The organism is Streptomyces sp. NPDC107522 (assembly GCF_055657525.1).
On sequence record NZ_JBVKAU010000005.1, the window covers coordinates 373,440 to 422,575 of the forward strand.

Annotated in this window: 48 protein-coding genes and 1 tRNA gene; 25 read left to right on the forward strand and 24 right to left on the reverse strand. The window is 69.8% G+C overall.

Translation table 11 applies throughout. The annotated features are described in order from the left end of the window. The first annotated feature begins 111 nt into the window (after nucleotides 1-111). Together ACZ7L6_RS18845 and ACZ7L6_RS18850 are read left to right on the forward strand one after the other, a co-directional pair. Nucleotides 112-765, forward strand: a complete 654-nt coding sequence (locus tag ACZ7L6_RS18845; protein WP_471925695.1) for a pirin family protein — start codon at nucleotides 112-114, stop codon at nucleotides 763-765. 96 nt (nucleotides 766-861) lie between these two features. Next, nucleotides 862-3,132, forward strand: a complete 2,271-nt coding sequence (locus ACZ7L6_RS18850; RefSeq protein ID WP_471925183.1) for an MMPL family transporter — start codon at nucleotides 862-864, stop codon at nucleotides 3,130-3,132. On the opposite strand, the gene ACZ7L6_RS18855 is transcribed toward ACZ7L6_RS18850, so the two are convergent. Both ACZ7L6_RS18855 and ACZ7L6_RS18860 read right to left on the reverse strand, forming a co-directional pair. Then, nucleotides 3,104-3,919 (reverse strand): serine hydrolase domain-containing protein, encoded by an 816-nt coding sequence (locus tag ACZ7L6_RS18855; protein WP_471925185.1) that lies wholly within the window; start codon nucleotides 3,917-3,919, stop codon nucleotides 3,104-3,106. The two genes, ACZ7L6_RS18850 and ACZ7L6_RS18855, sit on opposite strands and share 29 nt — an antisense overlap. A 19-nt stretch (nucleotides 3,920-3,938) precedes the next feature. Next, nucleotides 3,939-4,409, reverse strand: a complete 471-nt coding sequence (locus ACZ7L6_RS18860) for a GNAT family N-acetyltransferase (protein WP_471925187.1) — start codon at nucleotides 4,407-4,409, stop codon at nucleotides 3,939-3,941. Between the two features lie 97 nt (nucleotides 4,410-4,506). Here ACZ7L6_RS18860 and ACZ7L6_RS18865 point away from each other — a divergent pair, with 97 nt between their 5' ends. Both ACZ7L6_RS18865 and ACZ7L6_RS18870 read left to right on the forward strand, forming a co-directional pair. Continuing rightward, on the forward strand, nucleotides 4,507-5,007 hold the full coding sequence (locus ACZ7L6_RS18865) for a MerR family transcriptional regulator (protein ID WP_471925189.1): 501 nt from the start codon (nucleotides 4,507-4,509) through the stop codon (nucleotides 5,005-5,007). After that, the gene (locus tag ACZ7L6_RS18870) at nucleotides 5,004-6,017 is read left to right on the forward strand and encodes an aldo/keto reductase (RefSeq protein ID WP_471925191.1); all 1,014 of its coding nucleotides are present in this window, start codon (nucleotides 5,004-5,006) and stop codon (nucleotides 6,015-6,017) included. The genes ACZ7L6_RS18865 and ACZ7L6_RS18870 overlap by 4 nt, the downstream gene beginning before the upstream one ends. A gap of 89 nt (nucleotides 6,018-6,106) precedes the next feature. Here ACZ7L6_RS18870 and ACZ7L6_RS18875 read toward each other — a convergent pair whose 3' ends face one another. From ACZ7L6_RS18875 to ACZ7L6_RS18885, 3 genes are all read right to left on the reverse strand, one after another. Then, nucleotides 6,107-6,967, reverse strand: a complete 861-nt coding sequence (locus ACZ7L6_RS18875) for a DUF4429 domain-containing protein (RefSeq protein WP_471925697.1) — start codon at nucleotides 6,965-6,967, stop codon at nucleotides 6,107-6,109. Nucleotides 6,968-7,024: 57 nt separating this feature from the next. Then, nucleotides 7,025-8,242 carry an alpha/beta hydrolase gene (locus ACZ7L6_RS18880; protein WP_471925193.1) on the reverse strand — a complete coding sequence of 406 codons (1,218 nt, stop codon included), beginning with the start codon at nucleotides 8,240-8,242 and terminating at the stop codon, nucleotides 7,025-7,027. A gap of 93 nt (nucleotides 8,243-8,335) precedes the next feature. After that, nucleotides 8,336-8,962 (reverse strand): TetR family transcriptional regulator, encoded by a 627-nt coding sequence (locus ACZ7L6_RS18885; RefSeq protein WP_471925195.1) that lies wholly within the window; start codon nucleotides 8,960-8,962, stop codon nucleotides 8,336-8,338. 66 nt (nucleotides 8,963-9,028) lie between these two features. On the opposite strand from ACZ7L6_RS18885, the gene ACZ7L6_RS18890 reads away from it, so the two are divergent. Beyond that, complete coding sequence (locus ACZ7L6_RS18890; RefSeq protein WP_471925197.1) at nucleotides 9,029-10,648, forward strand: MFS transporter; 1,620 nt, start codon at nucleotides 9,029-9,031, stop codon at nucleotides 10,646-10,648. Between the two features lie 205 nt (nucleotides 10,649-10,853). Beyond that, complete coding sequence (locus ACZ7L6_RS18895; RefSeq protein ID WP_471925199.1) at nucleotides 10,854-11,159, forward strand: small hydrophobic protein; 306 nt, start codon at nucleotides 10,854-10,856, stop codon at nucleotides 11,157-11,159. Between the two features lie 215 nt (nucleotides 11,160-11,374). Here ACZ7L6_RS18895 and ACZ7L6_RS18900 read toward each other — a convergent pair whose 3' ends face one another. Both ACZ7L6_RS18900 and aceE read right to left on the reverse strand, forming a co-directional pair. Then, complete coding sequence (locus ACZ7L6_RS18900) at nucleotides 11,375-12,127, reverse strand: potassium channel family protein (RefSeq protein ID WP_471925201.1); 753 nt, start codon at nucleotides 12,125-12,127, stop codon at nucleotides 11,375-11,377. An 88-nt stretch (nucleotides 12,128-12,215) separates the two neighbouring features. Then, nucleotides 12,216-14,963, reverse strand: coding sequence for a pyruvate dehydrogenase (acetyl-transferring), homodimeric type (gene aceE / locus ACZ7L6_RS18905; RefSeq protein ID WP_471925203.1), 2,748 nt, complete (start codon nucleotides 14,961-14,963; stop codon nucleotides 12,216-12,218). A 362-nt stretch (nucleotides 14,964-15,325) separates the two neighbouring features. Between aceE and ACZ7L6_RS18910 the strand changes: the two genes are divergently transcribed. The 6 genes from ACZ7L6_RS18910 to ACZ7L6_RS18935 all read left to right on the forward strand — a co-directional run bounded on the left by ACZ7L6_RS18910 (nucleotide 15,326) and on the right by ACZ7L6_RS18935 (nucleotide 19,904). Further along, nucleotides 15,326-15,763, forward strand: coding sequence for a DUF3052 domain-containing protein (locus ACZ7L6_RS18910; RefSeq protein WP_031476285.1), 438 nt, complete (start codon nucleotides 15,326-15,328; stop codon nucleotides 15,761-15,763). Between the two features lie 119 nt (nucleotides 15,764-15,882). Then, nucleotides 15,883-16,341, forward strand: a complete 459-nt coding sequence (locus ACZ7L6_RS18915) for a peroxiredoxin (RefSeq protein ID WP_471925205.1) — start codon at nucleotides 15,883-15,885, stop codon at nucleotides 16,339-16,341. 157 nt (nucleotides 16,342-16,498) lie between these two features. Then, on the forward strand, nucleotides 16,499-17,074 hold the full coding sequence (locus ACZ7L6_RS18920; RefSeq protein WP_471925207.1) for a calcium homeostasis/redox stress adaptation protein: 576 nt from the start codon (nucleotides 16,499-16,501) through the stop codon (nucleotides 17,072-17,074). Between the two features lie 140 nt (nucleotides 17,075-17,214). Then, nucleotides 17,215-17,790 carry a TerD family protein gene (locus ACZ7L6_RS18925; RefSeq protein WP_398817642.1) on the forward strand — a complete coding sequence of 192 codons (576 nt, stop codon included), beginning with the start codon at nucleotides 17,215-17,217 and terminating at the stop codon, nucleotides 17,788-17,790. 125 nt (nucleotides 17,791-17,915) lie between these two features. Then, nucleotides 17,916-19,064, forward strand: a complete 1,149-nt coding sequence (locus ACZ7L6_RS18930) for a DUF475 domain-containing protein (protein WP_471925209.1) — start codon at nucleotides 17,916-17,918, stop codon at nucleotides 19,062-19,064. Nucleotides 19,065-19,166: 102 nt separating this feature from the next. Next, on the forward strand, nucleotides 19,167-19,904 hold the full coding sequence (locus tag ACZ7L6_RS18935; protein WP_471925211.1) for a TerD family protein: 738 nt from the start codon (nucleotides 19,167-19,169) through the stop codon (nucleotides 19,902-19,904). Nucleotides 19,905-20,016: 112 nt separating this feature from the next. On the opposite strand, the gene ACZ7L6_RS18940 is transcribed toward ACZ7L6_RS18935, so the two are convergent. Then, nucleotides 20,017-20,820 carry a TerD family protein gene (locus ACZ7L6_RS18940; RefSeq protein ID WP_471925213.1) on the reverse strand — a complete coding sequence of 268 codons (804 nt, stop codon included), beginning with the start codon at nucleotides 20,818-20,820 and terminating at the stop codon, nucleotides 20,017-20,019. A 187-nt stretch (nucleotides 20,821-21,007) separates the two neighbouring features. Between ACZ7L6_RS18940 and ACZ7L6_RS18945 the strand changes: the two genes are divergently transcribed. The 3 genes from ACZ7L6_RS18945 to ACZ7L6_RS18955 are packed head-to-tail and all read left to right on the forward strand — an operon-like array spanning nucleotide 21,008 to nucleotide 25,604. After that, on the forward strand, nucleotides 21,008-22,174 hold the full coding sequence (locus tag ACZ7L6_RS18945) for an HpcH/HpaI aldolase/citrate lyase family protein (RefSeq protein WP_471925215.1): 1,167 nt from the start codon (nucleotides 21,008-21,010) through the stop codon (nucleotides 22,172-22,174). Nucleotides 22,175-22,197: 23 nt separating this feature from the next. Further along, nucleotides 22,198-24,789 carry a phosphoribosyltransferase gene (locus ACZ7L6_RS18950; RefSeq protein ID WP_471925217.1) on the forward strand — a complete coding sequence of 864 codons (2,592 nt, stop codon included), beginning with the start codon at nucleotides 22,198-22,200 and terminating at the stop codon, nucleotides 24,787-24,789. Beyond that, nucleotides 24,789-25,604, forward strand: a complete 816-nt coding sequence (locus ACZ7L6_RS18955; protein ID WP_471925219.1) for an HAD family hydrolase — start codon at nucleotides 24,789-24,791, stop codon at nucleotides 25,602-25,604. Before ACZ7L6_RS18950 ends, ACZ7L6_RS18955 begins: the two co-directional genes overlap by 1 nt. A 78-nt stretch (nucleotides 25,605-25,682) precedes the next feature. On the opposite strand, the gene ACZ7L6_RS18960 is transcribed toward ACZ7L6_RS18955, so the two are convergent. The 3 genes from ACZ7L6_RS18960 to ACZ7L6_RS18970 form a co-directional block, all read right to left on the reverse strand. Then, the gene (locus ACZ7L6_RS18960) at nucleotides 25,683-25,904 is read right to left on the reverse strand and encodes an FmdB family zinc ribbon protein (RefSeq protein ID WP_471925221.1); all 222 of its coding nucleotides are present in this window, start codon (nucleotides 25,902-25,904) and stop codon (nucleotides 25,683-25,685) included. Nucleotides 25,905-25,929: 25 nt separating this feature from the next. After that, nucleotides 25,930-27,378, reverse strand: coding sequence for a hypothetical protein (locus ACZ7L6_RS18965; RefSeq protein WP_471925223.1), 1,449 nt, complete (start codon nucleotides 27,376-27,378; stop codon nucleotides 25,930-25,932). Nucleotides 27,379-27,452: 74 nt separating this feature from the next. After that, entirely contained in the window at nucleotides 27,453-28,226 is a 774-nt protein-coding gene (locus ACZ7L6_RS18970; protein ID WP_471925225.1) for a DUF4097 family beta strand repeat-containing protein, read from the reverse strand. A gap of 246 nt (nucleotides 28,227-28,472) precedes the next feature. Between ACZ7L6_RS18970 and ACZ7L6_RS18975 the strand changes: the two genes are divergently transcribed. Beyond that, nucleotides 28,473-28,544 (forward strand) — tRNA-Val (locus ACZ7L6_RS18975). A gap of 44 nt (nucleotides 28,545-28,588) precedes the next feature. Here the strand turns inward: ACZ7L6_RS18975 and ACZ7L6_RS18980 are convergent. The 3 genes from ACZ7L6_RS18980 to ACZ7L6_RS18990 form a co-directional block, all read right to left on the reverse strand. After that, nucleotides 28,589-28,933 carry a hypothetical protein gene (locus tag ACZ7L6_RS18980; protein ID WP_471925227.1) on the reverse strand — a complete coding sequence of 115 codons (345 nt, stop codon included), beginning with the start codon at nucleotides 28,931-28,933 and terminating at the stop codon, nucleotides 28,589-28,591. A gap of 176 nt (nucleotides 28,934-29,109) precedes the next feature. Continuing rightward, on the reverse strand, nucleotides 29,110-29,964 hold the full coding sequence (locus ACZ7L6_RS18985) for an oxidoreductase (protein WP_471925229.1): 855 nt from the start codon (nucleotides 29,962-29,964) through the stop codon (nucleotides 29,110-29,112). A 77-nt stretch (nucleotides 29,965-30,041) separates the two neighbouring features. Further along, on the reverse strand, nucleotides 30,042-31,298 hold the full coding sequence (locus ACZ7L6_RS18990; protein ID WP_471925231.1) for an MFS transporter: 1,257 nt from the start codon (nucleotides 31,296-31,298) through the stop codon (nucleotides 30,042-30,044). A 68-nt stretch (nucleotides 31,299-31,366) separates the two neighbouring features. Between ACZ7L6_RS18990 and ACZ7L6_RS18995 the strand changes: the two genes are divergently transcribed. Next, nucleotides 31,367-31,924, forward strand: coding sequence for a MarR family winged helix-turn-helix transcriptional regulator (locus ACZ7L6_RS18995; RefSeq protein ID WP_471925233.1), 558 nt, complete (start codon nucleotides 31,367-31,369; stop codon nucleotides 31,922-31,924). Nucleotides 31,925-32,005: 81 nt separating this feature from the next. Here the strand turns inward: ACZ7L6_RS18995 and ACZ7L6_RS19000 are convergent, their stop codons facing one another. From ACZ7L6_RS19000 to ACZ7L6_RS19015, 4 genes are read right to left on the reverse strand one after another with little or no spacing between them, the layout of a single operon-like run. After that, on the reverse strand, nucleotides 32,006-32,698 hold the full coding sequence (locus ACZ7L6_RS19000) for an SDR family oxidoreductase (RefSeq protein ID WP_471925235.1): 693 nt from the start codon (nucleotides 32,696-32,698) through the stop codon (nucleotides 32,006-32,008). Next, nucleotides 32,695-32,847, reverse strand: coding sequence for a hypothetical protein (locus ACZ7L6_RS19005; protein ID WP_471925237.1), 153 nt, complete (start codon nucleotides 32,845-32,847; stop codon nucleotides 32,695-32,697). Before ACZ7L6_RS19005 ends, ACZ7L6_RS19000 begins: the two co-directional genes overlap by 4 nt. Before the next feature lie 43 nt (nucleotides 32,848-32,890). Then, nucleotides 32,891-34,024, reverse strand: coding sequence for a ferritin-like domain-containing protein (locus tag ACZ7L6_RS19010; RefSeq protein ID WP_471925239.1), 1,134 nt, complete (start codon nucleotides 34,022-34,024; stop codon nucleotides 32,891-32,893). A 29-nt stretch (nucleotides 34,025-34,053) separates the two neighbouring features. Beyond that, nucleotides 34,054-34,854 (reverse strand): DJ-1/PfpI family protein, encoded by an 801-nt coding sequence (locus ACZ7L6_RS19015; RefSeq protein ID WP_471925241.1) that lies wholly within the window; start codon nucleotides 34,852-34,854, stop codon nucleotides 34,054-34,056. Between the two features lie 257 nt (nucleotides 34,855-35,111). Between ACZ7L6_RS19015 and ACZ7L6_RS19020 the strand changes: the two genes are divergently transcribed. The 5 genes from ACZ7L6_RS19020 (at nucleotide 35,112) to ACZ7L6_RS19040 (ending at nucleotide 39,055) form a co-directional block, all read left to right on the forward strand. Then, nucleotides 35,112-35,879, forward strand: a complete 768-nt coding sequence (locus ACZ7L6_RS19020) for a cupin domain-containing protein (RefSeq protein WP_471925243.1) — start codon at nucleotides 35,112-35,114, stop codon at nucleotides 35,877-35,879. Nucleotides 35,880-35,889: 10 nt separating this feature from the next. Further along, nucleotides 35,890-36,435 (forward strand): DJ-1/PfpI family protein, encoded by a 546-nt coding sequence (locus ACZ7L6_RS19025; RefSeq protein WP_471925245.1) that lies wholly within the window; start codon nucleotides 35,890-35,892, stop codon nucleotides 36,433-36,435. A 92-nt stretch (nucleotides 36,436-36,527) separates the two neighbouring features. Next, entirely contained in the window at nucleotides 36,528-37,259 is a 732-nt protein-coding gene (locus ACZ7L6_RS19030; RefSeq protein ID WP_471925247.1) for an HAD family hydrolase, read from the forward strand. Nucleotides 37,260-37,292: 33 nt separating this feature from the next. After that, the gene (locus tag ACZ7L6_RS19035) at nucleotides 37,293-37,955 is read left to right on the forward strand and encodes a type 1 glutamine amidotransferase domain-containing protein (protein ID WP_471925249.1); all 663 of its coding nucleotides are present in this window, start codon (nucleotides 37,293-37,295) and stop codon (nucleotides 37,953-37,955) included. 206 nt (nucleotides 37,956-38,161) lie between these two features. Further along, a complete protein-coding gene (locus ACZ7L6_RS19040; RefSeq protein WP_471925251.1) occupies nucleotides 38,162-39,055 on the forward strand; it encodes a LysR family transcriptional regulator in 894 nt (297 codons plus the stop codon). A 52-nt stretch (nucleotides 39,056-39,107) separates the two neighbouring features. Here ACZ7L6_RS19040 and ACZ7L6_RS19045 read toward each other — a convergent pair whose 3' ends face one another. Beyond that, on the reverse strand, nucleotides 39,108-40,013 hold the full coding sequence (locus ACZ7L6_RS19045; RefSeq protein ID WP_471925699.1) for a ketopantoate reductase family protein: 906 nt from the start codon (nucleotides 40,011-40,013) through the stop codon (nucleotides 39,108-39,110). A gap of 108 nt (nucleotides 40,014-40,121) precedes the next feature. Here ACZ7L6_RS19045 and ACZ7L6_RS19050 point away from each other — a divergent pair, with 108 nt between their 5' ends. Continuing rightward, nucleotides 40,122-40,355 (forward strand): DUF2277 domain-containing protein, encoded by a 234-nt coding sequence (locus tag ACZ7L6_RS19050; RefSeq protein ID WP_471925253.1) that lies wholly within the window; start codon nucleotides 40,122-40,124, stop codon nucleotides 40,353-40,355. Nucleotides 40,356-40,725: 370 nt separating this feature from the next. Here the strand turns inward: ACZ7L6_RS19050 and ACZ7L6_RS19055 are convergent, their stop codons facing one another. The 5 genes from ACZ7L6_RS19055 to ACZ7L6_RS19075 all read right to left on the reverse strand — a co-directional run bounded on the left by ACZ7L6_RS19055 (nucleotide 40,726) and on the right by ACZ7L6_RS19075 (nucleotide 46,879). Next, nucleotides 40,726-41,337: a DedA family protein gene (locus ACZ7L6_RS19055; protein WP_471925255.1), complete on the reverse strand. Its 612-nt coding sequence runs from the start codon at nucleotides 41,335-41,337 to the stop codon at nucleotides 40,726-40,728. 286 nt (nucleotides 41,338-41,623) lie between these two features. Then, nucleotides 41,624-42,061, reverse strand: a complete 438-nt coding sequence (locus ACZ7L6_RS19060; RefSeq protein WP_471925257.1) for a DoxX family protein — start codon at nucleotides 42,059-42,061, stop codon at nucleotides 41,624-41,626. Nucleotides 42,062-42,154: 93 nt separating this feature from the next. Further along, nucleotides 42,155-44,077 (reverse strand): FAD/NAD(P)-binding protein, encoded by a 1,923-nt coding sequence (locus tag ACZ7L6_RS19065; protein WP_471925259.1) that lies wholly within the window; start codon nucleotides 44,075-44,077, stop codon nucleotides 42,155-42,157. Between the two features lie 429 nt (nucleotides 44,078-44,506). Next, complete coding sequence (locus ACZ7L6_RS19070) at nucleotides 44,507-46,156, reverse strand: alkaline phosphatase D family protein (RefSeq protein ID WP_471925261.1); 1,650 nt, start codon at nucleotides 46,154-46,156, stop codon at nucleotides 44,507-44,509. Between the two features lie 78 nt (nucleotides 46,157-46,234). Then, nucleotides 46,235-46,879, reverse strand: coding sequence for an HNH endonuclease family protein (locus ACZ7L6_RS19075; protein ID WP_471925263.1), 645 nt, complete (start codon nucleotides 46,877-46,879; stop codon nucleotides 46,235-46,237). 375 nt (nucleotides 46,880-47,254) lie between these two features. Between ACZ7L6_RS19075 and ACZ7L6_RS19080 the strand changes: the two genes are divergently transcribed. Then, complete coding sequence (locus tag ACZ7L6_RS19080) at nucleotides 47,255-47,836, forward strand: TMEM165/GDT1 family protein (protein ID WP_471925265.1); 582 nt, start codon at nucleotides 47,255-47,257, stop codon at nucleotides 47,834-47,836. A gap of 166 nt (nucleotides 47,837-48,002) precedes the next feature. After that, nucleotides 48,003-48,680 (forward strand): HAD-IA family hydrolase, encoded by a 678-nt coding sequence (locus ACZ7L6_RS19085; RefSeq protein WP_471925267.1) that lies wholly within the window; start codon nucleotides 48,003-48,005, stop codon nucleotides 48,678-48,680. The last annotated feature ends 456 nt before the right edge of the window (nucleotides 48,681-49,136 follow it).

Consider the following 49,136-nt stretch of genomic DNA (forward strand, 5'->3'; position numbering starts at 1 on the left):
GGCCGTGCGGTTGGGTGGGCCGTTGCTCGGCGTCATGTGGGGACCGTGCGGTTGGGTGGCTCTTGCTCGGCGTCGGTGTGGGCTGGTTGGCCCGGCTACCGTGGTGCCGTGATGGACGTACGGCGCGCCGCGGAGCGCTATCCCGGAGGGGACCCGGCAGCGGGGATCGAGTCACGCCACGCCTTCTCATTCGGGCCCCACTACGACCCGGACAACCTCCGCTTCGGCGCGATGATCGCCTGCAACGAGGAGCGGCTCGCGCCCGGCGCCGGATTCGACGAGCACCCGCACAGCCACACCGAGATCGTGACGTGGGTTGTCGAGGGCGAACTGACCCACCGTGACTCGGCCGGCCACGAGACGCGGGTCCGCCCCGGGGACGTGCAGCGGCTCAGCTCGGCGGGCGGTGTACGGCACGTGGAGCGCAACGATGCCGACAGCCCCCTGACCTTCATCCAGACCTGGCTGGCCCCGCTCACGCCGGGCGGCGACCCGTCGTACGAGATCGTCCACGGCATCGCGGACTCGACGCCGTACGCCGTCCCGGAGGCGGGCGCCATGCTCCACGTGCGGCGTCTGGGGGCGGGGGAGCGGACGGCGGTGCCGGACGGGGCGTATGTGTACATCCATGTCGTGCGCGGTGAAGTGCGGCTGGGCGGCGAGGAGTTGAGCGCCGGTGACGCGGCCCGGATCACGGACGGCAAGGACGTGGAGGCGGTGGCGGTGAGCGCGGCGGAGCTGCTGGTCTGGGAGATGGCGGGCTGAAGCCGGACAGGCGCGTGGGGCTCGAGATGACGGAGTGGTCCATGAGGCGTGCAATGGAGGTGTCCGACACTCGCTCGGCAGAGAAGAGCCGGGGCCATGGTCAGAGGGAAAGCCAAAGGTGGGCTGCGGCGGCTCGGTGAGTGGTGTGCCCATCACTTCGTGATCGTGATGGTTGCGTGGGTGGTGGCCCTGGGTGGGCTGCAGGCCCTGAACCACATCCACGGCGGGACCTACTCCGACGACTTCGCCCTGTCCGACGTGCAGTCCCAGGAGGGGCTGGACATTCTCGAGCAGCACGATCCGCAGGCCGGGGGCTACAGCAGCCAGATCGTCCTGCACGACGACGACAAGGCGCTGGCCTCACTCGGCTCGCAGATGTCCGCCACCGTCGCCGACCTGCAGAAACTGCCGCATGTCCTGGCCGTGCAGAACCCCCTGGACGCCACCTCCTCGAAGGTCGGGCCCGTGTCCTCCGACGGGAAGACCGGGTACATCACCATCCGCTTCGACGAGCAGCCGTCCCTCCTCGGCGACAGTTACCTCGACGGGGTCGACGACGCCGTACAGCCGCTGAGAGGGGCCGGCGCCGACGTCGAGTACGGCGGATCGCTCGGTGAGCTGGCGCGGCCCGCCGCCGACGACCGGGTGAGCGAGCTGATCGGCTTCGCCGTCGCCATCGTGGTGCTGCTGGTCGGGTTCGGCAGTGTGATCGCCGCCGGGCTGCCCCTGATCACCGCGCTGATCAGTGTGGTCGGCGGTCTCGCCTGCCTCGGGCTGCTCGCCCTCGCGTTCACCTTCGCCACGGTGTCACCCACCATCGCCACGATGATCGGCCTCGGCGTCGGCATCGACTACGCGCTCTTCCTGATCACCCGGCACCGGCAGAACCTGATGGACGGCGCGGACCCGGTGCGCGCCGCCGGCCACGCCGCCGCCACCAGCGGACGCGCGGTGCTCGTGTCCGGTACGACGGTGATCGTCGCCCTCATGGGCCTGTGGGTGTCCGGCGTGAGCTTCATCGGCAAGCTCGGGGTCGCCGCGGCCGTCACGGTCGTCTCGGCCGTCCTGGGTGCGCTGACGCTGGTCCCGGCCCTGCTGGGGCTGATCGGCCGCCACGTCGACCGCTATCACGTGCGCAAGCCCGTCGCCGAGACCGACGCCGGGGGCGACACCTCCCAGGGCACCTGGCACCGCTACGCCCAGCGTGTGGAGCACGCGCCCCTGCGGTTCCTGGCCGCGGGCCTCGCGACCATCGCCGTGCTGGCCATCCCCGTCTTCTCGATCCAGCTCGGCCACATCGGCGACGGCGCCGATCCGACGTCCTTCACCGACCGGCGGGCCTACGACCTGATGACGGACGCGTTCGGCCCCGGCTCCAACGGGCCGCTCACCGTCGTCATCGACCAGAGCTCCGTCCCGGACGCGCAGCGCTCGGACCTGGCCTCGAAGGCCCAGCAGACTCTGGGCGACGTGTCCGGGACGTCCTTCGTCACGCCCCTGACACCGACGAAGGACGGGGACGTCCTGCTCGGCACCGTCTACTCGGCAAAGTCCCCGCAGGACGCGGACACCACCGACCTCACCAACCGGCTCGTCGACGACACGCTGCCCGACGCGGTCTCCGGCACCGACGCCAAGGGCTATGTCACCGGCACGACGGCCGCGCAGGTCGACTTCCGCGACATCGTCGCGAGCCGGCTGCCGCTGATCATCGGCGTCGTGGTCGCCCTGGCCTTCCTGATCGTCCTCGCGGTCTTCCGCGGCCTGCTGGTCGCCCTCAAGGCGGCCGTCCTCAACGTCCTGTCCATCGCCGCCTCGTACGGTGTCGTCGTCGCCGTCTTCCAGTGGGGCTGGGGCGGGCCCGCGCTGGGCGTCAACGGCAAGGTGCCCATCGAGAGCTATGTGCCGATGATGATGTTCGCCATCATCTTCGGGCTGAGCATGGACTACGAGATCTTCCTGCTCTCCCGGGTGCACGAGGCCTGGCTGCGCACGGGGGACGCCAAGGCGTCGGTCGCCCACGCGCTGGAGATCACCGCCCGGGTGATCACCTGCGCGGCGCTGATCATGGTGAGCGTCTTCGCCGCCTTCATCGTCAGCGACAACATCGTGGTCAAGATGCTGGGCCTGGGCCTCGCCGTCAGCGTGCTCATCGACGCCACCGTGGTCCGCCTGCTCATGGTGCCCGCCGTGCTGACCCTGCTGGGCCGGCACGCATGGTGGACACCGAGGTGGCTGGACCGGGCGCTGCCGCACATCGACACCGAGGGAGAGTCCGAGACCCTCGGGACCCGCCCGGAGCCCGAGCCCCGGGCCGGAGAAGGGGCCACCGACCGGGCTACAGCCCGGCGAGCACGGCGTCGGTGAAGGCCGGCCACGCCTCGATCGCCCACGGCCCGAACGCCCGGTCCGTCAGCGCGACGCAGGCCGCCCGGGCGTCCGGGTCGATCCAGAGGAACGTACCGGACTGCCCGAAATGCCCGAAGGTGCGCGGGGAGGACGACGAACCCGTCCAGTGCGGCGACTTGCCGCTGCGGATCTCGAAGCCGAGCCCCCAGTCGTTCGGGTTCTGGTGCCCGTATCCCGGCAGTACGCCCTTCGTCCCCGGGTACTGCACGGTCATCGCCTCGGCGACCGTCCGCGGGTCCAGCAGCCGCGGTGCCTGCACCTCGGCCGCGAACCGCAGGAGGTCCTCGACCGTCGACACCCCGTCCTTCGCCGGGGAGCCCTCCAGCGTCGTGGCCGTCATGCCCAGCGGCTCCAGCACCGCCTGCCGCGCATACTCCGCGAACGGGATGTCCGTCGCCTTGGCGATGTGGTCCCCGAGCTGCTCGAACCCGGCGTTGGAGTACAACCGCCGCTCCCCGGGCGGGGCCGTCACCCGGTGCTCGTCGAAGGCCAGCCCCGAGGTGTGCGCGAGCAGATGCCGCACCGTCGACCCCTCCGGCCCGGCCGGCTCGTCGAGCTCGACGGCCCCCTCCTCGTACGCGACGAGGGCGGCGTACGCCGCCAGCGGCTTGGTGACCGAGGCGAGGGGGAAGCGGTGTCCGACCGGACCGTGCGTACCCAGGACCGTGCCGTCCGCCCGTACGACACCCGCGGCGGCGGTGGGGACGGGCCAGTTCTCGATCAGTGCGAGGCTCTGCAAGGACATACCTGTGAGCCTAAGCCGCTCAGAGCTTCAGAATCATTGCGGGGTCCGGCTTGTGGACGAAGCCGAGGGAGGCGTAGAGCGGCTCGGCCTCCGGGGACGCGGTGAGCATGACCTGCCCGGCGCCCCGCTCGCGGAACCACACCAGCAGCTCGTCCATGCACGCGCGGGCGTACCCGCGGCGCCGGGCCCCGGGATCGGTGGCGACGCTGAAGACGTACCCGGCCAGCCCGCGCGGGTTGCCCGCCTTGCCGATCCGGTAGTCGACCGTCCCGACCACCAGCGCCGCCAACTCCCCCGGCCGGTCCGGGTGGTCGACGACGAACGCCGCGAAGTCCCCGTCCGCCTCGCCCAGCTTCGCTCTCAGCCCCGGCAGGGACTCCAGGTGCCAGCCGGTGGAACTGTCCCCGTCGGGCAGCGCGTCGATCATCACCTGGCGCAGACGCAGCACTTCCTCCGCGTCCTCGGGCGTGGCACGGCGTACGAGACTCATGTCCCGCACGCCAACCACGGCGATCACGCCACGTCCCGTGGTTTTCTTACCGTTTCCGCTTGCTTGGAGCGCACTCCAAGGTCATAGCGTGGAGCGCATGACGGTGATGGAGACCACGAGTACCAGGACCGACAGCTGCGCCGCCCCGCCGCACCCGCACCGGCGGCCGGAAGGCCAGGACAGCTACACGATCAGCGAGGTCGTCGCCTTCACCGGGCTGACGGCCCACACCCTGCGCTGGTACGAGCGGATCGGCCTCATGCCGCACATCGGCCGCTCGCACACGGGCCAGCGCCGCTACAGCAACCGCGACCTGGACTGGCTCGACCTCGTCGGCAAGCTGCGGCTCACCGGCATGCCGGTCGCCGACATGGTCCGGTACGCCGAGCTGGTGCGCGAGGGCGACCACACGTTCGGCGAGCGCTTCGAACTGCTGGAGTCGACCCGCCGCGACGTCCTCGCCCGGATCGCCGAGCTCCAGGACACGCTGGCGGTGCTCGACCGGAAGATCAGTTTCTATGCGGACGCGGGCCGTCTGTACGAGCAGGACAAGACGTACGAGCACGAGAAGACGCAGAAGGTGGAGAAGGCCGGATGACGGACAGCAGGATCGCAACGGCACGACTCGGCGCGACGGGACCCGAGGTGGGTGTCCAGGGCCTCGGCTGCATGGGCATGAGCTTCGCGTACGGCCCCTCGGACGCGGACGAGTCCAGGGCGACCCTGGAGCGGGCGCTGGAACTGGGCGTCACGCTGTACGACACGGCGGACGCGTACGGCGCGGGGGAGAACGAGAGGTTCCTGTCGCCGTTCTTCAAGGCGCACCGCGACGAGGTCGTCATCGCCACCAAGTTCGCCCTGGCGATCGACCCCGACGACCCGACGAAGCGGATCATCCGCAACGACGCGCCCTACATACGTCAGTGCGTCGAGGCGAGCCTGAGGCGCCTGGACGTCGACGTGATCGACCTCTACTACATGCACCGCCGGGATGTGAACGTCCCCATCGAGGAGACCGTCGGCGTCATGGCCGAGCTGGTCCGCGAGGGCAAGGTCAAGCAGCTGGGCCTGAGCGAGGTGACGGCGGACGAGCTGCGCGCCGCGCACGCCGTCCACCCCATCGCTGCCGTCCAGTCGGAATGGTCGCTGTTCAGCCGCGACATCGAGCCGAAGGTGGTCCCCGCGGCCCGCGACCTGGGTGTGACCCTGGTCCCCTACTCCCCGCTGGGCCGAGGCTTCCTCACCGGCTCCTTCGCCAAGGCCGAGGACCTCACGTCCGACGACTTCCGCCGCCAACAGCCCCGCTTCACAGGCGAGAACGCAGCCGCGAACGCCACCCTCCTGGACCCGATCCGCACGGTCGCCGAGTCCCACGGCGCCTCCCTGGGCCAGATTGCCCTGGCGTGGGTCCAGCAACAGGGGGCAGTGCACGACCTGCCGGTGATCCCGATCCCGGGCACACGCAAGCCGGGAAGGGTGGAGGAAAACACAGCGGCCACCCGCATAGTCCTGACCGAGGAGGAGCTGGCCCTGCTCGAGCCGATCGCCTCAAAGGTGGCAGGCGACAGGTACGCGGATATGCGGTTCGCTTCTGCGGGCAGGGAGTAGGACAACGCCCCAAGGGGCGCGGGAAACTGCGCGAGCAACCACGAACTACCCGCAGCCGACAACCGATCGCACCCGGCAGACGCTTAGTCCTAAAGCTCCGCCAACAACTCGGCCTTCTTCACCGAGAACTCCTCATCCGTCACCAACCCTGCCTTGTGCAGCTCTCCTAGGTGACGAATCCGCTCAGCGATATCGGCAGGGTCGCGCCGCGGTGCCGACGCCGGCACCGCGGCAACCGGCCCGGACTTCTGTACCGCCGCCAACACCGCCGCAGCGAACGGCAACGACTCATGCACCGGCCCATACCCGAGCCCGAAGACAACGGCCGCCGGATCCTGATCAGCCTGCGCAGCAGGCCCGTCGGCGGAGTCCCGCCGCAGCAACCGCAGATGTCCCTCGAAGAGCTCGGGGGAGCGCCACTCGACCCCGCTCAACTCGGCGACCGGAAAGCTCTGATCCCCGGCCTTCCACTTCGCCGACGACGCTCCCGTCCAGAACCACCGGAAGTGCACCGTCTTACCGTCGAAGGACGCCTTCCCGTCGTACGCCTTGAACTGCAACGGCACCTCGGGGGCGGCCACCAGGAACTCCTCGGCGGACCCGGAACCGGACAGCTGCGCCCGCAACTCGTCGGCGTAGTACTCGGCCAGCGTCTCCTTGTCCGCGGGCAGCACCAGCCGATACGGATCGCACCCCTCCTTCAGCTGCCCGGCCGCCGCCTCCATCAGCGGATCGGCGCCGGCACGGGGCTCGACGCGCAGCACCACAGTGCCCCGCTTCCCCGGCGTCAGCGTCACCCCGGCGATCGCATCGAGCGGAACACGGCGTTCCCCCAGCGCCGAGAAGAGCTTAGGTGTTCGAATCCCCCGTTCGTAACGGATGAGCACGGAGTCGGACTCGAACTCCCAGGCGGCATGAAATCCGGCCAGTACGTCACCCATGCGGCTCATCGTATGCGGCACGCGCTCCTCCGTCGCCACCCCGCGCAGACCGCAGTTCCTGCGCCTCTACGCGCGTCCGACCGACGCCGTGCCGGACAAACCCGCCCGACAGGCCTCGGCATCGTCGGCACACCGCACCGACCCGTACGCGCCAACCCCGATCTCGGCGAAGTTGGCCACGCTGTCCGTACCCGGCTCGAAATAGCCGCCGTGCCCCTTCGCGTCCCGTGCCGACAGCACCCGCGCCCCGAACACCGCCGAGACCGGGTCCTCCCCGTGTCCCAGCCCGCCGAGCTCGAGATACGGCACGTCCTGCACCCAGTCGTCCGCGTCCCGCATCGCCCACACCCGCGCGGAGGTACGCAGCTGGGAGGCCTTCTCGACCCGCATGCCGGGGCTGCCGGCCACCGCTATGTCGGCCACCCGTTCCGGCAGCGTGTGCGCGGCCAGGCCGCACAGCACCGAGCCGTAGCTGTGGCAGAAGAGGGAGACCGGTGAGCTGCCGGGCAGCGCCCGCACCAGCGCGTTCAGACGTACGGCCCCGGACCGCGCCCGCATCGCCGTCGCCGAGTCGATGCCCAGACCGTCCGGCGCGGTGTAGTCGGCCCAGGCGATCACGGCCGTATGCGTCGAAGGGCTCGCGGCGCGCTCGGCGGCGTACAGGGACTGCGCCATGCCGACCGGTGCCGAGTACTTGCGGCTGGTGCGCTGGAAGGTCAGCACGTTGGTGTCGACGCCGGGGACGACGACCGAGATCCGCTCGGCCTTCGTCAGATCGCCGAAGACCTCCGCGGCACGCCCCGAGCCCTCCGGGTCGAAGGCGAGGATGTGCCGGTCCGCCCGCATCATCGCCTCGAAGCGGTGCATACGACGCCCCGCCTCACGCTGCCCGTCCGGCGTGAGTCTCTTGTCGTGCATGCGCCCCCGCTCGACCTTGCGCGCCTCGTCGAGCGCGATGCGGTTGGCGCGGTAGCGCAGCTGGACCGGGGCGCCGTTCATGTTGCCGACCGCGAGCGGGTAGCGGCGGGCGAGGCTGCCGCGCTGCTGGTCGGTGAGCGAGGCGAAGAAGCGGGCGAGCCGGGCGGGGGAGGAGTCGGCGTCCGGCAGCCGGTGTCCGGCTATGCTGCCGCGCTCCCAGGCGCTGAGTGAGGCCTGGAGCGGCGGGGTGCTCCGGTGGTGGCGCAGGGCGGTCCAACCGGTGGTCGCCAGCATCACGAACACCACGGCCAGCGCGAGCAGGGCGCGCCAGACGTTCAGTTGCGGGGACGTGTCGAAGGAAGTCACTGGGAGGACACACTAGGAGAACGAGAGGGTCTCGCGTTAACCAAGTGACGGGTATCACGTTTCGATCACGTCGGTGGGAACACGCCCATGACCTCAGCGTGTTCGCCAGCTCTCGCTGAGTGCGGGGCCCACCTGTTCGAGATATGAGATGGTCAACGTCCGCATGGCGTCGAGGCTGAAGTCTTCCCCGGTGCTCCACTGACGCTCCGTCAGTCGCATCACCCCGCCGAAGACGGCCACCGCCAGCCGCGGCCGTGGATCGGCGTCGATGTCGACGCCCTCGCGCTCGGCGAGGATGCGTGCGATCGCCTCCTCGATCTCCACCGAGCGCCGCAGATGGGCGGCGAGCAGGACGGGCGTCGACTCGATCACCTGGTACATGCGCAGGAACAGCTCGACCGGTACGACCGCCTCGATCACGTCGTTGAGCGTGTCCCAGCCCTCCAGCACCGCCTGCCGCAGCGCCTCCATGGGGGCCTCGTGCGGCGGACGCCCGCGCACCGCCGTCACGAAGTGCGCCACCGTCATCTCCTCCAGTGCGAGGGCGGCCTCCTCCTTGCCGGCGAAGTAGCGGAAGAAGGTCCGCTGCGAGACGTCGACCGCGTCGGCGATGTCGTCGACGGTCGTGTGCTCGTATCCCTGCGTGGTGAAGAGCTCCAGCGCGGTGCGCAGCAGTGCGTCCCGGGTGCGCTGCTTCTTGCGTTCGCGCAGTGTTTCCATAGCTGTCAGTTACCGACTTGTGAATTGGTTTGTCAATTGTCAGCGGCTGTCATTAGCCTCGCACGCATGACTAGTCAGACCACCATCGAAACGACGGGGTCGGGGGGCAAGGCACCGGCAACTCCGTCGGACGCGACGCCGGCCAAGGGGCTGCGCGGGCACCCCTGGTTCACCCTCATCACCGTCGCAGTGGGGGTCATGATGGTGGCCCTCGACGGCACCATCGTGGCCATCGCCAACCCGGCCATCCAGAAGGACCTCGGCGCGACCTTCGCCCAGGTCCAGTGGATCACCAACGGTTACTTCCTGGCCCTCGCGGTCTCCCTGATCACCGCCGGCAAGCTCGGCGACCGCTTCGGCCACCGCCAGACCTTCCTGATAGGCGTGGTCGGCTTCGCGGCCGCCTCCGGTGCCATCGGCCTGTCCGACAGCATCGCGCTGGTGGTCACCTTCCGTGTCTTGCAGGGCCTGTTCGGCGCGCTGCTGATGCCGGCCGCGCTCGGCCTGCTGCGCGCGACCTTCCCGGCCGAGAAGCTGAACATGGCCATCGGCATCTGGGGCATGGTCATCGGCGCCTCCACCGCGGGCGGCCCGATCCTCGGCGGCGTCCTCGTCGAGCACGTCAACTGGCAGTCGGTGTTCTTCATCAACGTGCCGGTCGGCATCGTCGCCGTCGTCCTCGGCGTCGTGATCCTGCTCGACCACCGCGCCGAGAACGCCCCGCGCTCCTTCGACCTCCTGGGCATCGCCCTGCTGTCGGCCGCGATGTTCTGTCTGGTCTGGGCCCTGATCAAGGCCCCCGAGTGGGGCTGGGGCGACGGCAAGACGTGGGCGTTCATAGCGGCGTCGGTCCTGGGCTTCGCGCTCTTCGCCTTCTGGGAGACGAAGGTGAAGGAGCCGCTGATCCCGCTGGCGCTGTTCCGGTCCCTCCCGCTCTCCGCGGGCGTCGTCCTGATGGTCCTGATGGCCATCGCCTTCATGGGCGGCCTGTTCTTCGTGACGTTCTATCTGCAGAACGTCCACGGCATGAGCCCGATCGACGCGGGCCTGCACCTGCTGCCGCTCACCGGCATGATGATCGTCGGCTCCCCGCTCGCGGGAGCGCTGATCACCAAGCTGGGCCCGCGCATTCCGCTGGCGGGCGGCATGGCGGCCACCGCCATCGCCATGTACGGCATGTCCACGCTGGACACGAACACCGGCAGCGGCATCATGTCGGTCTGGTTCGCCCTGCTCGGCCTCGGCCTCGCACCGGTCATGGTCGGCGCCACCGAGGTCATCGTCGGCAACGCGCCCATGGAGCTGTCCGGCGTGGCCGGTGGTCTCCAGCAGGCCGCGATGCAGATCGGCGGCAGCCTCGGTACGGCCGTCCTGGGCGCCGTCATGGCCTCCAAGGTCGACAGCGACCTCGCCGGCAACTGGACGGACGCGGGACTCCCGCCGCTGACGGCGGCCCAGGAGGCCCAGGCCTCCGAGGCGGTCCAGGTCGGCATGCCACCGGTGGCCCCGGGCACCCCGGAGCAGATCGCCGCGAAGATCACGGACGTGGCGCACGACACGTTCATCTCCGGCATGAGCCTGGCGTCCCTGGTCGCCGCGGGTGTGGCGGTCGTCGCGGTCTTCGTCGCCTTCCTCACCAAGCGGGGCGAGAACGCGGAGGCGGGCGCGGGCGCGGCGCACATCTGACGCCGATTCCGGCGGAGTTCGCCTATCAGGGTGACTCCGCCGGGGATCCCTCCCCTCCGGCACGCGCGGCGCGTCACATTGGGTCAAGCCGGGGCCTGCGGCGCGCTGCCGGAGGGGGACAGCGCGCCTACGGCCCGGAATCCGCAGGAATGACCGGCGCACCGTGGGTACTCGCCAAGTCGAACGCCGACTCAGGGAGTTGACGATGGCGGGCTTCGGACATGGAACGCGCAGGTACCCCCGCTCACGTGGCCGGACGTGGTCACGGACCGGGCCGGATCGCGCGACGCTCGGAATCGTCGGAACCATCTGCGCGGTCGCCGGGTTCTTCGTCCTGGGCATCATCCTGGGCCCCGTGGCGATCGCCTGCGGCTGGCTGGCGATGGGCCGCAGCTGGACCGGGGCCCGCCCCGTTCCCGCCCTGATCGCGGTGGTGTTGGGCGCGATAGACACGCTGCTGGCGATCATCTGGCTGGCGGGGGCGGCGACACCGGGGAACGGCATGTTCTGACAGTTCGCCTGAGAGCTCGGGACTTCGGGTTCGATGGCGACTGCGGGCGGTGGGGGCTGGTCGCGCAGTTCCCCGCGCCCCTCAGGGCGTTGCAACCTGCCCAGCCTGCGGGAAGTCGTGCCGCTGGGGCGGCTCCCGACCCAAGGAAGGGCGGCACCCCGCCGGCGCGGGCGAGCGTCCCCACCCCCACACCAGCCCTCACGCCGGGCAACCAGCTAACGGACCTGCTCCCCGCCGACCTTCTGGTTGCCCGACAGCTCTGCAACCTCCGCCCGCAGCGCCCGGACCTCCTCCGTCAGCACCCGTATCGCCTCCGTCTGGCGCCGCTCCTCCACGTCGTCCATCTCGAACCGAGCTATGAACCACGCGGCGATGTTCGCGGTCACCACACCCAGCAAGGCGATCCCGGACAGCATCAACCCGACCGCGATCATCCGCCCCAGCCCCGTGGTCGGCGCATGATCCCCGTACCCCACGGTCGTCATGGTCGTAAAGGACCACCACACCGCGTCACCCGGCGTCTTGATGTTCCCGCCCGGCGCATCCCGCTCCACGGACAGCACGGCCAGCGAACCGAACATCATCAGCCCCACCACCGACCCGGCGACGTAGGTCGTCAGCCGGATCTGCGAGGCCATCCGCGCCCGCTGCCCGACGAGCAGCAACGTCGACACGAGCCGCAGCAGTCGCAACGGCTGCACCAGCGGCAGTACGACGGCACACAGATCCAGCCAGTGCGTCCGCACGAACTCCCGCCGCCGCTCGGCGAGAACGAGCCGTATGACGTAGTCCACCGCGAACGCACCCCACACGACCCACTCCACGGCGAGGCACGCGGTCACCACGTCCCGGTTCGCGTCGGGCTCGACGATCGGCACGGCATAGGCCACGGCGAACGCCAGCGCCAGACCGAAGAGCGGCCGCTGGGTATGCCGTTCCCAACGCACTTGTGCGGGAGCTACCTTCATGGCCGCATCGTAGGAAATGTGAAGGGGCGGTGTATCCCGCAGGTCACCCACGGGCACACCACCCCCTCGAGCCATTGACGCCCCGACGCTACGCGTCGCCGCCCGCGGCCCCAGGATCGGCCGCCGACACATCGAGCAGCTGGTAGCGGTCGATCGCCTGCTTCAGCACCGACCGGTCCACCTTCCCCTCCTTCGCCAGCTCCGTCAGCACGCCGACGACCACCGACTGCGCGTCGATGTGGAAGAAGCGTCGGGCCGCCCCGCGGGTGTCCGCGAACCCGAAGCCGTCCGCACCCAGCGACTGGTACGTCCCCGGCACCCACCGGGCGATCTGGTCCGGCACCGACCGCATCCAGTCGGAGACGGCCACGAACGGCCCCTGGGCCCCGGTCAGCTTCCGCGTCACATACGGCACCCGCTGCTCCTCCTCCGGATGCAGCAGGTTGTGCTCCTCGCACTCCACGGCCTCGCGCCGCAGCTCGTTCCAGGAGGTCGCCGACCAGACGTCGGCCTTGACGTTCCACTCCTCGGCGAGGATCTTCTGCGCCTCGATCGCCCAGGGGAGGGCCACACCCGACGCCATGATCTGCGCGGGGATCGAGCCCGAAGTGCCCTCGCTGAAGCGGTAGATGCCCTTGAGGATGCCCTCGACGTCCACGTTCTCCGGCTCGGCCGGGTGCTGGATCGGCTCGTTGTAGACGGTGAGGTAGTAGAAGACGTCCTCGCCGTGCGGGTGCTCCTCGGAACGTCCGTACATGCGCCGCAGACCGTCCTTGACGATGTGCGCGATCTCGAACCCGAACGCCGGGTCGTACGCCACACAGCCCGGGTTGGTCGAGGCGAGCAGCTGCGAGTGGCCGTCGGCGTGCTGCAGGCCCTCACCGGTCAGCGTCGTACGGCCGGCGGTCGCACCGAGTACGAAACCGCGCGCCAGCTGGTCCGACATCTGCCAGAACTGGTCGCCGGTGCGCTGGAAACCGAACATCGAGTAGAACACGTACACCGGGATCAGCGGTTCGCCGTGCGTGGCGTACGCCGAGCCCGCCGCGATCAGCGAGGCGGTGCAGCCGGCCTCCGAGATGCCGTCGTGCAGCATCTGGCCGGTCGGCGACTCCTTGTAGGCGAGGAGCAGGTCGCGGTCGACGGCCTCGTACTGCTGGCCCAGCGGGTTGTAGATCTTCGCGCTCGGGAAGAACGAGTCCATGCCGAACGTGCGGTACTCGTCCGGCGCGATCAGCACGAACCGCTTGCCGAGCTCCTTGTCCCGCATGAGGTCCTTGAGGAGCCGGACAAAGGCCATGGTCGTCGCGATGGACTGCTGGCCCGTGCCCTTCTTCACGGTCGCGTACGCCTTGTCGTCCGGCAGCGCCAGCGGCTTGGAGCGCACCACGCGCGTGGGGACGTAACCGCCGAGCCCCTTGCGGCGGTCGTGCATGTACTGGATCTCCTCGGAGTCCCGTCCGGGGTGGTAGTACGGCGGGAGCCCGCTCTCCAGGTCCTTGTCGGAGATCGGCAGGTGCAGCCGGTCACGGAAGCGCTTGAGGTCGTCGACCGTCAGCTTCTTCATCTGGTGCGTGGCGTTGCGGCCCTCGAAGTTCGGACCGAGCGTCCAGCCCTTGATCGTCTTGGCGAGGATCACGGTCGGCTGGCCCTTGTGGGCGCGGGCCGCCGAGTACGCCGCGAAGATCTTGCGGTGGTCGTGACCGCCGCGGCCCAGGTGCAGGATCTGGTCGTCGGTCATGCCCTCGACCATGGCGCGCAGCCGGTGGTCGTCGCCGAAGAAGTGGTCGCGGATGTAGGCGCCGGTCTCGGTGGCGTAGGTCTGGAACTGGCCGTCCGGCGTGGTGTTCATCTTGTTGACCAGCACGCCGTCGCGGTCCTGCGCGAGCAGCGGGTCCCAGGTCCGGTCCCAGACGAGCTTGATCACGTTCCAGCCGGCGCCCCGGAAGACCGACTCCAGCTCCTGGATGACCTTGCCGTTGCCGCGCACCGGCCCGTCGAGGCGCTGCAGGTTGCAGTTGACGACGAAAGTGAGGTTGTCCAGGCCTTCACGGGCGGCGATGGACAGCTGGCCGAGCGACTCCGGCTCGTCCATCTCGCCGTCGCCCAGGAACGCCCACACATGCGACTTGGAGGTGTCCGCGATGCCGCGCGCCTCCATGTAGCGGTTCATCCGCGCCTGGTAGATCGCGCCGATCGGGCCGAGGCCCATCGACACCGTCGGGAACTCCCAGAAGTCCGGCATCAGCCGCGGGTGCGGGTAGCTGGACAGCCCGTACGGCGCCTTCGACTTCTCCTGGCGGAACGCGTCCAGGTTCTGGTCGCTGAGGCGGTCGAGCAGGAAGGCGCGCGCGTAGATGCCCGGAGAGGCGTGACCCTGGAAGAAGACCTGGTCGCCGCCGTCGCCCTCGTCCTTGCCCCGGAAGAAGTGGTTGAAGCCCACGTCGTAGAGCGAGGCGGAGGAGGCGAAGGTGGCGATGTGGCCGCCGACGCCGATCCCCGGGCGCTGGGCCCTGGACACCATGACGGCGGCGTTCCACCGGGTGGCGTTGAGGATCTTGCGCTCGATCTCCTCGTTGCCCGGGAAGAACGGCTCGTCCTTGGTGGCGATCGTGTTGACGTAGTCCGTGCTGCGCATCTCGGGCACGGCCACGCGCTTCTCGCGGGCCCGCTCGATCAGCCGCAGCATCAGGTAGCGGGCCCGCTCCCGGCCACGCTGGTCGACGGCGGCGTCGAGGGAGTCGAGCCACTCCTGGGTTTCCTCGGGATCGAAGTCAGGAACCTGACTCGGAAGGCCGCCAATGATGATCGGGTTGCGATCGGATCCGGAAGCCACGCTGTTCCTTACCTGTCAGAGGGCCGTGTTACTGGGGTTTCTGGGTGTCTGCACCGCTCCCCATCGTGTACCTCGGGGGGCCAAACGTCATCTCTACTGTGGGGTAACCAGTGCCTTATGAACGGCTGAGTGCCCACGCATGGTTCCCAAACGCACAAAGGGGGCACATTGGCGTGGTGTGCGTCACCTTGAGACGATGATGGTGTGCCTGGAGTTGCGGTGACACGTTCAGGATCGTCACCGTTTCGGCGGTCTGAACGGCCGGGTACTTGCGCGATCCGTCCCGCCCGTGTGGACTACGGCCAATGCTTCGCGCACGCGCGTGGCTGAGTTATTCCCAAGACATGATCAGGAGGCAACCCGTGAGCGCGACCGCGGACCACGCGGAGGAGCGGACGAACCCTGCCGTCAGGCTGGGGTTCCAGCCCGAGCAGGTGGTCCAGGAGATCGGCTACGACGAGGACGTAGACCAGGAACTCCGCGAGGCCATTGAGGAAGTCGTCGGCAACGAGCTCGTGGACGAGGACTACGACGACGTCGCCGATGCCGTGGTGCTGTGGTTCCGCGACGAGGACGGCGACCTGACGGATGCGCTGGTGGACGCCACCACGTACATCGAAGAGGGCGGCTCGATCCTCCTGCTCACGCCGAAGACCGGCCGTGACGGCTACGTGGAGCCCAGCGACATCTCGGAAGCCGCGACGACGGCGGGTCTGTCGGCGTCCAAGAGCGTCAGCGTCGGCAAGGACTGGAGCGGCAGCCGGCTGGTGACGCCCAAGGCCGCGAAGACCAAGAAGTGATTCGGTGACGGTGCCGGGCCGGGCCGACAGGCCCGGCCCGGCCTCCTGCACGGGCCGCGGTGGCCGCTGCATAGGGTGGGTGCCACCCGAACAGCCCCACCGAAGGGACATCCACGACGATGGCGATCCAGGTCGGCGACAAGGCCCCCGACTTCGAGCTCAAGGACAACCACGGCGCGACCGTGAAGCTCTCCGACTTCCGCGGTTCCAAGAACGTCGTCCTGCTCTTCTACCCCTTCGCCTTCACCGGCGTGTGCACCGGCGAGCTGTGCGAGGTCCGCGACAACCTGCCGAAGTTCTCCGACCGCGACACGCAGGTGCTCGCCGTCTCCAACGACTCCATCCACACCCTGCGCGTCTTCGCCGAGCAGGAGGGCCTGGAGTACCCGCTGCTCAGCGACTTCTGGCCGCACGGCGAGGTCAGCCGCGCCTACGGCGTCTTCGCCGAGGACAAGGGCTGCGCGGTGCGCGGCACCTTCGTCATCGACAAGGAGGGCGTGGTGCGCTGGACCGTCGTCAACGCGCTGCCGGACGCGCGCGACCTGACCGAGTACGTCAAGGCGCTCGACACCCTCTGATCCCGCCCCGCACCGATGATCCCGGCTGTCACCGACACCTGTGATTCTTCGGCATCAAGGCCTGCGAGGTACGGGAACCCGTCACTAGGATCGACTCGTTGATCCGATATCAAACGCACGGCGGGGCTCCCCGCCCCTGGACACCAATGGAGGACTCGTGGGAGTCAGCCTCAGCAAGGGCGGCAACGTATCACTGACCAAGGAGGCCCCCGGCCTCACCGCGGTCATCGTCGGTCTGGGGTGGGACGTCCGCACCACGACCGGCACCGACTTCGACCTCGACGCGAGCGCGCTGCTGCTGAACAACGCCGGAAAGGTCGGCAGCGACCAGCACTTCGTCTTCTTCAACAACCTCAAGAGCCCCGACGGCTCGGTCGAGCACACGGGCGACAACCTCACCGGTGAGGGCGAGGGCGACGACGAGCAGATCAAGGTCAACCTCGCCGGCGTCCCGGCCGACATCGAGAAGATCGTCTTCCCGGTGTCGATCTACGACGCCGAGAACCGCCAGCAGTCCTTCGGCCAGGTCCGCAACGCGTTCATCCGCGTGGTGAACCAGGCCGGCGGCGCCGAGATCGCGCGCTACGACCTCAGCGAGGACGCGTCCACCGAGACCGCGATGGTCTTCGGCGAGCTGTACCGGCACGGCGCGGAGTGGAAGTTCCGCGCCATCGGCCAGGGCTACGCCTCGGGCCTGCGCGGCATCGCGCAGGACTTCGGCGTGAACGTCTGAGTCGTCGAACCCCTGCGTTCGACGACCGAGGCGTGAGAGTCCAGGACGCCACTGGCTGACTCCGGCGCCGCATTCGTTTGGGTGCGGCGCCGGATGCGCAGGACAACCAAAGAAGCAACACCCTGGGGAGGATCAGCATCATGGGCGTCACGCTCGCCAAGGGAGGAAACGTCTCCCTGTCCAAGGCCGCACCGAACCTCACTCAGGTGATGATCGGGCTCGGCTGGGACGCACGCTCCACCACCGGAGCCCCTTTCGACCTCGACGCCAGCGCCCTGATGTGCAACGGCGGACGGGTTCTGGGCGATGAGTGGTTCGTCTTCTACAACCAGCTCAAGAGCCCGGACGGCTCGGTGGAGCACACCGGGGACAACCTCACCGGCGAGGGTGACGGCGACGACGAGTCGATCCTGGTCGACCTGTCGAAGGTGCCGGCCCACTGCGACAAGATCGTCTTCCCCGTCTCCATCCACATGGCCGACGAGCGCGGCCAGACTTTCGGCCAGGTCAGCAACGCCTTCATCCGCGTGGTGAACCAGGCCGACGGGCAGGAGCTCGCCCGCTACGACCTGAGCGAGGACGCCTCCACCGAGACCGCCATGATCTTCGGCGAGGTCTACCGGTACCAGGGGGAATGGAAGTTCCGGGCGGTGGGACAGGGGTACGCGTCCGGACTCCGCGGCATCGCACTGGACTTCGGGGTCAACGTCTCATAACGCGATATGAGCAAAAGCCGGGCCCGGGTGGGATGCGAAGAGGGGCCGACTAGACTTCGGCTTCAAAAGTTCGTAAAGCCGAGTGCGGCGCGGGGGAGCCCCGTACACACAGGATTGGGTAGCCAGTGGTTCTGAAAACCTTCGGTTGGTCGTTCGCGGTCACCGCGCTCGGCCTGGTTGCAGCGGTCCTCTTCGGGGGGTGGACCGCCTTCGGCATCGTGGCGATCCTCTCCGTCCTCGAGATCTCGCTGTCCTTCGACAACGCGGTGGTCAACGCCGGGATCCTGAAGAAGATGAATGCCTTCTGGCAGAAGATCTTCCTCACCGTCGGCATCCTGATCGCCGTCTTCGGTATGCGACTGGTCTTCCCCGTCGTGATCGTCGCGATCAGCGCGTCGCTCGGACCCATCGAGGCGGTCGACCTCGCCCTCAGCGACAAGGACCGCTACCAGGAGCTCGTCACCGACGCCCACCCGGCGATCGCCGCGTTCGGTGGCATGTTCCTGCTGATGATCTTCCTGGACTTCATCTTCGAGGACCGGGACATCAAGTGGCTCGGCTGGCTGGAGCGCCCGCTGGCCAAGCTCGGCAAGGTCGACATGCTGTCGGTCTGCATCGCGCTGGTCGTCCTGCTGATCTCGGCCCTGACCTTCGCGACCAACGCCCACCAGCACGGCGGTGCGCACGTCGACAAGGCGGAGACGGTTCTGCTCTCCGGTATCGCGGGTCTGATCACGTACATGATCGTGGGCGGTCTCTCCGGCTACTTCGAGGGCAAGCTCGAAGAGGAGGAGGAACGCGAGCACGAGGCGGAGGAAGAAGCCGAGCGCAGCGGCAAGCCGCGCTCCGCGGTCGCCCTGGCCGGCAAGGCCGCGTTCTTCATGTTCCTCTACCTCGAGGTCCTGGACGCGTCCTTCTCCTTCGACGGCGTGATCGGCGCCTTCGCCATCACCAACGACATCGTCCTGATGGCGCTGGGCCTCGGTATCGGCGCGATGTACGTCCGGTCGCTGACCGTGTACCTCGTGCGTCAGGGCACCCTCGACGACTACGTCTACCTGGAGCACGGCGCGCACTACGCGATCGGCGCGCTCGCCATGATCCTGCTCGTCACCATCCAGTACGAGATCAACGAGATCATCACCGGTCTGGTCGGTGTGGTCCTGATCGGCTGGTCCTTCTGGTCCTCGGTCCGCCGCAACCGCGCGCTCGCCGCCGCGGAGGGAAAAGCGGAGGCCTCGGACGAGAAGACTGAGGTCTCGTCCGGGGTGTGACACCCCTGCGAGTGAGGAACGCTCTGTGCGGGGCGGCCGGGCTCCGGCCGCCCCGCCGGTTTTTCCAAGTGAACGCGGTTGTTCGCGGGACGTGGGGGCGGAATGGGCTTCTTGGACGGGCTCTGGCGTGGTCGAGCCGCTGAATTCGACTCGGGCAATGCGTCGACGAACTCGATCGAGCTGACCAAGCGGCACGACCGGGTGTCGCTCACGAAGCAAGGCGCTGCCACGGGGCATCTGCGGATCAACCTCGCGTGGCGGATGCGGACGTCCGACATCGGGGGGTCGCAGCGGGAGAGTCTGCTGAGGCATCCGTTCAAGGCGCTCAAGCCGCCGGAGGTGCTCGGGCACAGCCAGAGCATGGTCAATGTCGACCTGGACCTCGGGTGCCTGTATGAGCTGGCCGACGGGACGAAGGGGGTCGTCCAGCCGCTGGGCGGGTTCTTCGGGGACGTGAACTCGCCGCCGTACGTCAAGCTCAGCGGGGACGACCGGTTCGGGTCGGCGTCCGGGGAGACGATGTACGTCAACCTGGATCACCGGGAGAACATCAAGCGGCTGCTGGTCTTCGTGTACATCTATGACCAGACGCCGGCGTTCGACCGTACGCATGCGATCGTCACGTTGTACCCGAGCAACGGGCCCCGGATCGAGATAGGTCTCGATGAGCGGCACCCTCAGGCTCGGTCCTGTGCGGTGGTGATGATCGAGAACATCAAGGGTGAGCTGTGGGTTCGGCGTGAGGTGAAGTTCGTTTACGGGTTTCAGGCCGAGCTGGACCGGTTGTTCGGGTGGGGGTTGCAGTGGGGGCGCGGATACAAGACCAAAGCGGAACGCTGACGCTGGGTCTTGGCCGTTGCGCCCAAGAGCTCGGGGCCTTGTGTTGTTTTGCGGCTGGTGGTTCGTTGTGCCTGGTCGCGCAGTTCCCCGCGCCCCTTGAGGGGCGCTCCCGTCACCGGCCGATGAATTGTGGGCCCTGTGGAGGCAGCTGGAACTCCTGGACCGGGGCTGCCGTCACCGGGGGCGGGTAGCCGTAGCCCGACTGGGCCGTGGCCGGCTGGCTGGTCGGCTGGGGGTAGCCGTAGGCCGGTTGCGTGGTCGGGGGCTGCTGGGGGTAGCCGTAGGACGGCTGGGGCGGGACCGTCGTCGTCGGCTGCTCGGGCGGGAGCGGCTGGGAGACCTCAGGGGCGGGCGTGGGCTCCTGTGCTGCCTCGGCCTCGTCCACCGAGATGCCGAAGTCCGTGGCCAGGCCCTTCAGGCCGTCCGAGTAGCCCTCGCCCAGGGCGCGGAACTTCCAGCCCTCGCCGCGGCGGTACAGCTCACCGCAGATCAGGGCGGTCTCCTGGCCCGTCTCCGGCTTGATGTCGAAGTACGCCAGCGGGTCGCCGTCGGCGGCCGCCGCGTCGTACAGCAGGATGCGTAGGTCCCGTACGCGGTCGAAGGTGACGCCGTCCGCCGAAGCGACCAGCAGAATCTGACCGACGTCGGGCTCGACACCGGCGAGATCTGTCTGGATGGTGTCGGTGAGGCCCTCGGCGAGCCGCTTCTTGCCGAGGCGCCAGACCTTCCCGGAGGGGTGCCGGGGCTGGTTGTAGAAGACGAAGTCCTCGTCGGAGCGCACACGACCGTCGGGGCCGAGGAGCAGAGCCGAGGCATCGACATCCGGGACCCCCTGCCCGGGCGTCCAGCGCAGCACGGCGCGCACCGTCGTGGCCTTGAGCGGGACGTTCGACCCCTTCAACATCGCGTGCGTCATGCCGTCATCCTGCCCTCTCCGTCCTGGTCACGACAACGCGGGGGTACGCGGACCGTGCGCGCTCGTGTTTGTCCGCGTTACCAGAAATTCATGCCCTGCGGGAACCCCCGACATGGGTATCTACGTACTATTACCGGCCACCTGTGAACAGCTCACAGGGGCCACTGAGACACCACGGGGGAGTTCTATGCGTCATTTCGGGCACATCGCCCCGGAGGTGCGGCAGCGCCTCTTCCACCAGGAGCCGTGCGAGTTCACCGCCGACTCCCCGGCCCGGCTGCTCTCCGCGGCCCTGGGCGCCACGCTCTACAGTCCGGCCACCCGGCCGCGGCTCGCCGACGACATCGTCAAGCAGGCGGGGAACGGCGTGGTCTCGATGGTGCTGTGCCTGGAGGACTCCATCGGCGACGAGGACGTCGCGGCGGGCGAGGAGAACCTCGTCCGGCAGCTCGCGGATCTCGCGGGGCGGGCGGGCGCCGCACTGCCGCTGCTCTTCGTCCGGGTGCGCACGCCCGAGCAGATCCCCGACCTCGTCCGGCGCCTGGGCCCGGCCGTGCGGCTGCTGTCCGGGTTCGTGTTCCCCAAGTTCACCGAGGAGCGCGGCATCCCCTTCCTGGAGGCCCTCGCCGCCGCCGAGACCACCGGTGGGCACCGGCTGTTCGGCATGCCCGTGCTGGAGACGCCCGAGCTCATGTACCGGGAGTCCCGCGTGGACGCCCTGGAGGGCATCGCCCGCGCCGTCGACAAGTACCGGGACCGGGTGCTCGCGCTGCGGCTCGGCGTCACCGACTTCTGCTCCTCGTACGGGCTGCGGCGCGCGCCCGACATGACCGCCTACGACGTCCAGATCGTCGCCTCCGTGATCGCCGACGTCGTGAACATGCTGGGGCGGGCCGACGGCACCGGGTACACGGTGACCGGGCCGGTGTGGGAGTACTTCCGCGTCCCCGAGCGCATGTTCAAGCCGATGCTGCGCACCAGCCCGTTCCTGGAGGGACAGGCCGTCGAACTGCGCGAGAAACTGATTGAGCACGCGATGGACGGGTTGCTGCGGGAGATCTCCCTCGACCACGCCAACGGTCTGCTGGGCAAGACCTGCATCCATCCCTCCCATGTGCCGGCGGTGCACGCACTGTCCGTGGTCAGTCACGAGGAGTACGGCGACGCCGTCGACATCCTGCGGCCGGAGCGCGGCGGCGGGGGTGTGCTGAGGTCGGCGTACACGAACAAGATGAACGAGGTGAAGCCGCACCGAGCCTGGGCCGAGCGGACCATGCTGCGCGCGGAGGTCTTCGGCGTCGCGCGCGAGGACGTCAGCTTCGTGGATCTGCTGGCCGCCGGAATTCCCGGCTGAACCCACCTCTATCCAAGGGACGCATGAACAACGCAGTGAACAACGGGGTCTGGTCCGGCAGCTGGGTCGCCGAGCGGCTCGGAGTCCAGCTCGTGGGCGACGACGAGCTCACGGAGCTGCTGGGGCTCGCCCTGCGCCGCAACCCCAAGCGGGCGCACCTGCTGGTCTCCAACGTGCTCGGCAAGCACGTACCGCAGTCACCGTCCGTGGTGTACGGCGCCGGCTTCGCCCTCGGACGCCGGGTACGGGAGCTCTTGGGCGCCGAAGAGGCCGGTGCGGCGGTCGTCCTCGGCTACGCGGAGACGGCGACGGGCCTCGGCCACTCCGTCGCCGACGGCATCGGTTCCGCCCCCTACCTGCACTCCACCCGCCGCCCGGTCGCCGGGGTCGCCCAGGCGGGCGGCTTCGAGGAGTCCCACTCGCACGCCACGTCTCATCTTTTGCTGCCGGAGGATCCCGCCTTGCTGGCCGGGGACGGGCCGCTGGTCCTCGTCGACGACGAGTTCTCGACCGGGAACACGGTCCTGAACACGATCCGCGATCTTCACGAGCGGTATCCGCGGCGGCGGTACGTCGTGGTGGCGCTGGTGGATATGCGGTCAGCGGCGGATTTGGGGCGGCTGGAGGAGTTCGCGCGGGAGATCGGTGCGCGGGTGGATCTGGTGGCGGCGGCTTCGGGGACGGTGCGGTTGCCGGAGGGGGTGTTGGAGAAGGGGCAGGCGTTGGTGGCGCGGTACGAGGCAGAAGGTGCCGCGATAGGTGGTCTGTCGTCTGCTGCGCCGTCACGGCTGGTCGCGCAGTTCCCCGCGCCCCTTGAGGGCGATGGCGGTGCCGCGCGCTTTGAGACCGACGGTCGGACAACCCCCTCAGAGGCGCGGGGAACTGCGCGACCAGCCCCCACCGGCCCGCACCCGGGCGACAACCCCACCCACTCCCGCATCACCCGCGTCGACCTGCACTGGCCCCCCGGCCTCCCCGACGGCGGACGCCACGGCTTCACCCCCGCGCACCGCGCCCGCCTCGAAGGCGCCCTTCCGGCCATGGCAGCCCGCCTCGCAGAGGCACTGCCCCCTGCCGCCCGCCGCGTCCACGTGCTCGGCTTCGAAGAGCTGATGTACGCCCCGCTGCGACTCGCACGTGAGCTGGAGCAGGTCGTGGAGGCCGAGGTGCGGTACTCCACCACCACCCGCTCGCCCGTCCTGGCCGTCGACGACCCCGGCTACGCGATACGCAGCCGTATCGTCTTCCCCGCCCACGACAACCCCGCCGACGGCCCCGGCGAGCGCTACGCCTACAACGTCGCCGGTGCCGACTTCGACGCGGTCATAGCCGTGGTCGACTCGGTCGGCGACACCCCCGAACTGCACGCCCCGGACGGCCTGTTGGCCCAGTTGGCCGCCCACACCCCGCACGTCATCCTCGCGGTCGTCCCCTCGTACGTCCCCGAAAGGCCCTCCATGCTCCCCGAGCCCCTCCGCGGCCCCGCCTTCTCCTCGTACGCCCCCGAGGAGGTCGGCTGGCTGCTCCAGGATCTCTCGGACGTGACGCTGGAGGCGCCGACCGAGGAGCGCGAGGAGGCCATCCAGAGCGGCGGCGCGCACTACGCGGAGTCGCTGCCGGTGGAGTACCAGCCGAGCGAGCAGTACCAGGCGCTGTTCCACGCGGCGCTGGAGGAGTCCGCGGCGCGGCTGGCGCAGGCGGTCGGGGCGGTCACCGAGATCGTCCTCGCCGAGCGGTCGCCGCGCCCGGTGCTCGTCTCCCTCGCCCGCGCCGGCACCCCCGTCGGCGTCCTGATGCGCCGCTGGGCCCAGTTCCGGCACGGCCTCGACCTGCCGCACTACGCCGTGTCGATCGTGCGCGGCCGCGGCATCGACGCCAACGCGCTGCGCTGGCTGGCCGAGCACCACGACCCGCGGGACGTCGTCTTCGTCGACGGCTGGACCGGCAAGGGCGCCATCACCCGCGAACTGGCCGCCGCCCTCGAGGAGTTCGAGCAGTCCGACGGCATCACCGGCTTCGACCCGGAGATCGCCGTACTGGCCGACCCGGGCTCCTGCGTGCGGACGTACGGCACCCGCGACGACTACCTCATCCCGTCCGCGTGCCTCAACTCCACGGTCTCCGGCCTGATCTCGCGCACCGTCCTGCGCGCCGACCTGGTCGGCCCGCACGACTACCACGGCGCGAAGTTCTACCGCGAACTCGCCGGCACCGACGTGTCCGTGGCCTTCCTCGACGCCGTCTCCGCCCGCTTCCCGGAGGTCATGGACGCCGTCGACGCCCAGGCCAAGGAACTGCTGTCCGCCGACCGCGCGCCGACCTGGGAGGGCTGGAAGGCCGTCGAGCGCATCAGCGAGGAGTACGGCATCCACGACGTGAACCTCGTCAAGCCGGGCGTCGGCGAGACCACGCGGGTGCTGCTGCGCCGCGTGCCCTGGAAGATCCTCGCGCGGGCCGGGGCGGGCGCCGACCTGGACCATGTACGTCTGCTGGCCGAACAGAGAGGGGTCCCGGTGGAAGAGGTCGCCGAACTGCCGTACACCTGCGTGGGGTTGATCCACCCCAAGTACACGCGGGGCGCGACGGGCGCCGACGGCAAGGCGGTGAACGTCTGATGCCGGTTCTGGTGGCGAGCGACCTCGACCGTACGCTGATCTACTCCTCCGCGGCCCTCGCGCTGACCATGCCGGACGCGCGGGCGCCCCGGCTGCTGTGCGTGGAGGTGCACGAGAGCAGGCCGCTGTCGTACATGACCGAGACGGCGGCCCAGCTGCTGACCGACCTCGGCGACGCGGCCGTCTTCGTGCCGACCACGACCCGCACCCGCAAGCAGTACCAGCGCATCAACCTGCCGGGCCCGCCGCCGAAGTACGCCATCTGCGCCAACGGCGGCCACCTGCTGGTCGACGGCGTCTCCGACCCCGACTGGCACGCACAGGTCACGGCGCGGCTGGCCGAGCAGTGCGCGCCGCTCGCGGAGGTGCAGGACCACCTGATGGCGACGGCGTCCCCGGCGTGGGTGCGCAAGCACCGGGTCGCCGAGGACCTCTTCGCCTACCTGGTCGTCGAGCGCGAACTGCTGCCCGAGGAATGGGTGAAGGAGCTCGCGGTATGGGCGGAGAACCGCGGCTGGACGGTCTCCCTCCAGGGCCGCAAGATCTACGCCGTCCCGAAGCCCCTCACCAAGAGCGCCGCGATGCACGAGCTGGCGCGGCGCACGGGCGCGGAGCTCACGCTGGCGGCCGGCGACTCCTTGCTGGACGCAGACCTCCTGCTCGCTGCGGACAGGGGCTGGCGGCCGGGACACGGGGAGCTGGCGGACGCCGACTGGACGGCCCCGGCGATCAGTGCTCTGCCGGAAAGGGGTGTGCTGGCGGGGGAGCGAATCCTGCGGGAGTTCCTGAAGGCAACCCGTACACCGACGCCCTAAGGGGCGCGGGGAACTGCGCGACCAGCCACCACGCCGCCGCACCCACACGACGGCACCTCGCGGCACCCCCGTAGGCGACTAGCCGCAACAACCCCCGCCGCAACACCCACCGCCCCCGCCGCTCGCCTTGGGCGCGGGGACGGGAGCCGACGCCGTGCCGCCCACAGCCACAGTCGACAGAAGCTTCACCGTGTCGTCATGCCCCGCAGGGCAACTCGCCGGCGCGGACGACTCCGCCATCGGCCGGCTCAGTTCGAACGTGTCGCCGCAGCTGCGGCACCGGTACTCGTAGCGAGGCATGCGCACAGGTTAACCGGCGTCCGGGTCAGTGCGTGCCGCCCCGCTCCTCACGGATCTGCGCGACCACCCCGGCCACCGCCCGCCGCACCGCCTCCGCCTCGGTCAGGAAGTGCCAGTAGTCCGGATGGCGCCCCTCCAGCGTGCCGATCGCCCGCTCCAGCCGCGCGACGGAGTCGTCCAGGGGCCGTGCGTGCCGCGGATCGGGCGTGTTCCGCCCCGCCATGGCCAGCCGCTGGGCGTCCCGGATTGCGAAGCGCGTCCGGTCGATCTCCTGCTGGGGGTCCTTCTGTACGGCGTTCAGCCGGCGCAGCCGGTCGCCGGCGGCGGAGACCGACTCGTCGGTGCTGTTGAGCAGCGCCCGGACCGTCGACAGCAGCGCGGTGGCGTCCGGCCAGCGCTGGGCGTCCCGCGCGGTCTGGGCCTCCTTCAGCTTCAGCTCGGCCTGCCGTACGTTCTCCGCGGCACGGTCGGGGACGCCCTGCAGGTCCTGCCAGCAGGCCACGGTGAACCGCCGCCGCAGCTCGCTCAGCACCGGCTCGACCTGCCCGGCACGGGTGGTGAGCGCCTGCGCACGCGTACGCAGCGACACGAGGCGATGGTCGATCTCGGCGGCCTTCTCCGGCAGCCGCTCCGCCTCCACCCGGACCGCTTCCGCCGCTCGCGCCACCCGCTCGGCACGCTCCAGCGTCTGCGGGACACCGTGCTGCCCGGCGCCCTGGTTCAGCTTGGTCAGCTCGGGCGCGAGAGCGGCCAGCCGGGCCGCGAGGTCGTCCGCCGTCAGGCCCGATGCCCGTACGGCGTCCAGCGCGTTCGAGGCGGCGAGCAGGCCCTGCCGGGCGCGTTCCACGGCCGGGGCGAGGCGGGCCAGCTGGGTCTCGGCCTTGCCGAGCAGCGGCCCCAGCCCGTCCGCGAACCGGTCCAGCTCGCGCTTGACGGTGTCGAGCTCGTCCTTGGCCCTGGTCAGCTCGGTACGCGCGCGTGCGGCAGCCGAGGCCTCCAGGTCGTCACGGTCCAGGTCGTGGGCGTCGACGGCCTGGATGTACTGGTGGCTGGCCTCGTCGATACGCCGCCCGAGCGCCTCGAAGCCGGTGATCGCATTCCGTGCGGCCGGAGAGTCGTCCACGGCCGCGATCGTCTCGATGGAGATCCGCAGATCCCGCTGGGCGGTGTCCAGCTCATAGAACGCGGCCGCCGCGGCGTCCTTCGCGGCCTGCGCCTCGGCCCGCTGGCTCTCGGCCCGTCCCCCGAACCACCGCCGCGTACCGCCACCGGCGAAGGCGGCGGGCAGGGCGAGGACGGCGACGAGGGGGAGGGCGGCCAGGGTGAGGGTGTCGCGGAGGGCCTGCCCAGCGGGTCGGATCGCGCGACGACCGGCCTGTACGGCGGGACGGCCGGCCCATGGGGCGAAGCGCGCGGGGCGGCGCTGTGCGCGCGGCGCTGACGGCGAGTTCGGCTGCGGAGGTGTCGCCGTCACATCCCTCTCCCGTGCTGTCATTCACCCTGCCCGGTGTCATTCTCCCACCGGTTCAAGACGAACACACGGGCCGGTCAGTTCGCCGTTCGCACCGTGAGTTTTCCGTCGCCGGTGCGCGCGGAGACCACATGGGAGCTGGTGTCGTCCCGGGGCACGGACACGTCGACCGCGCCGTCACCGGCCTGCGTCGTCACGCGGTACGTGGCGCGCGGCAGCTCGACCGTCACGGAGCCGTCGCCGCTGCGGGTCTCCACCAGGTCCGGCACGGTGCCGAGTTCGAGCCGGACCGAGCCGTCATTGGTCTTCGCCTTCACCCGGCGCGAGGAGACATCGGAGACCCGCACCGAGCCGTCGCGGGTCTCCAGGTCCAGCGGACCGCTGGAGTCGGTGACCTGCACGGACCCGTCCGCCGTACGAATGCTCAGCGCGTCCCGGAACCCCCGCGCCCGCACGCTGCCGTCCCCGTCCTCGACCTTCACGGTGACGCCGCGCGGCACCTCGATACGGTGCTTGGCCGAGCAGTCGGCGATCATGCCGGAGCACTTCTCCCGCAGCACCAGCCGGTCGCCCTTCATCGCCCAGGTCACCTCGGGGTCCGAACCGATCGCGACCGACCCCTGGAACCACCGGGTGACCTCGACGGTGCCGGTCTTGGTCCCGTCGGCGGCGACGATCTCCAGCGCCGAGTCGTCGGAGTCGACGGTCAGCGTCCGCCCCTCCAGCGCGAAGGACCGGTGCTCGGGATCCTTGTCGTCCCCGGCGGAGGCCCCACACGCGGCGAGACCCGCGACGAGCACCACGACGGCTCCGGCTACGGCGACGGCGCGGGTGGGAACGGTACGGGCCATGACGGACTCCCCCTGAGACTTCCTGAGACGTGCTGAAACTCCCCTGACACCGGGGTCGACGGCTCAGGATGACGACGATTCCTTGATCGTACGGATCCCGGGTCCGCCGGAGGATCCGGGCTGCTCCCGGATCCGTGGTGGGGACAACCCCCGGTGTGCCCCCGGATCCCCCGGCCTCCCCGGACCGTCCGCGATACGGGTTTGCGGGACATGGCCCCTGGCAAGGTAGGCTGTCGACTCGTTCTCGGGTGCGTAGCTCAGGGGTAGAGCGCCTGCCTTACAAGCAGGATGTCGGCGGTTCGAAACCGTCCGCGCCCACAGCAGCACAGGGCCCCGCCGTTCGCGGCGGGGCCCTGTGCGTTTCAGTTCTCTTCCTCGGTGGACGCCTCGTGGGCGTGCTTCAGTTTCATGCGGGCGTCGACCCGCTCCGCTCCGGACAGCTCCGACCAGAAGCGGTGGCCGCTGACGAACACGGCGAGCTCGTGTTCGCGCCGTCGGAGCTTCTCCACCTCCGCCTGCTCGTCCTCCGTCCAGCCGGGGGAGGCGGGGCGCTCGACCTTGCGCCAGCCGTTGTCGTCGCTGAATCCGTCCAGGGGCACGACCGACCAGGGAAGCCGCCTCAGCAGGGCCGACAGCTCGGCCCGGACCTGATGCAGCTCCTCCTGGCCGGCGAGGAGGTCACTCGGAAAGTCATAGGGCGTAGCCACGGCGCAATGCTACGCCTGTTCGATTTTGGGTTGCGAGCTCCTTTGGGCGGTTCATGCGAACGAGTGTGTGGGCGGATGATCGCCACGCGTTCCTTGAGCGCGTGTCTCCTGCACCGCGACCCAAAAAGGCGCCTCACCGAGACGGGGGGCTCGGTGAGGCGCCGTCCTGCGGGTGGTCAGTCGAAGTCGGTCGGACGGCCGAGAGACTCCACCTCGTCCACCTCCTGCAGTCGTCGTTGGAGGCGCTCGCGGATCCGGTCGACGGCGTTGGCACCCAGCGGGAGACGCAGCGGGGGGTTTTCCATCCGGGTGGCTGTGATGATGGCGCGGGCTGCGCGGGCGGGATCGCCCGGCTGCGTGCCGTGCATGGCGAGGAACTGCTGTTTGGCCGGGTCCAGGGCGGACTGGTAGTCGTCGATCGGGTCGGCCCAGCGCACGGACCGGCCGGTGAAGTCGGTGCGGAAGGGGCCGGGTTCCACGATGAGGACGTGGATGCCGAGGTGGGCGACTTCGGCGGCCAGTCCCTCGGAGAGTCCTTCAAGGGCGAACTTGGTGCCCGCGTACGCGGTTCCGCCCAGGGTGGCCATGACGCCGCCGACGGAGGACATCTGGACGATGCGGCCGGAGCGCTGGGCCCGCATGGCCGGCAGAACGGCCCGTGTGACATCCAGTGCGCCGAAGACGTTGGTTTCGAACTGTCGGCGCAGCTCGGTCTCCGAGAGCTCTTCGAGGGCTCCGCGCAGTGCGTAGCCGGCGTTGTTGACCAGGACGTCGATACGGCCGAAGTCCTTGAGGGCGGTGTCCACTGCGAGGCGGACCGCGGTGGGGTCGGTGACGTCCAGGGGGAGCGCACGGACCCGGTCGGGCGCGAGAGCGACGAGGTCGTCGAGGGTGCTGGTGTCGCGTGCGGTGGCGACGAGCCGGTCGCCGTCGGCGATGACCTCGTGGGCCAGGGCGCGGCCCAGACCGGTGCTGGTGCCGGTGATGAACCACACCTTGGTGGTCGTGGGATCAGCGTTGTGTGACGGCATCGGAGTTCCTTACCTGGTGGTCCTTGAACATGAGGCTGTGTCAGCGGTGCGGCTGCTCGGGCTGCGTCGGCGTACTGTCAGCCGGCGGTGCGCGACCCGACGGCCAGGGCGTCGTCGGGCTGCTCCTGTGGTCCGGGGCTCTCCGTTCGCGCGTCACCGGCCGTGGGGAAGGCGGTGCGGCCCATCGCGGCGGCCAGGGCCAGTACGGCGGCGAAGAGGCCGAGGCTGGTCCAGGGCAGGGGACCGGTGCCTCGGGCCGCGTAGAGAGCGCCGCCCAGGAAAGGCCCTGCGGCCATGCCTGCGTTGAGCATCGTGACCAGCATCGACTGGGCGATTTCCATGGCGGAGCCGGCGGCTCGGGCGGATGCAGCCTGCAGCATGGTCGGGGCCGCGCCCAGGGCCATTCCCCAGACGGCAATGGCGGCGACGGTGGTCACGGGGCTGGAAGCGAGGGTGGCGAGCAGCGCCATGGCGCCGGTGAAGGCCGCGAAAGTGGTCAGGACGACGGCGCGCAGGTGGCGGTCGATGAGGGCTCCGGTCAGCCACAGTCCGGTGATGGCGGCGAGGCCGAAGACGAACAGGACGACGTCGACTCGGTTGTCCAGGCCGGAGGAGGACAGGAACGAGGCGATGTACGTGTACATGTTCATGTGACCGACCTCGAAGGCGAACGCGACCAGCATCAGGATCGTGATGCCGGGCTGCATGAGGACCCGCCTGACCGGGACGCGTTCGTGGGCGGCCTCCCCCGAGATGGGCGGAAGGGCGGCGCGGGCCCAAAAGGTGACGACCAGTCCGAGGGCGGCCATGACGACGAAGGTGGAGCGCCATCCGATGCCGGTGCCCAGGGCGGTGCCGGCGGGGACGCCGACGGCCAGGGCGATGGGTACGCCGCCCATGGAGATGGCCAAGGCCCTGCCCTTGCTGGCGTCGGGGACCATGCGCATGGCGTATCCGGCGATCATCGCCCACTGCAGGCCTGCGCCCAGGCCGGCGATGAGGCGGCCGGTGAAGGTGAGGGCGAACCAGGGCGAGGCTGCCGTGGCGGCGTTGGCCGCGACCACGGACAGGACGGTGGCCAGCAGCACGGGGCGGCGTGGCCAGCGGCGGGTGAGTGCGGTCAGCGGTATCGCGGCGAGCATGGAGCCGGACGCGTAGACGGTGACCAACTGTCCGGCGGTGGCCTGTGAGACGTCGAGGCCGTCGCTGATCTGGGGGAGGAGGCCGGCGGGGACCGTTTCGGTGAGCACCGTGACGAATCCGGCGACCGCGAGGGCGAGGAGCCCGGCCCAGGGCAGGCCGTGCGGATCCTCGTTGGTGGACGTGTGTGTCACGAGCCCTCCTGATGTGGTTATCTTGAGTGCCAAGGTAATTTATCTTGAGACTCAAGGGAGTGTCAAAGGTGTCCAGCTCCGAGCAACCGTTTGAGCCACATGACTCGGTGGAGGCCGAACTGCCTCGGTGGGTCGCCGACATGCCCGACGTCGATCCGCTGACCGAGGCCGCCCGCCAGCGCATCGGGCGCATGGGCAGGCTTTTCGACCGCCTGCTCACCCAGGTCGCGGCCGACAACGAGCTCACTGCCGGCGACTGGGCGGCGCTGTCGGCCCTGCAGCGCTCCGGCCCGCCCTACCAGGCCTCTCCCACCACGCTCTCCCAGCAACTGGGCATTACTTCGGGCACGATGAGTGTGCGCCTGGCCCGCCTCTCCCAGGCGGGACTGATCGAGTCCGTGGCCGCGGACGACGGCCGTAGCAAACCCGTCCGGCTCACTTCGCACGGCCAGGACCGCTGGCGGGCCGCCACACAACAGCGCACCGACCGGGAGCGCCGGCTGTTCGCCGAAGCGCTCTCGCCAGATGACCTGAAGAATCTCAACGCGCTGCTCAGCCGCCTGCTGGGCCGTCTCGAGGACGAGTTCGGCCAGGCCACCCGCCACGACGTTCCCAAAGACGCCTGAGCCGCGGCCGACAGCAGACCAACCGCCGCAGGCCGGCAGAGGGAGACCTTCCCGGTCGGGCGCCTGCGCGCGCAGCAGGCCTCAGTTGAGCTGCCCGACGGGCCGTATCTGAAGGTGGTTGATGTCCATGCCCGACGGCTGGTTCAAGGCGAACAGGATGCAGTTGGCGACGTCCTGGGCGCTCATCACCGGGCCTTCCGGCCGGCCTCCCCGGTTGTCCCAAAAGGGGGTGTCGACCTTGCCGGGCGCCACCAGGGTCACCCCGACACCATCGGCGGTGACCGCGAGCCGGGTGTTCTCCGCCAGCGCGTGCAGCGCCCATTTGGTGACCGAGTAGAGGTTGTCGGGGCTGTTCTTGGCCCCGGCGACGCTGCCGACCAGGATGAGCCGGCCGCGGCTGTCCTTCAGGTGGGGCATGCACTCGCGCACGACGAGTGCGGGACCCAGCACATTGGTCATCACCATGGCCTGCATGGCCTCGGGTGTGTGGTCCATGAGCGTTCCGGGCAGCGAGAACCCCGCGTTGACCACGACGTTTTCCAGAGGGCCCCACTGCGTCACGAGCCGGACGGCCTTGGTCACGGCGGAGGCGTCGGAGGTGTCTCCCGGCAGTGTCATGAGGTCGTCGCGGGTGTCCTGGGCGGCCGCGAAGGCCGCGAGCTTGTCGGGGTCCCGGCCCGTGAGGGCGACGCGGTGGCCCTGCTTGAGCAGGCTCTGGGCGGTGGCAGCACCGATGCCGCTGCTGCCGCCGGTGATCAGGGTGATGGGCTTCATACGAGGCTCGATTCGTCGATGGCGGGCATCGGCTGTCCGTCCGGCGTCCAGTTCCGCAGGAAGGAGGGCTGCCGGGTGATGTCGACCAGCCCGATGTGGCCACCGAGGCTGGTCAGGTGGTGGTGGGCGAAGGCTCGTCCGTAGGGCATCCCGGTGCTGTGGTGGCCGTGCAGGTGGGCCACCACAGCTGTTTCATGCGGCGTTGTTGATGAAGCGCGGGCCGTAGAAGACGGGTCGGCTCAGGTCCGTGTAGCGCTCCAACGCCCGGTATTCGCGTGGGTACAGCTCAGCCAGCCGGGCAATGGCCGCCGGCGGGACCTGATGGCGCATGATGTTGAAGCAGGACCGCACACGCATCTGGTCCATCTGCGTGACCGCGGCACCCAGTGACGGCCACCAGGTTTCGACCGGACCGTTCCACGAGGTGTCCAGGGCCACCATCATCTGGGTGTAGGCGTCGTCGAAGCCCTCGAGTTCCTTGCGGACCTCAGGTCCCTGCGGATCGAGTGCGAGGAGCGCCGCGTAGCCGTCGTCCGGTACCGCGAGCGTGTTGATGACCACGGGCCAGGCGATCTCCTCGCCGGTGAAGAAGTCCCGTTCCGTCTCTCGTGAGATGACCGTGTCCTGGGGGGCGAGGTAGCGCCGGCCGTAGCGCAGTTCGGCGAAGCGCGCGTAGTGGGATCCCTCCTTCTGGAAGTTCTCCCGGGCCGTCTCCACCGTCCCCTCGCCGTCGCCCTCCCCCTGTTCGGTGATGATGTCGAGCCCCTGGAGGAGCTTGCCCACGGGATCACCGTCGTCCGGCTCGAAGGTCAGGTAGCCGAGGTTGCCGCCCACCTGGTTGGCCGGACCGCCCATCCGGACCGCGCGTTCGACCGCTGCCGCATTGCGGATGATCGCCTCCCGGACGGCGTCGTAGAACGCGCCGATCGTCGGGTAGGCGGATCCCCGCTGGCGGGCGTTGAGCATGAACTCCGGGGCCTCCAGGCGCATGAACGCCTCCAGGCTCGTGGTGGACAGCCTGGCCAGGCGCAGCCGCAGGTCGGGGGCCACCCCGCCCGGCAGCCCGCCGGCGCCGGGGTAGGACGGCGCCAGGCCCTTGATGTCCGGGCTGCCGCCCAGCGCGGCGACCATGTTGGCGGCGATGGCCATGTGGACCATCTCCTCCATCAGCACGCTGCGGATGGTGTTGTAGGAGGGGTAGTTCTGCACCTCGAGCGAGTACATGGCGGCGCAGTACAGCGGCATCGTGGAGTGCTCGAGCGCCACCGCGGTCTGCAGTGCGCCGCGGATCCAGTCGAGGTCCCGCAGCGGGATGGGCGTGGTCATGTGACGGCTCTCCAGGGGGAGTCGGGTGCTCAGGCAGTGGCGTCGGCGTCCAGCGGCGGGTAGAGCATGGGCTGGAAGAGGTTCTGGAAGGACTCCTCCAGCTCCGGGTGCTGGTAGAACTCGGGTCCGGTCTCCTCGAAGATGACGTCTCCGATGCCGCCGAGCGTGTCGAACATCATCGAGACGATCGTTCCGACCTCGCGCCCGAAGTAGTGGGCGACGAGCGCGACGGCGCCGCCGTTGACGCCGTAGGAGCCGGTGAACGTCCAGATCCGGGAGGCGGTGTTGGCGATCCACATCCGCCGGGCGACGGGAACGGTGAAGCCTTCCTCGCGCAGACCCCGCGCCACCGCCGCGACGCAGGTCAGCGGCTCGTCGTTGACGATGCCCGAGCGTGCCAGGACGCCGACGCCCGAGCAGTTCGCCGCGATGACCTTCCCGGCCTCGTGGTGGCGCCGGATGACCTTGTGGAGCCGGTCGTTGGTCAGCAGTGCTCCGGAGCCGACGCCGCCGGGGATGTAGAGGATGTCGAAGAGCTCGTCGTCGTTGAGGACGGAGTCGGCGACGACGTTGGTGCCCATCTGCATCTTGATGACACCGGGCTCCAGGGCGACCAGGCGCACATCCAGCTCGCGGGCGGCCGCTTCACGCTGCCACGGCGCGATCTGGCCGGAGGTGACCATCCCTGCCCCCTTGAATATCTCCAGAGGGGTGATGGTGTCCTGCTCCGAGCAGGCTTCGTAGCCCAGCACGCCGATGGAGTTGATCTGCGGCGTCACGCTGTCCGGTGCCTGGCCCTGGCGGCCTCGAGCGGGCGTCGGGGTGCTCACAGTGTGTCTCCTCAAAAATGGGGGCAAATAGGGGAACCAGCCGCTTCGATGTCGGTGCGGCGTGGATTCCTGAAGGCACCCTGCCAATAGGCGATCGGTGCATCAAATAAGCAGGGACGCAGGCGGCCATCACCTCCCGAAGCCCCCGGCGCGCTGTTATGGCGGCCATAGCGGCTGCTATTTGGAAGTCGTGACGGCTCTGTCTAACGTCCTTGCCAGACCGGGGACGAAGCCAGCCATGAAAAGGGGGATCAGCCATGCCTGAGATGGCTCAGGGCATCCAGAACGCGTCTGATCTGATGGTGAGAATCGATCCCGGTCCGCGTGATTTCTCCGCCCTCAATGAGGCGGTAAGGAAAGGCTCACGCATCGGAAATGAGAACACGGAGGCGGATCACCACCTCAATGAGGTCATTCCCAAGCCGTGGGGCATGGAATACCGCATTTACGTGGACGACTTCATCGATGTGTGGAACCTGAAGATCAATGAGGGTGAATCCACCTCGATGCATGTGCATCCGCGGAAGCTGACCTACCTGCTGTGCCTCGCGGGGCAGGGAGTGACCGACACCCTTTCCGGCCAGGTCCCCGTAGGGGCAGGGACGATCCTGCGTATCGGCGGCGGCGCCTTCCATTCCAGCAAGAGCATCGGGCCCGGCCCGCTGTGGCTGGTCGAAGTGGAAGCCCCCCGCAACAAGTTCGACCTGATCCGGCTCCGGGACAACTACGACCGGCAGGGCACCGGCTACGAGCAGGACCACACCGAGGTCCCGGACCTGCCCGCGCGCCCTGTCTCGTTCCTGCCCCAGGCCAGGCTCCGCGACCGTTCCCCGGACGGCGAGTTCGGCTTTTCCATCCGCGCCGGCGCCGACATCTTCTACCGGCGCCAGCCCCGGGACCTCTTCCACATCCCGCTCGGCCTGACCGGTGTGGTGACCGGCGAGCTCGACATCCTCGCCCCCGCACAGGCAGACGGCCGACGCCCCGCACTGGACCAGTACTACCTGTCCCTGGCACTCGACTAAGGAGAAACGCATGCCCAACGCCGTCATCATCACGGGTCCCGGATTCCAGGACCACGACGTCGTCTACACCTACTACCGGCTGCTCGAGGAGGGCTGGAACGTCGACATCGCCACCAAGAACGGTGCCGACGTCACGGGCAAGTACGGCATACCCCTGCCGATGGACAAGACCGCCCGGCCGCTGATCTCCTTCGACGAGCTGGACGCCGCCCGCTACGACGCCGTGATCCTCACCGGTGGTCACGAGGCGCCGGACCGCGTGCGCCAGGACGCGGCCGTGCTGGACTTCGTCCGCGCGATGGATGCGGCCGAGAAGGTCGTGGCCGGCTTGTGCCACGGCCCCTGGATCATGGTCAGCGCCGGTGTCCTCAAGGGCCGCCGCGCCTGCGCCTACATCGGCCTGCGCGACGACGTCATCAACGCCGGAGCAGACGTCGTGGACTCCGACGTCATCGTCGACGGCCACATCATCACCTGCTCGTACTACGCCTACGTGGGCCGCTTCATGCAGCAGGTCTTCGAGACCGTCGCAAAGAACCAGGTCGTAGCCGCCTGACCGGCACGGCCCGCCTTTGACACGCGAGGGGCGGGCGCCCCACTCCCCGGTCCGGCACCCGCCCCTCGCGTCCCCCAACGGAGAGTCTTCTCGTGCTGATACTCGACTTCGACGGCGTCATCGCGGACGCCCTCACCGAATGCGCCGTCGTCACCTACTACGCCGACCACGATCCGGCCGCCCTCGCCGACAAGCCCATCGCCGAACTGGCCGCGGCCATGCCGGCCACCTTCATGGAGCGCTTCCGGCGGGTACGCACCTTCGCGCGACTGCTGGACGACTTCATGGTCGCCCGCGACAACGCCGCCGAATCCATCCGCACCGTGGACGACTACGAGGCACTGCGCGCTCGCATCCCGCCGAAAAGGCTCGCCGGTCTCGTCCGCGGCGCAACCGCAGTACGCACCACGCTGCGCGAGCGGCAGCGCGACGAATGGCTCGCCATGCACACCCTCTACCCGGGCATGGCCGATCTCCTGCGCCGCCACCAGGGACGCGGCACCTCCATCGTCACCGCCAAGGACGAGGCCAGCGTCTGGGACATCCTCGAGCACCACCAGCTCGAATCCACCGTCACACAGGTCATCGGCGAGTGCTCCGACAAGCGCACCGCCGTTCAGCAGCTCGCCCAAGGAGACGGGCTGCCGGCCTCGGCGGTGACCTTCATCGACGACCACATCACCAACGCGCTCGCCGTGCGTGACACCGGAGCCAACTCGCTCTGGGCCTGGTGGGGATACCACACACCCGACCACATCGACCGGGCCATCACGCGCAAGCAACGACGCATCTACCTGCCCGAACTCGCCCAGCTCACCGCCTGATCACCACACCCACCAGGTAAGGACACCACCACAATGCCGAAGGTACTTTTCGCCCTCACTTCCCACGGCCGGCTCGGCGACACCGGCCGCCCCACCGGCTTCTACGTGCCCGAAGTGGCCCATCCGGCAGAGGTCTTCCGCGCCCACGGATGGGACATCGCCTTCGTCTCGGTGGCAGGCGGCGCCTCCCCCCGCGACGGGATCAAGGAGGGCGACACCGTCACCCAGAGCTTCCTCGCCGCCCACGAGGAGCAACTCGCCGGCACTCCCACCGCCGACACCCTCGACCCGGCCGACTACGACGCGATCTTCTACGCCGGCGGTCACGGCACGATGTGGGACTTCCCCGACGCCGCCGCGCTCGCTCAGCTCGCGGCCCGTATCTACGAACAGGGCGGTGTCGTCGCCGGCGTCTGCCACGGTCCGGCCGGGCTGGTCAATGTCACCCTCACCGACGGAACGCCCCTCGTCGAGGGGAAGCAGGTCTCGGCCTTCACCAATGAGGAAGAGCACGCCGTCGGTCTTACGGACGTGGTTCCTTTCGCGCTTGAATCCGCCCTCATCGCCAAGGGTGCCAAGTTCGTCAAGACGGACAACTTTCAAGAATTCGCGGTGGCTGACGCCCGTCTCGTGACGGGCCAGAATCCCGCCAGCGCCGCGAAGGTGGCCGAACTGGTGATCACTGAACTGTCCTGAAAGCCGCCGGCGGGTGGCTCTATCCGACGTGACGGCCGGATGGAGCCACTTGCCGGCATTTTTGCCATCCCTTTGACGGCGGCCAACCGAAGATCGCTAGACCCCGGCAACCGCTGTCCGGTACAGTTATATCCAACGGGGTAGACAGGACAATTAATTGCATATATATCTGCCCCGGCCTTACGAGATATACGGGGGAAGCGTATATGCAACTGGGGTGGATTCAGACATTCATAGCGGTCTTCGAATGCGGATCCTTCACCAAGGCGGCTAACAGACTCGGGATAACTCAGCCGGCCGTGACCCAGCAGATCAGGAGCCTCGAGAAAGTCCTGGGCCAGGAGTTATTCGACCGGACTCCGCAAGGAGCGGAACCGACCGAGGAAGGCCAGATCCTGGCCAGCGAGACCAGGCAGGCCATCAGCGACCTCAACCAGACCATCGCCCGGCGACTCGGTACTTCACTCGGCGACAGGCCCCTCAGGCTGGGCGGACCTGCGGCACTCATGTCCGAGCGGGTTCTGCCCTCCCTCGCGCAGCTCACCGCCGACGGCATGGACATCGACATCAGCCTCGACACGTCGAGCAACCTGCTGGAAGAACTGAAGGCCAGCGCCGTGGACATGGCGATATCCTCCGTGCAGCCCAGGTGCCGCGGAATCGACAGCACACCGCTCAACGATGAAGACCTCGTCCTGGTCGCCTCTCCCGAGATGGCCGGCGAGCTGCCTCCGGGAATTCTGGAGGTCGACGGTGTGCGAGCGCTTGAGAAGCTGCCGATGGTGACGAACGGTGAATCGGAGCCCATCACGCGCCACTACTGGCAGACCGTGTTCGAGTCGCCTCCCCCCGCACGGCCGGCCCTCGTTGTTTCCGACATGCGCGCCGTCAAGGCCGCGGTGGTCGCTTCCGTAGGGATCGCCGTTCTCCCCTCATTCCTGTGCAGGGAGGAGCTTTCCCGTGACGACCTGGTCGTGCTGATGGATCCCGAAATACCGCCCATCACCACCTTCTATCTGGCCACCCGCTCCGGAACCCTCGACGACCCGGCCATCGCCAAATTCCACGATCATCTCCTCACCACAGCCAAAGCGTGGTGATCCCCGGAAGGAAACCGGTGTTGGAGAATCCTGGAAGAGGAAACCCAGAGCGCTAGTGGCCGGCGTCCCTCAACTCGCGTACCAGGCGGGCCGTCACCGGTGTCGGCACGCCGTGCCGTTCCGCCGCGCGCAGCAACGCGCCGCCGATGGCGTCGAGTTCGAGGGTGCGGCCCGCCTCGGCGTCCCGCTGCATCGACGACTTCGTGCTCGGCGGGAAGGCGTCGTAGCGGGCGAGGGCCTGGGCCGGGTCGGCGGGGGCGCCGCAGGCTCGGCTCACGGCTGCCGTCTCCTCGACGAGGGACGTCAACTCCTCGCGGTGGTGCGTGCGTACGTCGCCGAGGGGGAGGGCGTGGCGGGTGGTGAGCAGGGCGAACGGGGCCAGGAAGGACATCTTCGCCCACAGGGCCGCTGTCTCGTCGGGGAGGACGCGGGTGGTGGGGCCGGCCGCGTCGAGGACCTGTGCGAGGGCGTCCAGGCGGTCGCGGGGGACCGTGTCGCCGGTGAGGTCGATCTCGGCGAAGGGGCTGGCGTGCTCGATCTCGCCCGGGGCCACACGCGTCGACTCGGCGCGGATGACGGCGGGGGCGACGCGGTCGGGGCCGTATCGGGCGCGGAGGGCCTGGGGGTGTTCCACGCCGTTCAGGAACGGTACGACGAGGGCGTCGCCCAGCGCGGTGGGCGGGACCCGGGTCAGGGCCGCCTCGAGGGTGGTGGCCTTGACCGTGAGCAGGCAGGCGTCGACCGGTTCGCGCAGTTCGGTGTCCGTCTCGACGTCGGCCGTGAAGTCCCCGAACAGGCCGCTGCGGACGTGGATTCCGGTCGTACGCAGGGTCTTGGCCGTTTCGTCGCCGGCCAGGCAGATGACGCGGTGGCCCGCCCTGGACAGGAGCGCTGCCAGCAGGCCGCCTATGCCGCCCGGGCCCAGGACCGCCACGGTGAGGTGGCCGTTCGTCGCCATGCGGTTCGCCGTCATGGGATTCCTTTCGTCGGTCGGCCCCTCGGTCGTGGTGGCCGCCTCTGAAGTGATCATGGCAGACAGACCCCTCTCGGGGGGAGACTTGTCTGCATGTGCCGCAGTATCAAGACACTCCGTCCGCCCGTGTTGCCCGACGAGGCGACAGAGGAAGAGATCCGGGCCGCCGCCCTCCAGTACGTGCGCAAGGTCTCCGGCTTCCGGGCCCCGGCCGCGCACAACCGGGAGGTGTTCGACCGTGCCGTCGATGCGATCGCCGAGGCTACGGGCGAGTTGCTCGCCGGGCTGGAGGTGCGGGGGGTCGGGGCGGCCAGGAAGGCCGGGTAGCGCGGGGTCGGCCGATGCGTGCCCGGCGCTGGAGCTGGGGCCGGGTCGGTACGCTCGCCCGCGCTGGCGGGGTGCCTCCCCCAGAGGGGGCACCCCCAGCGCCCACCCGTGCCGCCCCAGCGGCACGACTGCCCGCAGGATGGGTGGGTGGCTGCGGGAGGGCGCAGGCTGGTGGGTACTGACCAGCCGGCAGTGCCGCAGCCAACCCAGGGGCGCGGGGAACTGCGCGACCAGCCACACACCACCCGCAGCCGCCGACGAACCCGAAGCCCCGAGCTCCTGGGGAACCGCGCTACCAGGCGTCCACCACCCGCACCCGCCATCGAACCCGAAGCCCCGAGCTCTCGGGCGAGCGGCTCCCCCGGCAGGGCTACCGCCGCATCAGATACGTCGCCCCCGCCCCCGCCCCGAACAGCGCCGCCACCGACACCCCCGTCGCGAGCCACGTCGCCCCGAGCCACTGGGCGCCGAAATAGCCGAGGGCCACGCTGTAGACGGCCCAGGTGAGGCCCGCCAGGGCGGACCACGGGAGGAAGTCGCGGGCGCTGCGCTGGGTAGCGCCGGCGCCCAGGGAGACCACCGAGCGGCCCGCGGGGGCGAAGCGGGCCAGTACCACCAGGGCGCCGCCGCCCCGGGCCAGAGCCGTGCCGAGACGTTCCTGCGCCGATGTCAGGCGGCGGGAACGGGCGATCGCGCGGTCCAGCCGCGCGCCGCCGCGCCGGGCGAGGCGGTAGGCGACGAGGTCGCCCAGGACGGAGGCCGTCGCGGCGCACAGCGTCAGGGCCAGGATGTCCGGGACCTCTCCGGGGACCCGACCGGTCGCGGCCCCCGAGCCCGCGGCCGCCGCCGTTGCCGCCATGATCACCAGTACGCCGCTGGGCAGGACCGGCAGGAAGACGTCCAGCAGGACCGACAGTCCGACCACGCCGTAGATCCACGGGGCCGCCGTCAGCGAACCCACATCCTCGAAACCCTCGAGCACCGCAAACTCCCCGTTGTCCCCCGTGGCCGCACCACCGTGCCGCGACGTCGCGGGGGAGCGGCAGGGGCGGCCTATGACAGCCATACAGCGTACGCCTGGGGTGTGACAGGAGATCCATCGGGGGCTCGTGTGTTCGGCACAGTATCTTCACCCGAACCCCTGTGGGAACGAGCGCAGCGAAACGGCGCCCGCACCGCGTGGGACACGCGGACACGGGCGCCGTCGTACGGGGGGCAGGCCGCACTCCCGCCGGGGTCGGGGCCGGGCCCCGCCTGCGCCGGAGCGGTCAGGCCGCCACCGGCGTCTGGTCGGCCGCCGTCCCGCTCCGCGCCGCGGAACGCTTGGCGAACAGCCGGTCCAGACCGAACGCACCGGAGCCGGTGAAGATCAGCAGGAACATGGCCCAGCAGTACATGGCGGCGCCTTCGCCCTGGTTCTCGATGGGCCACAGCGCCTGGGGCTGGTGGACCTTGAAGTACGCGTACGCCATGGCGCCGGAGGAGATGAACGCCGCGGCGCGGGTGCCGAGGCCGAGCAGGACCAGGCTGCCGCCGACGAGTTCGATCACGGCGGCGTACCAGCCCGGCCATGCGCCGGCTTCCGCGGTCTGCCCGCCGAAGGTGCCGAAGAGCGAGTTGGCGCCGTGGCAGGCGAAGAGCAGGCCGACGACGATGCGGAACAGGCCGATGGCATAAGGCTGGGCGCTGTCAAGGCGTCCGGTCATGTGGGGGACTCCCTCGGTCTGAATGTTTGCCGGTCCTCTGAAAAGAACGGCGTGGGGACGGATACTGATCGGTAGCCCCCACGTTAGGTAGCCCTAATCAACACTTGCAAGTTCAACATTCGGCCAGGACTTCGCCTCGGAATCCCCCTCAGCCCCGGGAACAACCGCATGTAGCACCGCCCGTGCCACCGCGTCCGCATCCGAAAGAGTGACCGAATCCACACCCGGACGCGCCCCCGCCGCCGTCACCCAGTGCACACCCTCCGTGGGCACCCCGAACGCGAACCGCCTGGCGTGCACGCGACCCTGACGGCCGATCAGACGGTACGGCCGCTGCGTTACGTCCAGCCCGCCGGTTTCGTAACCGTCGACGGCGTGCGGGCGGCACTGCCCGGTCTTCAGCAGCCCGGCCAGCAGGTCGTCGGCGCTGCGGCGCAGGTCGGGTTCCGGCAGCCGCGCCTCGATCAGAGCCGTCACCCGGACCGCCGAACCCGGCACCTCCGGGGAGTGCGCCACCCAGGCCCCCGCCTCCTCCCGTACTTCCAGCCGGGGCCCGAGCAGCTCCACCACGCCCGCCTCCATCAGTGCCACCAGCTCCTCCACGCGCCGCCGGGGCGGGCCGATGGACAGGAAGGCGTTGAGCGGGGTGTACCAGCGGTCCAGGTGGTCCCGGCGGGAGGCGCCGGCGATGCCGCCGTGGTCGACGATCAGGCGCAGTTCGTTGCGCAGGTCGCGCAGCACGTCGAGGGCCGACTTCAGGGGGCCGTCCACATTGCCCCGGGCGGCCTGCGCGGCGTCCTCCCGCAGATACGCCAGCAGCCACTCGCGCCACTGCCCGGGATCCGCGAAGTCCCGTCCCGTATACGGCCGGGAGACCCGGTCCCAGCTCCAGCGCTCGCCCTCCGGGACGCCGAACTCGTCGAGCAGGAGCGCCTCTTGGGGATCGCGGTGGGGGACGGCGAGAAAGCGCTCAGCGAACTCCGCCCGCCGAGCCTCAGCCCCTGCCTCCGGTATGAGCGCCGTGTAGTACACCGTCTCCACCTCCTTCGCCACCAGCGGCCATATCTCCGCGAGGAAGTCCGGCGCCTCGCCCGAGTCCGCCCGCTTGCGGAAACCGGCGATCACCTCGGGCGTCAGGACGAGCGGGAGATGACGGCCGTACGGCCCCTTCGCGTTGTCACCGCGCGCCTGGTAGGGGATGCCGCGCCGCGAACCGGCGTACAGGCGCGGCTCGTTGCCGGAGGGGACGTAGCGGAGCCCCTCGCCGGTGCGTAGGAAGTGGCCACCGCGGCCGGTCGTCAACAGGGCCATGTGGTCGAAGAAGTTGAGGCCGAGGCCGCGCAGCAGCACCGGCTCGCCGGGGGATACGGCGCAGAGGTCGACGTCGGCCGGGTTCGCGGGCGGCACGTACCGCAGGCCGGTGTGCTCGGCGTACGCGGCGAGGCGGCGCTGTGTCGCGTCGGCGGCCGTCGGTAGATGCCCCTGGGCCAGGACCACGGCGGACAGGCCGGGCAGCGTGCGGCCGTCGTCGAGGGTGAGGACCTGGTGGCCGTCGGGCGCGTCGTCGAGCCGTACCGCACGGGCCGCGTACGTCTCGACCCGTACCGCGGGGGGCGCCTCGCGCACGACCTTCGCGAACACCCACTCCAGGTACCGGCCGTAGTGGGCCCGGGTCGGATACTCGTCCGGGCCGAGCGCGCCCGCCGCCCAGTCGTACAGGCTCGGACCCGGCCGGATCGGGCCCGAGCAGTCCACGCTGTCGTCGGTGAACAGTGTGACCTGCGAGGACACCGTGTTCATCAGCAGCTCGGACGACTGCGCGGTCCGCCACACGCGCCCGGGGCCGGGCGGCGCGGGGTCGATCACATGGACCGTGAGGCGCGCCCCGTGCGGGAGGAGTTCGCCGGCGGAGGCACAGAGGCGTTCCAGGACGCTGGTGCCGCGGGGGCCCGCGCCGACCAGGGCGACGGAGACCGTGGGGGACTCCGGGGTCGGTACGGAGGTCGGTGCAGTCAAAGGGGGGACTCCCGGGCGTGGGGGGCGCGGAGCGCTCCGCGGAAGCGGACGGTCCGGCTCATCATGCCGTCGGGACCGAGGTTGACCGGGCCTCAGGGTGAGCGAGTGTGGGATGCCTCACGAGCATCACGTGCCACGCAGGTTGCAAGTGGTCGGAACGGGGTGAATGTGGGCTGAGTTCGGACTTCGCGGTGGGTTCGGGGGCTTCGGGTTCGTCGGCGGCTGCGGGCCGGTGGGGGCTGGTCGCGCAGTTCCCCGCGCCCCTGGGGGGTTGGCCTGCACGTCGGCTTCAAGGCGCTGGGCGAGCTCTTGACACGCGGCCCCGGCATCGCCCCAAGGGGCGCGGGGAACTGCGCGACCAGCCACACACAAGCCGCAGTCGCCAACGAACCGCACACCCCGAGCTCTCAGGCGCCCCCCACCCCACCCTCACGGCGTAAGTTCCGCCTCCGCCACCACCCGGAGCCCCGCCGCACCCCGCGCTTGCTCCAACCGCAACCCCGCCGAACGCCCCCTCAACGTCAACGTCATCAACTGGTTGCCGAACCACGGCCCACCCGTTCGACGCCAGTCGATCGGCGGCTTCGGACACCCCCCGTGTCCGGCGAACCGGCGGCCCAGCCGGCGCGCCACCCCGCTCCATCCGAAGCGGAAGCCGAGCCGGATCGCCAGCGGGATGGCGTTGTGGACCGGTGAGCAGGTCAGCTGGAACACCCCGGCGTCGGGCCCCGCGCCCTGCGGCCAGCTCGGCTCGGCCACGTACGCGTGATGCACGTCCCCCGACAGCACGCACACCGTCGCCGGCGCTCCCGCCCCCGACCCGGCCTCGGCGATCAGCGCCGCCAGCGCGTCGAAGGACGCCGGGAACGCCGCCCAGTGCTCCAGATCCGCCCGCCGCCGCAGCCGCTCCCCGAACCGCGCCCAGCGCTCCCCGCGTTCGCCCCGGCACAGGGCGGCGTTCCACGCCTCGGCGTCGTGCACCAGGTGCGGCAGCAGCCACGGCAGGGACGTACCGATGAGGAGGTGGTCGTACGAACCGCGCGCGTCCAGCGCCTGCTCGCGCAGCCACCGCGCCTCACCCGGATCGAGCATGGAGCGCGCGTCCTCGTCGAGCACCCGGGCCGCCCGGGTGTCCACCATCAGCAGCCGTACGCGCCCGAAGTCGCGCCGGTAGCTCCAGCGCACGGAGGCCGGTTCGGCGTCGGCGCGGCAGGCGAAGTCGCGCAACAGGTCGGTGCCGTCGGGGACTTGGCGTACGGCGGCGTAGAGCGGGTCGGCGGCCAGCTCGTCCGGCGACAGATTGCCCAGGTGCTGGTGCACCCAGTACGACATCAGCCCGCTCAGCAGCCGCTCCCGCCACCACGAGGTGGCCCGCATGTCGGCGAGCCAGGCGGCGGAGGTGTTCCAGTCGTCGATGACGTCGTGGTCGTCGAAGATCATGCAGCTGGGCACGGTGGACAGCAGCCAGCGCACCTCGGGATCGAGCCACGACTCGTAGTACAGCCGGGTGTACTCCTCATAGTCCGCGACCTCGCTGCCCGGCGGGTCGTTCAGATCGCGCCGGGCGGCCAGCCAGCGCCGGGTCGCCTTGGAGGTCTCGTCGGCGTACACCTGGTCGCCCAGCAGCACCAGCACGTCCGGCCGCTCACCCTCCGGGTCGGCCGCGATCCGGGCGGCCAGCGTGTCCAGGGCGTCCGGGCCGACCGGGTCCTCCTCGTCGGCGGGCGGCGCGGCCCAGCGGCAGGAGCCGAAGGCGAGGCGGACGGGGTCACCGTCGGACGGGGTGCGGATGACGGAGGGCGGGAACCTCCGAGAGGAACCGGAGGACCCGGCGTCGGGAAGCGGCCACACGCGCGTGCCGTCGAGGAAGACCTCGTACGGCGTCGTCGTCCCCGGAGCGAGACCGGTCACCGGCACCAGGGCGTAGTGGTGCCCGGCGATCTGGAAGGTACGGGCCTCGCCGCCGGAACCGTCCGCTCCGCGCACTTCGGCGGTGCACGGACGGCTCGCCTCGACCCAGACGGTCGCGGACGAGCCGTCGGCGTACCTCAGCAGTGGTCCCAGGCGCAGTCCGGCCACGTCATCGCCCCTCTCCGTCGCCCCGTACGGTACGGAACGACGGAGGTCGGCGGGGAGGTTCCGCGGGTCACGGTTCGATCAGCAACTGGCCAGGTAGTTCGTCAGCGCGGACTTCTCCGCCGAGTCGACCGAGAGGCCGTAGTAGTACTTCACCTGCACCCAGGCGCGCACGTACGTGCACCGGTACGCGGTCCGCGAGGGCATCCAGGTGGCCGGGTCCTGGTCGCCCTTGGCCTGGTTGACGTTGTCGGTGACGGCGATCAGCTGCGGGCGGGTCAGGTCGTTGGCGAAGGCCTGGCGGCGGGAGGTGGTCCAGCTGTCGGCGCCGGAGTCCCAGGCCTCGGCCAGCGGGACCAGGTGGTCGATGTCGAGGTCGGAGGCGGCCGTCCAGGTGGCGCCGTCGTACGGGGAGTACCAGCTGCCGCTGACGGCGGCGCAGGAGGAGTCCTGGACGACGTTCGTGCCGTCGCGCTTGAGGACGACCTCGCGGGTGTTGCAGGCGCCGGACTGGGTGATCCAGTGCGGGAAGAGGTCGCGGTCGTAGCCGGTGCGGTCCTCGGTGGCCACGGTGAGCGAGGCGAGGTAGGTGCGGGCGGTGGCGGCGCTGACGGGCGTCGGGAGCGCGGCGGATGCGGTCGGGCCGTTGAAAAGCCCGACGGAGGCAATGACGCCGGTCAGCGCCGCGAGTATGCTGACGCGTCGACGCGCGTAGAACTTCGACATGCGAACTCCCTTGGGGGGTGGGGGTGTTGGCGTGCGGGCGAAGGAATGCTCGCGGCGCCGTATTGCGGGGAGGTGTGCGTTCGGTTAGAAGCTAGTGACGCGTACATGACACAGCAAGGTTTATGGCGAAACGATCACGTACGATGGTTGGAGTTGAAGGGGAGTAGCTCTTCGCCGGACCGTCGACATACTGCTCAGCTCGTCTGAGCCGGCGCCCGGGGGCGGACCTCGATCGAGGGGTCGGCCAGCGAGACCTTCGGCAAGCAGTGCACGCCCGTGCCGTACGGCACGGGTGCCGCGTGTGCTGCCGTGCCGAGGTGTCTCTGCAGGATGTACAGCACTCTCGGTGGGGCAGCCCCGACCGATTGAGGAACCTTGATCAGCTTTACCGTGACGGCGGTCGTCTTCGGCGTCGTCTTCCTCGCCGAACTGCCCGACAAGACCGCGCTCGCCGGGCTCGTCCTCGGTACGCGCTATCGCGCCTCCTACGTCTTCGCCGGTGTCGCCGCCGCGTTCGCGCTGCATGTCGCCCTCGCCGTGGCGGCCGGCAGCGTGCTGACGCTGCTGCCCCAGCAGATCGTGCAGGCGCTCACGGGTGTGCTCTTCCTGGGTGGCGCCGCCGTGCTCCTGATGAAGAGGGACGAGGACGAGGAGGAGATCCGCAAGCCGGAGAACCAGTCCTTCTGGAAGGTGTCCGGGGCCGGGTTCATGCTCATCCTGGTCGCCGAGTTCGGGGATCTGACGCAGATCATGACGGCGAACCTCGCTGCGCGGTACGACGATCCGCTGTCGGTCGGCATCGGTGCGGTGCTGGCGCTGTGGTCCGTCGCGGCGATCGGGATCCTCGGCGGGAAGGCGCTGATGCGGCGGGTGCCGTTGCGGTTGATCACCAAGGTGGCGGTGCTGGTGATGCTGGGGCTCGGGGTGTGGAGCCTGTGGGAGGCGGTCGCCGGCTGAACTGTCGGTGAACGGTTTCTGTAGGTGGTGGCGCGATCGGGGCTCGATTTTGTACCGTGGGGGAACAAAGTGGCTCCCGCTCGTTTTCCCTGACCGGCGGGCGGGACCACCTTGTCCCTCCGGGGGCCACCCGTGTGCTCCCGTGCCCCTCGCCTTGGAGCTGCCGATGTCGGCCACCACCGTGCCTTCCGTGCCCACCGTGCTCACCGCCCGCGCCCTCCTGCTCGACATGGACGGCACGCTCGTCAACTCGGACGCCGTGGTGGAACGCATCTGGCGACGCTGGGCCGAGCAGCACGGACTGGACGGCGACGAGGTGATGAAGGTCGTGCACGGGCGGCAGGGGTACGCCTCGATGGCCCTGCTGCTGCCCGACCGGCCTATGGAGCAGAACCACGCCGACAACGCGCGCATGCTCGCCGAGGAGACGGCGGATGTGGAGGGCGTGGTGCCGATTCCCGGGGCGCCGGAGTTTCTGGCCTCGCTGCGGGGGCTGCCGCATGCGCTGGTGACCTCGGCGGATGCCGCGCTTGCGGCGGCGCGGATGGGTGCCGCCGGGCTGGAGCTGCCTGATGTGCGGGTCACTGCGGAGTCGGTGGGGGAGAGCAAGCCCGATCCGGAGGGGTTCTTGAAGGGGGCGGCCGAGTTGGGGGTCGCGCCGGAGGACTGTGTGGTGTTCGAGGATTCCGGGGCGGGGATTCAGGCTGGGCTGGCGGCCGGGATGGGGGTCGTGGGGATCGGGCCGCGGGCCGGGTTCCATGGGCCGGATGTGGTGATCGGGGATCTGCGGGGGGTGCGGGTCGAGGCTGTGGGGGACGGGTCGATGCGGGTGTACGTCGGCTAGGGCGCGGTTGGGTGTGGGGTGCGGTGCCCGGCGCGGGGGCTGGGCGGGGGCGGGGACGCTCGCCCGCGCTGGCGGGGTGCCGCCTCTCTTTGGGACGGGTGCCGCCCCAGCGGCACGACTGCCCGCAGGCTGGGTGGGTGGGTGCGGGGCCCGCGGGCTGGGGTGTGCGGCGCAGGCTGGTGGTGGGGGCTGGCGGGCTGTACGGATCGGTCGGCGGTCCTGCAGCTGCCCCAGGGGTGCGGGGAACTGCGCGATCAGCCACCGACCACCCGCAGCCGCCCTCGAAGCCGCAGCCCCGAGCTATTGGACGAACAACGCCGCCGCCTCGCAGCCCGGCCCAGCCGACGGTGCCGGTGCCGACCCAGGGGTGCGGGGAACTGCGCGATCAGCCACCGACCACCCGCAGCCGCCCTCGAAGCCGCAGCCCCGAGCTATTGGACGAACAACGCCGCCGCC

Coding starts and splice junctions, on each gene's coding strand:
- ACZ7L6_RS18845 (WP_471925695.1), top strand. CDS start 112: ATGGACGTACGGCGCGCCGCGGAGCGCTATCCCGGAGGGGACCCGGCA.
- ACZ7L6_RS18850 (WP_471925183.1), top strand. CDS start 862: ATGGTCAGAGGGAAAGCCAAAGGTGGGCTGCGGCGGCTCGGTGAGTGG.
- ACZ7L6_RS18855 (WP_471925185.1), bottom strand. CDS start 3,919: ATGTCCTTGCAGAGCCTCGCACTGATCGAGAACTGGCCCGTCCCCACC.
- ACZ7L6_RS18860 (WP_471925187.1), bottom strand. CDS start 4,409: ATGAGTCTCGTACGCCGTGCCACGCCCGAGGACGCGGAGGAAGTGCTG.
- ACZ7L6_RS18865 (WP_471925189.1), top strand. CDS start 4,507: ATGACGGTGATGGAGACCACGAGTACCAGGACCGACAGCTGCGCCGCC.
- ACZ7L6_RS18870 (WP_471925191.1), top strand. CDS start 5,004: ATGACGGACAGCAGGATCGCAACGGCACGACTCGGCGCGACGGGACCC.
- ACZ7L6_RS18875 (WP_471925697.1), bottom strand. CDS start 6,967: ATGAGCCGCATGGGTGACGTACTGGCCGGATTTCATGCCGCCTGGGAG.
- ACZ7L6_RS18885 (WP_471925195.1), bottom strand. CDS start 8,962: ATGGAAACACTGCGCGAACGCAAGAAGCAGCGCACCCGGGACGCACTG.
- ACZ7L6_RS18890 (WP_471925197.1), top strand. CDS start 9,029: ATGACTAGTCAGACCACCATCGAAACGACGGGGTCGGGGGGCAAGGCA.
- ACZ7L6_RS18895 (WP_471925199.1), top strand. CDS start 10,854: ATGGCGGGCTTCGGACATGGAACGCGCAGGTACCCCCGCTCACGTGGC.
- ACZ7L6_RS18900 (WP_471925201.1), bottom strand. CDS start 12,127: ATGAAGGTAGCTCCCGCACAAGTGCGTTGGGAACGGCATACCCAGCGG.
- ACZ7L6_RS18915 (WP_471925205.1), top strand. CDS start 15,883: ATGGCGATCCAGGTCGGCGACAAGGCCCCCGACTTCGAGCTCAAGGAC.
- ACZ7L6_RS18925 (WP_398817642.1), top strand. CDS start 17,215: ATGGGCGTCACGCTCGCCAAGGGAGGAAACGTCTCCCTGTCCAAGGCC.
- ACZ7L6_RS18935 (WP_471925211.1), top strand. CDS start 19,167: ATGGGCTTCTTGGACGGGCTCTGGCGTGGTCGAGCCGCTGAATTCGAC.
- ACZ7L6_RS18940 (WP_471925213.1), bottom strand. CDS start 20,820: ATGACGCACGCGATGTTGAAGGGGTCGAACGTCCCGCTCAAGGCCACG.
- ACZ7L6_RS18945 (WP_471925215.1), top strand. CDS start 21,008: ATGCGTCATTTCGGGCACATCGCCCCGGAGGTGCGGCAGCGCCTCTTC.
- ACZ7L6_RS18950 (WP_471925217.1), top strand. CDS start 22,198: ATGAACAACGCAGTGAACAACGGGGTCTGGTCCGGCAGCTGGGTCGCC.
- ACZ7L6_RS18955 (WP_471925219.1), top strand. CDS start 24,789: ATGCCGGTTCTGGTGGCGAGCGACCTCGACCGTACGCTGATCTACTCC.
- ACZ7L6_RS18960 (WP_471925221.1), bottom strand. CDS start 25,904: ATGCCTCGCTACGAGTACCGGTGCCGCAGCTGCGGCGACACGTTCGAA.
- ACZ7L6_RS18970 (WP_471925225.1), bottom strand. CDS start 28,226: ATGGCCCGTACCGTTCCCACCCGCGCCGTCGCCGTAGCCGGAGCCGTC.
- ACZ7L6_RS18985 (WP_471925229.1), bottom strand. CDS start 29,964: ATGCCGTCACACAACGCTGATCCCACGACCACCAAGGTGTGGTTCATC.
- ACZ7L6_RS19000 (WP_471925235.1), bottom strand. CDS start 32,698: ATGAAGCCCATCACCCTGATCACCGGCGGCAGCAGCGGCATCGGTGCT.
- ACZ7L6_RS19005 (WP_471925237.1), bottom strand. CDS start 32,847: ATGCCCTACGGACGAGCCTTCGCCCACCACCACCTGACCAGCCTCGGT.
- ACZ7L6_RS19010 (WP_471925239.1), bottom strand. CDS start 34,024: ATGACCACGCCCATCCCGCTGCGGGACCTCGACTGGATCCGCGGCGCA.
- ACZ7L6_RS19020 (WP_471925243.1), top strand. CDS start 35,112: ATGCCTGAGATGGCTCAGGGCATCCAGAACGCGTCTGATCTGATGGTG.
- ACZ7L6_RS19025 (WP_471925245.1), top strand. CDS start 35,890: ATGCCCAACGCCGTCATCATCACGGGTCCCGGATTCCAGGACCACGAC.
- ACZ7L6_RS19035 (WP_471925249.1), top strand. CDS start 37,293: ATGCCGAAGGTACTTTTCGCCCTCACTTCCCACGGCCGGCTCGGCGAC.
- ACZ7L6_RS19040 (WP_471925251.1), top strand. CDS start 38,162: ATGCAACTGGGGTGGATTCAGACATTCATAGCGGTCTTCGAATGCGGA.
- ACZ7L6_RS19045 (WP_471925699.1), bottom strand. CDS start 40,013: ATGGCGACGAACGGCCACCTCACCGTGGCGGTCCTGGGCCCGGGCGGC.
- ACZ7L6_RS19050 (WP_471925253.1), top strand. CDS start 40,122: ATGTGCCGCAGTATCAAGACACTCCGTCCGCCCGTGTTGCCCGACGAG.
- ACZ7L6_RS19060 (WP_471925257.1), bottom strand. CDS start 42,061: ATGACCGGACGCCTTGACAGCGCCCAGCCTTATGCCATCGGCCTGTTC.
- ACZ7L6_RS19075 (WP_471925263.1), bottom strand. CDS start 46,879: ATGTCGAAGTTCTACGCGCGTCGACGCGTCAGCATACTCGCGGCGCTG.
- ACZ7L6_RS19085 (WP_471925267.1), top strand. CDS start 48,003: ATGTCGGCCACCACCGTGCCTTCCGTGCCCACCGTGCTCACCGCCCGC.